At 67.6% G+C, this 57,671-nt stretch carries 45 protein-coding genes and 5 pseudogenes (1 of these 50 cut by a window edge); 23 read left to right on the top strand and 27 right to left on the bottom strand.

All coding sequences use genetic code 11. The annotated features are described in order from the left end of the window. The 3 genes in view from HMPREF9062_RS05175 to HMPREF9062_RS05165 are tightly spaced (at most 40 nt apart) and all read left to right on the top strand, a layout consistent with a single transcriptional unit that may run on beyond the window. Positions 1 to 1,660: the 3' portion of an ABC transporter ATP-binding protein gene (locus tag HMPREF9062_RS05175; protein ID WP_216584407.1), read on the top strand. It extends 143 nt beyond the left edge of the window; 1,660 of the gene's 1,803 nt are visible here — the last part of the coding sequence; its start codon lies beyond the left edge, outside the window; it ends in the stop codon at positions 1,658 to 1,660. 25 nt (positions 1,661 to 1,685) lie between these two features. After that, positions 1,686 to 3,383 (top strand): ABC transporter ATP-binding protein, encoded by a 1,698-nt coding sequence (locus HMPREF9062_RS05170; RefSeq protein ID WP_009749003.1) that lies wholly within the window; start codon positions 1,686 to 1,688, stop codon positions 3,381 to 3,383. Between the two features lie 40 nt (positions 3,384 to 3,423). Beyond that, positions 3,424 to 4,089, top strand: coding sequence for a nitroreductase family protein (locus HMPREF9062_RS05165; protein WP_009749002.1), 666 nt, complete (start codon positions 3,424 to 3,426; stop codon positions 4,087 to 4,089). Positions 4,090 to 4,645: 556 nt separating this feature from the next. Here HMPREF9062_RS05165 and HMPREF9062_RS05160 read toward each other — a convergent pair. Further along, positions 4,646 to 5,659, bottom strand: coding sequence for an aldo/keto reductase (locus tag HMPREF9062_RS05160; RefSeq protein WP_009749001.1), 1,014 nt, complete (start codon positions 5,657 to 5,659; stop codon positions 4,646 to 4,648). A gap of 320 nt (positions 5,660 to 5,979) precedes the next feature. Here HMPREF9062_RS05160 and HMPREF9062_RS05155 point away from each other — a divergent pair, with 320 nt between their 5' ends. Next, a complete protein-coding gene (locus tag HMPREF9062_RS05155; protein ID WP_009749000.1) occupies positions 5,980 to 6,993 on the top strand; it encodes an alpha/beta hydrolase fold domain-containing protein in 1,014 nt (337 codons plus the stop codon). A 121-nt stretch (positions 6,994 to 7,114) separates the two neighbouring features. On the opposite strand, the gene HMPREF9062_RS05150 is transcribed toward HMPREF9062_RS05155, so the two are convergent. Both HMPREF9062_RS05150 and guaA read right to left on the bottom strand, forming a co-directional pair. Continuing rightward, positions 7,115 to 7,957 (bottom strand): DUF4352 domain-containing protein, encoded by an 843-nt coding sequence (locus tag HMPREF9062_RS05150; protein WP_156789976.1) that lies wholly within the window; start codon positions 7,955 to 7,957, stop codon positions 7,115 to 7,117. A gap of 310 nt (positions 7,958 to 8,267) precedes the next feature. After that, positions 8,268 to 9,878 (bottom strand): glutamine-hydrolyzing GMP synthase, encoded by a 1,611-nt coding sequence (gene guaA, locus HMPREF9062_RS05145; RefSeq protein ID WP_083820025.1) that lies wholly within the window; start codon positions 9,876 to 9,878, stop codon positions 8,268 to 8,270. A gap of 259 nt (positions 9,879 to 10,137) precedes the next feature. On the opposite strand from guaA, the gene HMPREF9062_RS05140 reads away from it, so the two are divergent. Continuing rightward, a complete protein-coding gene (locus HMPREF9062_RS05140) occupies positions 10,138 to 10,386 on the top strand; it encodes a hypothetical protein (RefSeq protein WP_009748996.1) in 249 nt (82 codons plus the stop codon). A 190-nt stretch (positions 10,387 to 10,576) separates the two neighbouring features. On the opposite strand, the gene HMPREF9062_RS05135 is transcribed toward HMPREF9062_RS05140, so the two are convergent. Further along, positions 10,577 to 11,917, bottom strand: coding sequence for an MFS transporter (locus HMPREF9062_RS05135; RefSeq protein WP_009748995.1), 1,341 nt, complete (start codon positions 11,915 to 11,917; stop codon positions 10,577 to 10,579). A 345-nt stretch (positions 11,918 to 12,262) separates the two neighbouring features. On the opposite strand from HMPREF9062_RS05135, the gene HMPREF9062_RS05130 reads away from it, so the two are divergent. From HMPREF9062_RS05130 to iolE, 3 genes are all read left to right on the top strand, one after another. Then, the gene (locus HMPREF9062_RS05130) at positions 12,263 to 13,459 is read left to right on the top strand and encodes a Gfo/Idh/MocA family protein (RefSeq protein ID WP_009748994.1); all 1,197 of its coding nucleotides are present in this window, start codon (positions 12,263 to 12,265) and stop codon (positions 13,457 to 13,459) included. A 119-nt stretch (positions 13,460 to 13,578) separates the two neighbouring features. Continuing rightward, positions 13,579 to 15,243 (top strand): MFS transporter, encoded by a 1,665-nt coding sequence (locus tag HMPREF9062_RS05125; RefSeq protein WP_009748993.1) that lies wholly within the window; start codon positions 13,579 to 13,581, stop codon positions 15,241 to 15,243. A 132-nt stretch (positions 15,244 to 15,375) separates the two neighbouring features. Beyond that, on the top strand, positions 15,376 to 16,302 hold the full coding sequence (iolE, locus tag HMPREF9062_RS05120; protein ID WP_009748992.1) for a myo-inosose-2 dehydratase: 927 nt from the start codon (positions 15,376 to 15,378) through the stop codon (positions 16,300 to 16,302). 157 nt (positions 16,303 to 16,459) lie between these two features. Here the strand turns inward: iolE and HMPREF9062_RS05115 are convergent, their stop codons facing one another. Beyond that, positions 16,460 to 17,617 (bottom strand): zinc-binding dehydrogenase, encoded by a 1,158-nt coding sequence (locus HMPREF9062_RS05115; protein ID WP_034253781.1) that lies wholly within the window; start codon positions 17,615 to 17,617, stop codon positions 16,460 to 16,462. A 252-nt stretch (positions 17,618 to 17,869) separates the two neighbouring features. Between HMPREF9062_RS05115 and HMPREF9062_RS12890 the strand changes: the two are divergent. Further along, a pseudogene (locus HMPREF9062_RS12890) lies at positions 17,870 to 18,061 on the top strand (hypothetical protein); the annotation flags it as partial. A 448-nt stretch (positions 18,062 to 18,509) separates the two neighbouring features. On the opposite strand, the gene HMPREF9062_RS05110 reads toward HMPREF9062_RS12890, so the two are convergent. From HMPREF9062_RS05110 to iolC, 9 genes are all read right to left on the bottom strand, one after another. After that, complete coding sequence (locus HMPREF9062_RS05110; protein ID WP_034254742.1) at positions 18,510 to 20,090, bottom strand: sugar porter family MFS transporter; 1,581 nt, start codon at positions 20,088 to 20,090, stop codon at positions 18,510 to 18,512. A gap of 49 nt (positions 20,091 to 20,139) precedes the next feature. Then, positions 20,140 to 21,012, bottom strand: a complete 873-nt coding sequence (locus HMPREF9062_RS05105) for a sugar phosphate isomerase/epimerase family protein (protein ID WP_009748987.1) — start codon at positions 21,010 to 21,012, stop codon at positions 20,140 to 20,142. A gap of 146 nt (positions 21,013 to 21,158) precedes the next feature. After that, positions 21,159 to 22,169 carry a Gfo/Idh/MocA family oxidoreductase gene (locus HMPREF9062_RS05100; protein ID WP_009748986.1) on the bottom strand — a complete coding sequence of 337 codons (1,011 nt, stop codon included), beginning with the start codon at positions 22,167 to 22,169 and terminating at the stop codon, positions 21,159 to 21,161. 57 nt (positions 22,170 to 22,226) lie between these two features. Next, complete coding sequence (locus HMPREF9062_RS13555) at positions 22,227 to 22,754, bottom strand: sugar phosphate isomerase/epimerase family protein (RefSeq protein ID WP_009748985.1); 528 nt, start codon at positions 22,752 to 22,754, stop codon at positions 22,227 to 22,229. A 4-nt stretch (positions 22,755 to 22,758) separates the two neighbouring features. After that, the gene (locus tag HMPREF9062_RS13550) at positions 22,759 to 23,157 is read right to left on the bottom strand and encodes a sugar phosphate isomerase/epimerase family protein (protein WP_009748984.1); all 399 of its coding nucleotides are present in this window, start codon (positions 23,155 to 23,157) and stop codon (positions 22,759 to 22,761) included. Between the two features lie 194 nt (positions 23,158 to 23,351). Continuing rightward, positions 23,352 to 25,259, bottom strand: coding sequence for a 3D-(3,5/4)-trihydroxycyclohexane-1,2-dione acylhydrolase (decyclizing) (gene iolD, locus HMPREF9062_RS05090; protein ID WP_009748983.1), 1,908 nt, complete (start codon positions 25,257 to 25,259; stop codon positions 23,352 to 23,354). A gap of 34 nt (positions 25,260 to 25,293) precedes the next feature. Then, positions 25,294 to 26,163, bottom strand: coding sequence for a 5-deoxy-glucuronate isomerase (gene iolB / locus HMPREF9062_RS05085; protein ID WP_009748982.1), 870 nt, complete (start codon positions 26,161 to 26,163; stop codon positions 25,294 to 25,296). Next, a complete protein-coding gene (locus HMPREF9062_RS05080; protein WP_009748981.1) occupies positions 26,160 to 27,038 on the bottom strand; it encodes a Cgl0159 family (beta/alpha)8-fold protein in 879 nt (292 codons plus the stop codon). Before HMPREF9062_RS05080 ends, iolB begins: the two co-directional genes overlap by 4 nt. 1 nt (position 27,039) lies before the next feature. After that, on the bottom strand, positions 27,040 to 28,032 hold the full coding sequence (iolC, locus tag HMPREF9062_RS05075; protein ID WP_034254741.1) for a 5-dehydro-2-deoxygluconokinase: 993 nt from the start codon (positions 28,030 to 28,032) through the stop codon (positions 27,040 to 27,042). Positions 28,033 to 28,245: 213 nt separating this feature from the next. Here iolC and HMPREF9062_RS05070 point away from each other — a divergent pair, with 213 nt between their 5' ends. The 5 genes from HMPREF9062_RS05070 (at position 28,246) to HMPREF9062_RS05050 (ending at position 34,003) form a co-directional block, all read left to right on the top strand. Beyond that, the gene (locus HMPREF9062_RS05070; RefSeq protein ID WP_009748979.1) at positions 28,246 to 28,992 is read left to right on the top strand and encodes a GntR family transcriptional regulator; all 747 of its coding nucleotides are present in this window, start codon (positions 28,246 to 28,248) and stop codon (positions 28,990 to 28,992) included. Between the two features lie 140 nt (positions 28,993 to 29,132). After that, positions 29,133 to 30,209: a transaldolase family protein gene (locus HMPREF9062_RS05065; RefSeq protein ID WP_009748978.1), complete on the top strand. Its 1,077-nt coding sequence runs from the start codon at positions 29,133 to 29,135 to the stop codon at positions 30,207 to 30,209. Between the two features lie 174 nt (positions 30,210 to 30,383). After that, complete coding sequence (gene iolG / locus HMPREF9062_RS05060; protein ID WP_009748977.1) at positions 30,384 to 31,373, top strand: inositol 2-dehydrogenase; 990 nt, start codon at positions 30,384 to 30,386, stop codon at positions 31,371 to 31,373. A gap of 319 nt (positions 31,374 to 31,692) precedes the next feature. Then, the gene (locus HMPREF9062_RS05055) at positions 31,693 to 32,913 is read left to right on the top strand and encodes a Gfo/Idh/MocA family protein (RefSeq protein WP_009748976.1); all 1,221 of its coding nucleotides are present in this window, start codon (positions 31,693 to 31,695) and stop codon (positions 32,911 to 32,913) included. Between the two features lie 91 nt (positions 32,914 to 33,004). Then, the gene (locus HMPREF9062_RS05050) at positions 33,005 to 34,003 is read left to right on the top strand and encodes a sugar phosphate isomerase/epimerase family protein (RefSeq protein ID WP_009748975.1); all 999 of its coding nucleotides are present in this window, start codon (positions 33,005 to 33,007) and stop codon (positions 34,001 to 34,003) included. Positions 34,004 to 34,095: 92 nt separating this feature from the next. Here the strand turns inward: HMPREF9062_RS05050 and HMPREF9062_RS05045 are convergent, their stop codons facing one another. From HMPREF9062_RS05045 to HMPREF9062_RS05030, 4 genes are all read right to left on the bottom strand, one after another. Further along, positions 34,096 to 34,959, bottom strand: coding sequence for a carbohydrate ABC transporter permease (locus tag HMPREF9062_RS05045; RefSeq protein ID WP_009748974.1), 864 nt, complete (start codon positions 34,957 to 34,959; stop codon positions 34,096 to 34,098). Then, positions 34,956 to 35,825 carry a carbohydrate ABC transporter permease gene (locus tag HMPREF9062_RS05040; protein WP_009748973.1) on the bottom strand — a complete coding sequence of 290 codons (870 nt, stop codon included), beginning with the start codon at positions 35,823 to 35,825 and terminating at the stop codon, positions 34,956 to 34,958. The genes HMPREF9062_RS05045 and HMPREF9062_RS05040 overlap by 4 nt, the downstream gene beginning before the upstream one ends. Positions 35,826 to 35,889: 64 nt before the next feature. Next, the gene (locus tag HMPREF9062_RS05035; RefSeq protein ID WP_009748972.1) at positions 35,890 to 37,209 is read right to left on the bottom strand and encodes an ABC transporter substrate-binding protein; all 1,320 of its coding nucleotides are present in this window, start codon (positions 37,207 to 37,209) and stop codon (positions 35,890 to 35,892) included. Between the two features lie 104 nt (positions 37,210 to 37,313). Then, entirely contained in the window at positions 37,314 to 38,321 is a 1,008-nt protein-coding gene (locus HMPREF9062_RS05030; RefSeq protein ID WP_034253778.1) for a LacI family DNA-binding transcriptional regulator, read from the bottom strand. Positions 38,322 to 38,507: 186 nt separating this feature from the next. Here HMPREF9062_RS05030 and HMPREF9062_RS05025 point away from each other — a divergent pair, with 186 nt between their 5' ends. The 6 genes from HMPREF9062_RS05025 (at position 38,508) to HMPREF9062_RS05000 (ending at position 47,127) form a co-directional block, all read left to right on the top strand. Then, complete coding sequence (locus HMPREF9062_RS05025; protein ID WP_009748970.1) at positions 38,508 to 39,863, top strand: glycoside hydrolase family 172 protein; 1,356 nt, start codon at positions 38,508 to 38,510, stop codon at positions 39,861 to 39,863. Next, positions 39,863 to 41,098 carry a glycoside hydrolase family 32 protein gene (locus HMPREF9062_RS05020; RefSeq protein ID WP_156789974.1) on the top strand — a complete coding sequence of 412 codons (1,236 nt, stop codon included), beginning with the start codon at positions 39,863 to 39,865 and terminating at the stop codon, positions 41,096 to 41,098. Before HMPREF9062_RS05025 ends, HMPREF9062_RS05020 begins: the two co-directional genes overlap by 1 nt. A 237-nt stretch (positions 41,099 to 41,335) precedes the next feature. Then, positions 41,336 to 42,517, top strand: coding sequence for a NosD domain-containing protein (locus HMPREF9062_RS05015; protein WP_009748967.1), 1,182 nt, complete (start codon positions 41,336 to 41,338; stop codon positions 42,515 to 42,517). A 216-nt stretch (positions 42,518 to 42,733) separates the two neighbouring features. Beyond that, complete coding sequence (pta, locus tag HMPREF9062_RS05010) at positions 42,734 to 44,785, top strand: phosphate acetyltransferase (protein ID WP_009748966.1); 2,052 nt, start codon at positions 42,734 to 42,736, stop codon at positions 44,783 to 44,785. A gap of 106 nt (positions 44,786 to 44,891) precedes the next feature. After that, positions 44,892 to 46,076, top strand: a complete 1,185-nt coding sequence (locus tag HMPREF9062_RS05005) for an acetate/propionate family kinase (RefSeq protein WP_009748965.1) — start codon at positions 44,892 to 44,894, stop codon at positions 46,074 to 46,076. Positions 46,077 to 46,236: 160 nt separating this feature from the next. Continuing rightward, positions 46,237 to 47,127: an aldo/keto reductase gene (locus HMPREF9062_RS05000; protein WP_009748964.1), complete on the top strand. Its 891-nt coding sequence runs from the start codon at positions 46,237 to 46,239 to the stop codon at positions 47,125 to 47,127. A gap of 16 nt (positions 47,128 to 47,143) precedes the next feature. Here the strand turns inward: HMPREF9062_RS05000 and HMPREF9062_RS04995 are convergent. Both HMPREF9062_RS04995 and HMPREF9062_RS04990 read right to left on the bottom strand, forming a co-directional pair. Continuing rightward, a pseudogene (locus HMPREF9062_RS04995) lies at positions 47,144 to 47,599 on the bottom strand (RNase H family protein); the annotation flags it as partial. 46 nt (positions 47,600 to 47,645) lie between these two features. Continuing rightward, positions 47,646 to 48,290 carry a MarC family protein gene (locus HMPREF9062_RS04990; RefSeq protein ID WP_009748962.1) on the bottom strand — a complete coding sequence of 215 codons (645 nt, stop codon included), beginning with the start codon at positions 48,288 to 48,290 and terminating at the stop codon, positions 47,646 to 47,648. A gap of 193 nt (positions 48,291 to 48,483) precedes the next feature. Here HMPREF9062_RS04990 and HMPREF9062_RS04985 point away from each other — a divergent pair, with 193 nt between their 5' ends. After that, a complete protein-coding gene (locus HMPREF9062_RS04985) occupies positions 48,484 to 50,229 on the top strand; it encodes a sodium:solute symporter family protein (protein ID WP_034253776.1) in 1,746 nt (581 codons plus the stop codon). A 24-nt stretch (positions 50,230 to 50,253) separates the two neighbouring features. Continuing rightward, on the top strand, positions 50,254 to 50,571 hold the full coding sequence (locus HMPREF9062_RS13545) for a hypothetical protein (protein ID WP_009748960.1): 318 nt from the start codon (positions 50,254 to 50,256) through the stop codon (positions 50,569 to 50,571). A gap of 99 nt (positions 50,572 to 50,670) precedes the next feature. Here the strand turns inward: HMPREF9062_RS13545 and HMPREF9062_RS04975 are convergent, their stop codons facing one another. The 5 genes and pseudogenes from HMPREF9062_RS04975 to HMPREF9062_RS13530 all read right to left on the bottom strand — a co-directional run bounded on the left by HMPREF9062_RS04975 (position 50,671) and on the right by HMPREF9062_RS13530 (position 55,267). Further along, a complete protein-coding gene (locus HMPREF9062_RS04975) occupies positions 50,671 to 50,937 on the bottom strand; it encodes an HPr family phosphocarrier protein (protein WP_009748959.1) in 267 nt (88 codons plus the stop codon). 249 nt (positions 50,938 to 51,186) lie between these two features. Beyond that, positions 51,187 to 51,357, bottom strand: a complete 171-nt coding sequence (locus HMPREF9062_RS13825) for a hypothetical protein (RefSeq protein ID WP_009748958.1) — start codon at positions 51,355 to 51,357, stop codon at positions 51,187 to 51,189. Further along, complete coding sequence (locus tag HMPREF9062_RS13820; RefSeq protein ID WP_009748957.1) at positions 51,354 to 52,955, bottom strand: extracellular solute-binding protein; 1,602 nt, start codon at positions 52,953 to 52,955, stop codon at positions 51,354 to 51,356. The genes HMPREF9062_RS13825 and HMPREF9062_RS13820 overlap by 4 nt, the downstream gene beginning before the upstream one ends. 133 nt (positions 52,956 to 53,088) lie before the next feature. Beyond that, positions 53,089 to 53,517: pseudogene (locus HMPREF9062_RS13535) on the bottom strand (carbohydrate ABC transporter permease); the annotation flags it as partial. Between the two features lie 422 nt (positions 53,518 to 53,939). Then, positions 53,940 to 55,267 (bottom strand): annotated as a pseudogene (locus HMPREF9062_RS13530) (alpha-galactosidase). Here HMPREF9062_RS13530 and HMPREF9062_RS13525 point away from each other — a divergent pair. Further along, positions 55,223 to 55,372: a hypothetical protein gene (locus HMPREF9062_RS13525; protein ID WP_253270772.1), complete on the top strand. Its 150-nt coding sequence runs from the start codon at positions 55,223 to 55,225 to the stop codon at positions 55,370 to 55,372. The pseudogene HMPREF9062_RS13530 and the gene HMPREF9062_RS13525 overlap by 45 nt on opposite strands. An 18-nt stretch (positions 55,373 to 55,390) precedes the next feature. On the opposite strand, the pseudogene HMPREF9062_RS13520 reads toward HMPREF9062_RS13525, so the two are convergent. Both HMPREF9062_RS13520 and HMPREF9062_RS04955 read right to left on the bottom strand, forming a co-directional pair. After that, positions 55,391 to 56,049 (bottom strand): annotated as a pseudogene (locus tag HMPREF9062_RS13520) (glycoside hydrolase family 36 N-terminal domain-containing protein); the annotation flags it as partial. 292 nt (positions 56,050 to 56,341) lie between these two features. Further along, positions 56,342 to 57,466: a GuaB3 family IMP dehydrogenase-related protein gene (locus HMPREF9062_RS04955; protein ID WP_009748952.1), complete on the bottom strand. Its 1,125-nt coding sequence runs from the start codon at positions 57,464 to 57,466 to the stop codon at positions 56,342 to 56,344. Positions 57,467 to 57,671: the final 205 nt, after the last annotated feature.

Raw genomic sequence — 57,671 nt, 5'->3', positions numbered from 1 at the left:
CGCCGTGTACGAGGGCAGGTGCACGACCGGGACGGTCACCGTCGATACGGCCATCCTCGCCGCAGGCGTCGTGCTGCGATTCACCATGTTCGGTTTTTCGAGCGCGCTCGCGCACAAGGGCGCCTACGGCGCCCTGTTCGACGTGCGCTGCCGAATCCTCGAGCGTCTTTCCAGAGCGCCGCTGGGAGAGCTGGACGAGCGCAGCACCGGCAGGATCAAGGCGGTGCTCTCCGACGATGTGGAGAACCTCGAGCTCCTTCTCGCCCACAATCTGCCCGAGGCGTTCATGTACGCCTCGGGGCCTATCGCGACTCTTGTCTTCCTCCTGACCGTCAACGTCCCGCTGGCCCTGGCCACGCTCGTTCCGGTCATCGCCGCTCTCGCGGTACTCGTGTCGCTCTTTAGGATCATGGGATCGATCATGGACCGCGCCATGAAGTCGTTGGAGGACATGAACTCGGTCATGGTGGAGTACGTCAGCGGCATGCGCGTCATCAAGGCCCTCGATATGGGCGCCCGCTCGTTCACACGGTTCCGCACCGCGGTGGACGAGGAGCATGCGGTGTGGTGCGAGATATCGCGCAGGACCGGACCGGGGTTCGCCGCCTACGTCGTCATTATCGAGGCCGGACTGCTCATCATGGTGCCGATGGGGGCGTTCATGCTGACCCGCGGCGCCATCGACGCCTCGACGTATTTGCTGTTCGCATTCGTGGGGTCGCTCTACCTGACCGAGATCCGGCTCCTGCAGGACTTCTCCAACAAGCTGTCCCAGGCCTCGGCGGGCGCCGTGCGCGTCCGGGAGCTCCTCGAGGTGCCCGTGTTCGGCGCGGGCGCGCCGTTCCCTCAGGTCGCCTCGATCCGCCTGGACGACGTGTCCTTCGCATACGGAGGGCGGAACACCCCCGAGGTGCTGCACGGCGTCTCGCTCGAGCTGGAGGCGGGCGAGCGGTTGGCCATCGTGGGGCCGTCCGGCTCGGGCAAGTCGACCCTCGTCCAGCTCGTGGGGCGCTTCTACGACGCGACGTCGGGCACGGCATCCATCGGCGGCGTCGATGTGCGCGACATCGACTACGACGATCTGCTGGCCCATGTATCGGTGGTGTTCCAGAGGACGTTCCTCACCAGCGGGACGGTCGCCGACAACATCCGCATGGGTTCGCCCGCCCCGCTCGACCAGGTGCGGGCCGCCGCGCGCCGGGCCCGGGCCGACGACTTCATCATGGCACTCCCCCGCGGATACGACACGCCCATCGGCACGCTGGGGGGCGGCCTCTCCGGCGGCGAGCGCCAGCGCATCGCCATTGCCCGCGCCATGCTGAAGGACGCCCCCGTCCTCATACTGGACGAGGCGACGAGCGCAGCGGACCCGGAGAACCAGGTCCTCATCGACGAGGCGCTGGGCAGCCTGTGCGAAGGCAGGACGGTGCTCGTCGTCGCGCACCGCCTCGACGCGGCCGTCCGATGCGACCGGGTCGCGGTGGTGGAGGACGGGTCGCTCACCTGTCTGGGGACGCACGAGGACGTGCTCGCCCGGAGTCCGTACTACCGCAGCGCGTGGGACGCGTACCGCCGGTCTCGCTCCATGAGCTATCGCGCCGGCGCGAAGGGTCCGGACGCGGATACCGATGAGAAGAGGGGAGGGTCCTCCCGTGCCTAGAGCACACGCTTCAGTTCCGGCCCCCGTGAAATCGGCCCCGTTCGCCAAGAACCGGGACTTCCGCATCTCGTGCGCGTGCACAGTCGTCGAGGGCGTGCTGAGCGGGTCGAACGTCATGCTGATCTGGCTGGTGATGCGCCAGGTCTTCTCGGATTCGGTCGATCCGGGAATCCTGCTGCGGATCACCGCAACGCTCGTCGTCGTGTTCGCCGCGCGCCTCGCCGTGTACCGCTTCGGATACGTGCGCGGGCAGGTGGGCGGCGCACGTGTCAGCCGCAATCTGCGGATCATCATGGGTGAGTCCATCAAGCGCATTCCGCTCTCCCGCTTCACCGAGCGAACGAGCGGCGAGTACTTGCAAGCGCTCACGACCAATGTCAATGACTACGAGCAGATACTCACCCATCGAACGGGCGAGATCATTAAGAGCGCGGTGCTGGCCGCCGTGCTCAGCGCATTCACGATCCGGCTCTACGCCCCGGCCGGCGTCGTCACACTGGGGTCCTTCCTGCTGCTGGTGCCCGCCGTCGCGCTGGCCTGGCGGCAGGTCGGTATCTACGGTCCTCGCAAGGACGAGGTGCGCGCAAACAACTCGAGCGCCGTCATGGAGCACGTCGACGGCATGCAGACCCTGCGCGCCTACGCAGTCGCGGGCGTGCACAACGAAGCCATTGTGGAGAGCATGCGCGAGTTCTCGCACGTGAGCTACGTGTACGAACGTGCGATCATCCCCATCGGGGCGGGCCTGTCCCTCCTCGCTGGTCTCTGCCATCCCCTGCTCATATGGATATGCTATAGCGCATGGTCAACGGGGTCGCTGCCCGCCGAGTCGTTCCTGCTCATCTCCATGCTGCCCCTGCTCACCCTCAAGCTCGTGGGCGCCCTGTTCATCCACTCGACGGCGTATCGCAACCTCGAGATCGCCAAGCGGAATATCGCAGGCGTGCTCGAAGAGCCGCAGGAGCGGGGCCGCTTCGACGACGTGCCGATGAGGGGGGCGGGGATAGAGCTCTCGCACGTGGAATTCGCCTACGGGGACGGCCCGACCGTGCTCCGCGACTTCGACCTGAGCATCCCCGACAGGGGGCTGACGGCGCTGGTGGGCGATTCCGGCTGCGGGAAGTCGACAGTGCTGGGCCTCATCGCGCAGCTGTACCGGCCGAGGGAAGGGACCGTGAGCTTCGGCGGCGTGAACGTGGCCGACTACGCTCCCGAAAGCGTCCTGCGCAATGTCGCGCTCGTGGACCAGGACGTATTCCTCTTCGACGACTCGGTGACGGACAATGTGCGCTATGCGCGTCCCGGAGCGAGCGACGAGGAGGTTCACGAGGCGTGCCGTCTGGCGAACGCCGACGAGTTCGTCAGGGCCCTGCCGCAGGGCTACGGCACGAGGATCGGCGAGAGGGGCGGGAGGCTCTCCGGAGGCGAGCGGCAGCGGCTGTCGATCGCGCGCGCCATCCTGCGCGACGCCCCCATCGTGCTTCTCGACGAGGCCACGTCGAACCTGGACATCGACAACGAACTGGCCGTGCGCGAGGCCGTGGTCAATCTGCTCTCCCGCCGTAAGACCGTGGTCATGGTGGCGCACACGCTGCCCATCATCCGCCGAGCGGATGTCATCGCGGTCATTGACGACGGGGCGGTCGTCGAGCGGGGCGCGCACGAGGAGCTGCTCGCGCTCGGCGGCACCTACGCACGCATGTGGAATGCCTCGCGACTGTAGAGTGACGGCGCCGGTGAACAGCGATGAACGGAGATCCACCATGCCCATCACCGATGCCATGCGCGCTCGTCACGTGGTGCGCCAGTACCTCGACAAGCCTGTGCCCGACGACGTCGTCGCCGCCCTGCGTTCGCGCATCGAGGAGGACAACCGCGCTCAGGGGACGGATATCCGGCTGCTGACCGGCGGCGCCCGCGTCTTCGGCCCGATGTGGGGGACAGTGCGCGCACGCAGCGTGAGGAACTGCCTGGTCATGGCCGGCCCCGACGCCTCCGATCTGGACGAACGCCTCGGCTACGGCGGCGCCGACCTCATGCTCACCGCACAGGAGCTGGGACTGAACACGTGGTGGGTCGGCGGAACCTTCTCGAAGAAGGCGGCCGCACGGGCGAGCGGCGCCACGGGCAGGGTGGTCGCCGTCGTCGCCCTCGGCTACGGCGCGACCCAGGGCGTCCCGCACACCTCGAAACGCCCTGACGAAGTCGCCTCCTACGACGGCGAGGCCCCGGTCTGGTTCACCCAGGGGGTCGAGGCGGCCCTTCTCGCGCCGACGGCCTTCGGCAAGCAGGCCTTCACCCTGGCCGGCAGCGGAAACGAGGTGACGATTCGCTGTCAGGAGAGCGCCTACGCGGGTCAGGATCGCGGCTTGGTGAAGTATCACTTCGAGGCGGGTGCGGGCCGCGACAACTTCGTCTGGGCGCCCTGACCGCCGCCTGATGCGGGGATCTGGAGACCGATCCGGTCGAAGAGTCGAGGGCGTGTCCAAATCTGCCACAAAGCCTCCGCGTCTCGTCGGGCTTGTTGGAGGTGACTGTTGATATTCCGGTCTTTTCTCCGTCATCAGTGACGCCCTTCGGATTCGAATGAACCTTTTTGTGGCAGATTTGTGGCAGATTTGGACACGAAGGTCGGCGGCGCTCCTGGTGAGGAGGCCCCGACCACGACCGCGCCCCCACCGTCGTCTCCATTTCACCGCCCATGACGGCGCCGGGTCGCGGGCCCCTGCGCTCACGGATCCTGGCCGCTCCCGCGGGCAGTCTGTCGCGGAACCTGGGGCTGGCCCGCCTCCATCGGCGGCATGCTCCTGTTCCTCCCGACCGGCGTATGGATCCGCGAGCCGCTGCAGCGCCGCGCGGGCGGGGGTGCGAGCCCCACGATTCCGCTCCCGCACTGCCGACGCCGTGAGATAGAGAGGATAATAGAGAGGGTAGAGGAGCATCGTCCGCTCTTGCCCCGCCGTGCGGTGGCTCTCGAGTCGACGCTCAGCGCCGCTCGGTCCTCGAGCCGGCCAGCGGCGCGTCCTCGGGGCGGGCCAGCGGGCCCACGAGCCCATGGGCCCGGTAGGGCTCCTCGAGGTAGGCGACCTCCTTCTGGGTGAGCGTCAGGCTGAGGGCGCGCACGGCGTCGTCGACGCGGCTCGGACGCGAGCAGCCGACGATGGGGGAGTCGGCGCCCTTGGCCCGCAGCCAGGCGAGCGCGACGTCCGCCATGGGCACCCCGTAGCGCTGCGCGACCTCGGCGACGCGCTCGATGATGGGCATATCGGTCTCGCGCTCGTGGTCGTACTTGCCGCGCATGGTGGCGTCGGTGGTCGAGCGCACGGAGTCGGAGTCCCAGGTGGGGCGCGTCAAGTGCCCTGAGGCGAGCGGGCTATAGGGGGTCAGCGACATGCCGTACTGGCGGCACACGGGGATGAGCTCGCGCTCGTCCTCCCGGTAGAGCAGGTTGTAGTGGTTCTGCATGGAGGAGAATCTGGTCCAGCCGCCCGCGTCGGCCGCCACCTGCATATTGTGCAGCTGGTAGCCGTACATCGCCGAGGCCCCCAGGGCCCGCACCCTCCCGGAGCGCACGAGGGAGTCGAGCGCCTCCATGGTCTCCTCAATGGGGGTCGCGTAGTCGAAGCGGTGGATGATGTAGAGATCGAGGTAGTCGGTGCCGAGGCGCTTCAGGGCGCCGTCGATCTCGCGCTCGATGGCCGCCCGCGACAGGTGCCCCTCGTTGAAGTAGACCTTGCTCGCCAGCACCACGTTCTCGCGCTTGACTCCCAGGTTCTTCAGCGAGGCGCCGATGAATTCCTCACTCGTGCCGCGGGCGTAGACGTTGGCGGTGTCGATGAAATTGACACCCAGCTCCAGGGCGCGCGCGATCACCTCCTGGGTGGCCTCCTGGTCGATGACCCACTGGTGGACGTCGGGGAAGACCCTCCCGAAGCTCATACCCCCGATGCACAGCCTCGGAATGGTGATTCCCGTACTGCCCAGCTGCGTGTACTCCATGGATGCTCCTCCTTCATGCGGTGTTCATGCGGTGCGCGGTGCCGGCTGCGGCTCCCATCGACCCCTCGACGGCGATCGACGACGGCCGGACCGTCGTCCGCCCAGCTTCGCTCGGACCGGCCGGGCGCTCCAGGCCCTCCTGGGGCCACCCTCCCGTTCGGCGTCATGGGATCGGGCGGCCGATTCCCAGCGTCACCGGTCGGGGAGCCCAGGCCGAACGTCCGACGTCGGCGGACCGGCCTACGATGATCCGGGCGTCCCGACGGGCCGGGCGCCCGACCGCCATGCCGGCCCGAACAATCGCAGCACAGAGGAAGTACATGCCCACGACGTCCGGAACCCTCAAAGCCATCGGCGGCGCGGCGCTGGCCGCGAGCGCCTTCAGCGCCTTCTCCCATCTACGCTACCAACGCTCGGCGACCGCAACCTTCGCCGAGTACAGCACGCGCCCGGTCAAGATGCTGAACGCCCACATCTCGATGGCCGACCGGATCGCGCGGATGGCCAGCAGGCCCGAGCCCCGCCGATCGCTGTCCTTCCCCTTCTGGTCGCGTTCCCGCTACGGCGTCGAACGGCGCGAGGGGGCCGGCATGCCGGTCTACTACGTGCGCCCCCGCTCGGCGTCGCAGGTCGTGCCCGGTATCGCGTCAAGCACCGTGGTCGTCTATCTCCACGGCGGCGGCTACGCCTCCACTGCCTCACTCGGGCACGCCCTGCTCATCGACGACCTGGTCCGCAGGACGGGAGCCCGCTTCGTCGTGCCCCTCCCCCCGCTGGCGCCCCATCACACGTGGGTCGAGGCGCATCGGCTCGTCGTGGACCTGTGCCTGCGCACGTTCTCTGAGAATGAGGGCGGGCGGGTCGTTCTCATGGGAGACAGTTCGGGAGGGGGCCTCGCCGTCGTCATCGCCCTGTCGCTGGCGCGGCTGGGCGCGGCGCAGCCCGATGAGCTGATCCTCCTGTCCCCCTGGGTCGATATCACCCACACGAATCCGGACATCGCCGACTACGTCGATGCCGATCCGCTCATGTCTCCCGAGCCGCTGACGGTCATGGGCGAGGCCTGGGCCGGTGACACGCCCACGTCCGACTGGCACCTGTCCCCCATCAACGGAGACCTCTCAGCGCTGCGACAGGTGCGGGTGACCACATTCGTGGGCAGTCGGGAGATCTTCCTGCCGGACGATTCACTCCTCCACGACAGACTCGTCGAGGCCGGCGTCGACTCCACGCTGCATATCGGGCACAACCTCAACCACGTCTACCCGATGATCCCCTCCCCCGAAGGGAGGAAGGCCAGGCGCGAGATCGCCCGAATCATCTCCGGGGCCTGAGCAGGCGGTCAAGATGCGGATCGGCATCCTCGACCACGTCGACGGCGTCGTCGGTTCTGGTCGAGGATGCCGGTATCAGCACCGCACGGACGCTATCCGCCCGCGCGCGGTGACATGGACATCATTTCACCGCGACAAAGGTCTTGTCGGAGACCAGGCCGGGCTCCACTGCGAGCACACCGTCCCGGGCCGTGGCCGATGGGACCGACAACGCGACATTACCCGAGACACTACCGCCATTGTAGAGGGTCGTCGATATGTCGATGGCATCAGGGGCCACCGCCAGCGAGTCCGAGCTATCGATGGTAACCCCATCGGCGGAAACATAGCTCACATCCGCAAGGATGGGGGACTCCCCGTTCGGATCGTTACCGATATAGGTGACTTCGTAGTTGACGAGAATGTACTCCTGTCCGTCGGCGGGAGGATCGTTGAACATGTTCTCAGCGAGTACCGCATCGTTCGCATCGAAGGTGACGGAATTGACAACGACCTTCCAGTCCTTGCTGGAGATCTCAGTCCCCAGGGGCACCGGGTTGTCGCGCGTACCGGCTCGGGTCGTCGACGTCGCTCCTTCACTGGGATTCGCGCCCGAGGACGACCCGATACCGACTGATCTCGCGTTCGTGTCCTCGGAGGGGAAGGCCTCGTCAAAGGCATTCCCCACAACGGTGAGGAACACGACAACGCCGACAACCGTGCCGACCACTGCGACGATGATTGCCGCGATCGCCTGTCCATGGCTCTCGTCCTTCCGGAAGAGAGCCACCAGGCCGAGGATGAAGGATATCGGGAGCAGAACCCATCCGACGATGAGCGCTCCGGGGATGCAGGCGAAGACGAACCCGACGATGGACGCGATCAGCGCGACGATTCCGAGAATATTCCGCGACTTCTTCGTCACAGGCACAGGTGCGGGCATATAACCCTGGGGAGGCGTCGGGGTCTGTGGGGGATAGGACATTGCGACTCCTGATTGTCGTCACCATGGTGGGGAAAAGCGGTGGAAGACCGCCCGGTGATAGTACACTCACTCGGGTCCTCGAGGAACAAGGTTTATTGAATCGGGACAATCGGGAATCGTGGTCCGCGAAGGAACTCCGCCCCGCCCGTCGAGGGCACCGCTCCTGCAGGAGGCGGGAGGCTGCTGCCGTTACTCCCCCGGTCCGGCCGGGGGCACGGTCCGCATCACGAGAGGAACGATTCCGCCGCACCGCTGGACCGGCTCTGCTGCGTCAGTCGGCCCTCGCACCGCACCGGCAGCAGCGGACGCCTCACTCCCATTCGATCGTCCCGGGCGGCTTGCTCGTGCAGTCGAGCATCACCCGGTTGACCTCCGGCACCGTGTTGGTGATGCGCGTGGAGATGCGGGCGAGTACGTCGTAGGGCAGGCGCGTCCAGTCCGCCGTCATGGCGTCCTCGCTGCCGACCGGCCGCAGCACGATCGGATGGCCGTAGGTGCGCCCGTCGCCCTGGACGCCCACGGAGCGAACATCGGCGAGCAGCACCACCGGGCACTGCCAGATCTCGCCGTCGAGCCCTGCGGCGGTGAGCTCCTCGCGGGCGATGGCATCGGCCGCCCGCAGGATGCGCAGGTTCTCGGCCGTCACCTCGCCGATGACGCGAATCCCCAGCCCCGGCCCCGGGAAGGGCTGGCGGGAGACGATCTTCTCGGGCACGCCCAACTCGCGGCCGATGGCGCGCACCTCATCCTTGAACAGAGCGCGCAGCGGCTCGATGAGGGCGAAGTCGAGGTCGTCGGGCAGCCCTCCCACGTTGTGGTGACTCTTGATGTTGGCCGCCCCCTCACCGCCGCCGGATTCGACGACGTCGGGGTACAGGGTGCCCTGGACCAGGTACCCGATCTCGCCGCCGGCCGCCCCGACCTGCTGGACGACGCGTCGCTGAGCCGCCTCGAAGGATCGAATGAACTCCCGGCCGATGATCTTGCGCTTGACCTCCGGATCAGTCACGCCCGCGAGCGCGGCCAGGAAGCGCTCGGTCTCATCGACTGCAATGACGCGGATGCCCATGCCCTCCGCGTAGTCGCGGACGACCTGCTCCCGCTCGCCGGCGCGCAGCAGTCCGTGATCGACGAAGATGCAGGTGAGCCGATCCCCGATGGCCCGGTGGACCAGGGCCGCCGCTACGGAGGAGTCGACTCCGCCGCTCAGCCCGCAGATGACGTGGGCGTCGCCGACTCTCTCGCGGATGGCGGCGACCTGCTCGCCGATGATGCTCCCGGGCGTCCAGGCGGGGGGGATGCCCGCGCCCACGCGCAGGAAGTTCTCCAGGACGGCCTGCCCGTGCGCCGAGTGCAGAACCTCGGGGTGCCACTGGAGGCCGAAGAGGCGGCGCCGCCGGTCCTCGAAGGCCGCCACCGGGGTCTGCCGGGTCGAACCGGTCACTGTGAACCCCTCCGGTGCCGCCCGGACGGCGTCACCGTGGCTCATCCACACGGTCTGCACCGCCGGCGTGCCCGCGAACAGGCAGGAGTCGGGGCTCACCTGGGCCTCAGTGCGCCCGTACTCGCGCGTCCCGGTGCGCCCCACGGTCCCCCCGAGGGACCGGGCCATGGCCTGGAATCCGTAGCAGATGCCCAGGACCGGCACGTCAGCATCGAAAACGGCCGGGTCGATGACGGGAGCACCGTCCGCGTAGACACTCGACGGGCCTCCGGACAGGATGATGGCGGCCGGTCTCATGGCGAGCATCTCCGCCACGGGCATGGAGTGCGGCACGATCTCGGAGTAAACCGAGGCTTCGCGCACGCGGCGGGCGATGAGCTGGGCGTACTGGGCGCCGAAGTCGACGACGAGGACGGGTCCGGCGGGGCCGTCCTCGCGCGTGTCGGGAACGGCTGCGCTGGTCGGGGGGGGCGTCACGCGTACAGGATAACGGCGCCCGCGCACCCCGCCCCATCGCACTACCACCGCGCCGGGGCGGAACGGGAAACGGCGCCCGCCCGCGGGGCGCCGGGTGCACGTGACAGGCTTATCATTCCTTTGTCTGTACATAGCAACTCCAGCCTCCTACTCTCATACGCGCCGGTCGATGAGACCGGGCCGACCCGCGAGGTCGGGCACACCGCCGTGCGGGGCCGTCCCGTTTCGGTTCCGCGCAGGAACTGAAAGGACGTCAGCTATGAGCGCTCCCGTCATCGACACCGTCGCCGTCACCACCCCGGAATCCACCACCTCCTCCCAGCGCGAGGCCAGGGACGCCAACCTGCTCACCTTCAAGATCGGCATGGGCGTTATCGCCGCCGTCGTCTTCATCATGGCCGTCATCGGCGCGATCGCCGCCTCCCCTGTGCTGCTCATCGCCGCCGGTCTCATCGGCACGGCGAGTGCGCTGACCGGCGTCTACACCGGCATCAACCTCCTGGCCTGACGAGCACGCAGGCACCGACCCGGAGGGCCGGCCGCCGACAGCCTCGGCGAGCAGCGCCCTCCTGAGCTGCGCGGGCAATGCCGACCGCGCAGCAGGCCGCTCGCAGCGGCCTGCGACCACCGACCCACGTTGAGCGCCACCCCGCCGGGGCGGCGCTCGTGTCATGCCCGGGGTGCGGCGTCCTACCGTCCTACCGCAGGATGTCCATTGCACGGGGCAGTGCGAGCAGTGCGAGCAGCATGCTCGCCAGCTGGCAGGTCAGCACCACCGCGATCGCGACCCGCGTCGAGACGAGGAGCAGGACGGCCGGTCCGAGCACGGCGAGGAGCTGGACGAGGGGGCGGATGACCGCACCGGCGCGACGTTGGGAGCGCAGCAGCCACGGCGGCACCATCGGGTCGATGCCACCGGTGCACGCGGGCACGACGGCCACGTACTGGCCGCCGACGAGCAGCCCGGCCACGATGATGAGCAGAACCAGCGCTCCGACGCCGTGAAGCCGCTCCAGGAGCACGAGTAGCACGACCGCGCACGCCGAGACCCCGGTGCCGCCGAGCACCCAGGCGTACAGGAGCCGTTCCGAGCGCCGGCGCGAACCCGCCGCTGCCAGGAGCGCCCACAGTCCGGCGAGCACGAGCGCCGGCCACAGCGGCACCCAGGACCGCCCGCCGACGGCGCTCAGCGCCCATGGCGCGAGACATACCGCCGCCAGTCCCAGGGGCAGGGCCTGAACCAACTCGAGCACGAGTCCGGCGAGGACCGTCCTGCGCACCTGCCTGATGCGCAGATCATCGACGCCCAGGGGGTGCTGCTCGCACTGCATGCCAGCCTCCAGCACGACCCAGTCGATGGCGACCGCGGCCTCGAGCGCCCCGTGCACCCGTTTGAGCGCCTCATGAGCGGCATCGAGTCTTCCACGGGCCGCGTACCAGTGGGGCGTCTCGGGCAGGGACGCGACGAGCGCGCACGCGGTCAGCGCCGACGCGAGGGGCGCCATCCAGGCGCACGCGGCGCCCCAGCCGGGCAGAAGAGCGCCGCCGCTGACGCCGATGCCGAGCGCGGTCCCCGCCCCGGCCGGGGCCAGGGCGCGCACACGCGGCACGAGACGACGGTGTCCGCGCTCCGACAGCTCGTGGGCGAGCTTGGGGACGACGATGGTGTATCCGCCGATTCCGAGCCCCGCGACCAGCCCGCCGGCGACGCCCGTCCACAATCGGGGCGCGGCGGCCGTCGCCGCGCCGACCGCCACGAGGACGCCCGAGGCGAGGGCGGCGGGCCGGCGTCCGACGGCATGCGAGAGCAGGTCGAGCACCGGGGCGCCCAGCAGCGAGCCAACGGGGATGGCCGCGAGCAGTGCCGCCATCAGGAGCGCGGTTCGCGCCGTCGGGGCTGCGGACAGCGCCGTCCGGACGGCGACGCCGTCGACCAGGGAGAGCCCCACCGCCCCCCAGACGGCGCCGGTGGTCGTCCCGACGAGCCCAAGATGGACGCGCAGGCGCCGCTGAGCCGAGGACTGGGTCGCGGTCGTCATTGATCGCCCTCCTGTGCTGGCCGGGTGCGGCGGACTGCGCCGACGGCCCCAGCACCAGCGCTCCGGCAACGGCCCGGTGACGGCACCGTCTGAACCTAGAATGCATTTGTACGAACAAGAATGTCCACTCGGGACTCCCCTGCCCCGACTCCGGCGCCCGCCAGCGCGTCCCGGGGACTCGACCGGACCCGTGCGGCCGTCGCGGCGGCACGCCACCCCCGGGCGGCGGGAGTCGCGGCTTGCACGCCCCGTGCAACCTTGTTATTTTTGTCTTGACAAGTTGCTCACGTGTGTGAGCGCCCTTCCTCACGTCGGCCAACGACGGCCGTCAGGAGAACAGCCATCATGAGCACCAAGAAGAAGATCGGCATCGGCGTCATCTCCCTGGGATGGATGGGTCGACTCCACGCCCGCAGTTACCGGACCGTCTCGGAGCGCTTCCCCGAACTGGACGCCGAGGCGCGTCTGGTGGTCGCCGCGGACCCGGTCGAGCAGGCGCGGCGAGCCGCCACCCAGGACCTCGGCTTTGAGCGCGCCCGCGCCGATTACCGTGAACTGCTGGCGGATCCCGAGGTCGAGGCCGTCTCCATCTGCGCCCCCAACTACCTGCACGAGGAGATCGCCCTGGCGGCCGTCGAGGCCGGCAAGCCCTTCTGGGTCGAGAAGCCCGTGGGCGTGTCCGCCGAGCAGGCCCGGCGCGTGGCCCACGCCGCTACGAGCGCGGGCCTGGTCACCGCTGTCGGTTTCAACTACCGGCACGCCCCGGCCATCGAGTACATGCGTCACCTCGTGCGCTCGGGCGCTCTGGGTCGCATCACCAACGTGCGCGTGTGGTTCATCGCCGACTACAACTCCTCCCCGCTGGGCCCGCTCACCTGGCGCGCCTCGCGCAAGAGGGCCGGCGCCGGCGTCGTGTGCGACCTCATGAGCCACGGAGCGGACCTGGCCCAGTACGTCGTCGGCCGCATCGCCTCGGTCACCGCCATCACCGACACGTTCATCACCGAACGGCCCATCCCCATCACGACGGGCATCGGTCACTCCGGCTTCGAGATCGGCGACGAGGTCGGACCTGTGGAGAACGAAGATTACGTCGGCATGCTCGTGCGCTTCGACGGCGGCGTCGTCGGCACCATGGAGTCCTCGCGGGTGAGCGTAGGGCCGCGAGCCGAGTACGTCGTCGAGGTCTACGGCACCGGCGGCTCCGCACGCTGGAACTTCGAACGCCTCAACGAGCTCCAGGTATGCACCACCGCCGACGCCGGCCCGGTCCACGGCTACACCCGCGCCATGGCGGGCCCGGACTGGGGCGAGTGGAGCCGCTACCAGCCGGCCATCGGCACATCCATGGGCTTCGACGACCTGAAGTCCGTCGAGGCCGCCCAGTTCCTGCGCTCGGTGCTCACCGGCGAACAGCGGGCGCCGTCCGCCGCCGACGCCTGGTGCGCCGCCGAGGTCGACGAGGCCGTCGTCGCCTCCGCCGCCGACTCCGGCTGGCACGACGTCGCACGCGTGGATCTGCCCACCACCTTCGACGCCTGACCAAGGCGGCCGCCCGCCGATCGACGTGCGCGCCACCGAGCGCCCGATGATCCACTATGACCTGACGGCCTCAACCGGCCCGCCGCACCCACTTGACCCCGATCCGAGGAGCCGCTGCCATGACGAGGAGAGCAACCGCGCAGGAGGTCCCCCTGAAGGAGATCACCCCCGCAGCAATGCGGAAAGCGGTCGAGGCCACCCCGCCATCGGGACGCCATCGCGGGATTCTCGCCATCGCGGGCGTCGCGACGCTCGGCTCGCTGCTGTTCGGCTACGACACCGGCGTCATCTCCGGCGCCCTGCCCTACATGTACATGCCCTTCGACGCGAACGGACTGCAGCTGACGAGCTTCGAGGAGGGCGCCATCGGCGGGACTCTCCTGGTCGGCGCGGCGCTGGGCGCCCTCATCGGCGGACGCCTATCCGACCGCTACGGGCGCCGTCACAACATCACCATGCTGGCGCTCCTCTTCCTCATCGGCGCCCTGGGCACCACATTCTCCCCGACCGTGTGGGTGATGTACCCCTTCCGCGTCATCCTCGGCTTCGCCGTCGGCGGCGCCAGCGCCACCGTCCCCGTCTACCTCGCCGAGACCGCCCCCAAGCGCATCCGCGGATCGATCGTGGCCATCGACCAGCTCATGATCGTCACCGGTCAACTGCTCGCCTTCACCATGAACGCCATGATCAACACGGCCAAGGGCGGCCCCCGGATCACCATCGAGGCCGACCCGTCGGGTCATGTCGCCCCGGGCTCCTACTCCTACGACGCCCTCACCGCCCTGCAGACCTCCAAGGGCGGCACCATGAGCGCGGCCCAGTTCCACGACTTCCTCGACCAGCTCACCATCGTCTCCGGTAACGGCGAGGCCTGGCGCTACATGCTCGTCATCTGCTCGATCCCCGCCATCGCCCTGTGGATCGGCATCCGGCTCATGCCCGAGTCCTCCCGCTGGTACGTGGCCAAGGAGCGGCTGCACGACGCCATCGGCGCTCTCAAGCGCGTGCGCGAGGAGGCCGAGGACGGCCCCCTGGTCGACGAGATGCTCGAGATGGTCGAAGCCCGTCAGCACGAGCTCGCCGAGGAGGCTCGACGCCAAGGCCTGGGGTACGTGTGGCGCACGCCGTGGCTGCGCAAACTCCTGCTCGTCGGCGTCTTCCTGGCCATCGTTAACCAGACGACGGGGGTGAACACCGTCATGTACTACGCGCCCAAGGTCCTGGAGTACGCGGGCATGTCGACCTCCGCCTCGATCACCGCGCAGGTGGCCAACGGCGTCATGAGCGTCATCGGGTCGGCCATCGGCATTTGGCTCATCATGCGTTTCCGCCGCCGCCAGATCCTGATCGCGGACGTTACGGGGGTGGGCGTGTGCCTGCTCGGCATCGCCGCGACCTTCCAGCTGGCCATCGCTGGGCATATGTCCGCCGGGACCACCCCGCCGGCGTGGGCGGCGTTCCTCATCCTGGGCCTCATGGCCGTCTTCATGCTCATCGTCCAGTCCTCCAACGGGACCGTGGTGTGGACGATGATGGGCGAGATCTTCCCCGCCAATGTCCGCGGCGTCATGAACGGCACCGCCATCTTCTGCATGTGGGTGGCCAATGCGGCCATCACCTGGACCTTCCCGCGCATGATGGAGTCCCTCGGCGGTGGGGCGACCTACGCCGTCTACGGCGTGCTCAACATCGTCATCGCCCTGGTCCTGCTGAAGGTCATGCCCGAGACCTCCGGGCACTCCCTGGAGCAGATCGAGCGCGACATGGAAAGACGCTACTCCTGAGACTGGACCCGTATTAGTCCTGACAATTATGATTGATCACGACGGTCATCCACCGCAGCGTCCGACGCAGCGCGATCACCGTCCACAGCGGTCGACAGCGCCGTCGCCCCGTGATTTCACAGGAGAAAGATCATGACATTCCGACTCGACCCCGCAACCGCCATCAACGACCCGAACGGCATCGCCTGGGGCATGCACCCCATCACCTGGCGCAACGACGACATCCCCGAGGTCGGCGCCTTCAACACTCTGGAGGACATGCTCCTGGATCTGGCCGACGTCGGCTACCGCGGCACCGAGTGCGCCGGCTTCTTCCCGCCCAAGGAGGTTGTCAAGGAGCGTGCCGAGGCCCGCGGCATCGCGATCGTCGCCCAGTGGTACTCCGCCTTCATCGTGCGTGAGGGCGTCGACGCCGTCGTGCCCGATTTCACCGCCGCCTGCGAGTACCTGGAGTACCTGGGCGCCACCCGGATCGTCGTCTCCGAGCAGACCGGAAGCGTCCAGGGCATCCGCGACGTGTGCATCTTCACCAACAAGCCGGTCCTGGCCGACGAGGAGTGGACGGTCCTAGCCGAGGGCCTGAACCGCCTGGGCGAGATCGCCCAGGACCACGGGCTGGAGCTCGTCTACCACCACCACCTGGGCACCGTCGTTCAGACCAAGGAGGAGACGATCCGCCTCATGGAGATGACCGACCCGGCCAGGACCTCCCTCCTGTTCGACACCGGCCACGCCCTCGTGGGCGATGGCGACGTCATGGGAATGCTGGAGGCGACGATCGACCGCGTCAAGCACGTCCACTTCAAGGATGTGCGCCCGGACAAGATGAAGGAGTCGCGCGAGGCGGAGCGCTCCTTCCTCGACTCCTTCCTGGCCGGCATGTTCACCGTCCCGGGCGACGGCATGATCGACTTCACCGAGCCCTACCAGTTCCTCGTCAACCACGGGTACAGGGACTGGATCCTCGTCGAGGCCGAGCAGGATCCGGCTCTCGCCAACCCGCACGAGTACGCCACCAGAGCCCGCGCCTACATCGAGGGCGCCCTCCTGAAGCCCTGACCCCGCCGAGGCCGACCGCGCTCCCGCCGGATTCGACCCCGGACCGGCCCGGACCGACGAACGACTCCCCCGGGCGATGCTGTCCCCGGGCGAGCCGCGGCACCGGACGCGCATCACCCGGCGGCCGATCTGACGGGCACGCCGGCCGACCCGCGCGTCACAGGCTCATGTCGACCACAGCCCGCCCCTGGATCCGATGGTTGCGCAGCGCCTCGTAGCCGGCGCCCGCCTCGCTCAGCGGGAAGCGCCGGGAGACGACGTCCTTGTAGTTGATGACCCCGCGCGCCGCCAGATCGACGACGGCCGGCAGGTCCTGACGGGTGCGCGCCCCGTAGGAGCCAAGGATCGACTGCGAGCGGCGCACCGTGCGGTTGATCTCAACCTCGGCCGTCTGGACGCCCGCCCCCAGACCGATCGGCACCATGCGGCCGCCATCGGCCAGAACGTCGAGGGCGGTCTTCCAGGTCGCCGGGATGCCGAGAGCCTCGAAGGCGACGTCGACGCCCGTGCCCCCGGTCAGCCTCAGGACCTCCTCACGGGCGTCATGGGTCACGGAGTTGACGACGGCGGTGGCGCCGTAGCCGGGCATGGGGGCGAGCTTGTCGTCCGAGACGTCGATGGCGATGACCTGGGCGGCGCCGAAAGCGCGGGCGATCTGAACGATGTTGGTGCCCACGCCGCCGGTGGCGATGACGGCGACCGTCTCCCCGAAGCGGAGGTCGGCGCCGCGGCGCACGGCGCCGTAGCCGGTCATGGCCGCGCAGCCCAGGATGGCCGCGGGCACGAGGTCGATCCGTTCGGGGACGGGGGTCACGGAGGTGGAGGGGACGACGGCGTATTCGGCCAGGCCACCCATGGAGTACATGGAGATCGGGTCGCCCTCGAGAGTGGCCAGGCGAGTGGTGCCGTCGTAGAGAAGGCCCTTGAGCCGGTTGAGATCGAAGAAGGGCCCGCACAGCTCGTCGTACCCGCTCGCACAGGCATCGCACTGGCCGCAGGGCATGAGGAAGCCTCCGGCGACGTTCTGGCCCGTCTTCAGCCCGGTGTGCTCGTTACCGGGGCCGACCTCGACGATGGTGCCGGTCACCTCGTGGCCCAGCACGGCGGGCAGGGGGAAGGCGATCGCTCCGCCGATGACGTGGAGGTCGGAGTGGCACAGGCCGCAGGCCGCGACCTTGATGAGCACCTCCCCGGCCTTGGGGCGGGGCGTGCGGATGGTCTCCACCCGCAGGCCCTCATCGTGATCGCGCAGCACGGCGGCGCGCATGGTCTCCGGAATCGTCGGACTGGATTGGACTGCTTCGTTGCTGGTCATGTCGCTGTCGCTCTCTGAAAGGGTTTCCGGCGGCGGGCACGGGCCTCCGGTGTGACCAGGGTAGCGCATGACACGGTCTTTGTCCTATCAAATTGACCTCATGTACACGTTCATCCGACACCCGCGCGGACGTCGGCCCTCCATCTCGACCGGCACCCGGAGTACTGGAACGCAGGGCCCGCACCCTTCGGATTCGTCAAGACAAATTCTCGATGCGACCTTCACCTCAACCCGCTCGAGGAAGGCCCGGTCGTCAGCGTCCTCCTTCTGGGATACACCTGCGGCGCCTCCTTCGGAGGCCAGCTGTCTGATCAATACGGCCGCCGTCACAACATCCTGACGCTCGCCCTCATCTTCTTCATGAAGTCCTCGCACGGAGGAGTATCAGATAGAGTCCATGGGGCTCTCGCCCGAGGACGGGAGAGGAGAACGCCGTGCCGATGACCGCTCGCAACGTCACGCAGTCCGACGTTGCCGAGGCGGCCGGGGCCTCGGGCTCGTTCCGGTCCCCCTGTGGCTCACCGACGATCAGCCGACCGAGCTCGACAAGGAGGTCCCCATCTGCGCACGACCCCCGACTCGCGCCCTCCCGCGCACGAGCTGGTTCGCCAACATGGACTGCTCCGCCGGCGTCGCCGCCTCGCGCCCTCCCGCGCACGAGCCGGTTGTCACGAGCAGCCTCCTCACCAGAAGTCCCGCCCGGCCGGCACGACCGCGGCGCGGACGCGATGCGGACGGTTCCCCGCGACGGTGGACCGGGTTCTCACCGGTTCTGGCGCCCGCCCCATAAACAGATGTCCCACGACCGCAGTCGTGGGACACCTGGCCGGACCGTAGGTCAGGTCGTGGGCAACGATCCGGCTCCTTCGAGCGATATCTGACCGCTCAGTGATTAAGAGTACTCCTTCTCGAAGCGTTCCTCGAGGGCTTCGAGCGAGTCGTACTTCGTCTCGGGCACCCACCGCATGTAGAAGATGAGCGAACCGACGTTGACCAGGCAGAAGATGAGGTAGGTCAGCGACCCTCCCAGCCTCTCCATCATGATCGGGAAGACCCAGGCGACGATGGCGTTGGCGACCCACAGGGCTCCAACCGCCAGACCCATGGCCGTCCCGCGGATCTTGGCGGGGAAGATCTCGGCGACGAGCACCCAGGTGACCGTGCCCGACTGCTTGGCGAAGACGAACAGACTCACGATGATCAGCACGAGGAAGGGCGCGAAGGCCGGCGCCCCCGAGATATTGCCGTCCGCGTCCTGGTGGGGCTGGATGAGGAAGAAGAACACGGCGGCCAGCAGCCCCAGGGAGATCACGATCGAGGACTCCTGGTAGATGCCCACGTGACGGCGGGCGAACCGGGTGACCAGCCACAGGCCCACCGCCGATCCGATGAAGGACACGCCTCCGGAGACGACGTTGAGCGAGATCGCATCGCTCATGGGCAGGCCCGCGGCCGCCAGGACCTTGGGCGTGTAGTACATGGCCGTGTTGATGCCGGTGAACTGATCGGCCAGCCCCAGGATGACGCCGATGATGAGCAGACGACGAGTCCACCTGGTGCCCCAGATCTGGGATAGCTCCCATTCCTCCTGATTGGCCTCCTTGCGCTGGATCTCCAGCATCTCATCGACCTCGTCGGCGATGGAGCCGTCCTTGGCCTCATCGCGCACCCGTTTGAGGGACCCGATGGCCTCGGGAATCCGAAGGTTGGCCACGTACCAGCGGGAGGACTCGGGCATGAGCCGGATTCCGATCCACAGGGCGATGGCGGGCAGCGACGCCAGAACCAGCATGTAGCGCCACGTCATGCCGTTGCCGCCGGTGACGGTCGACAGATCGATGACGTTCCTGACCACGTCCCACTGCTGCTCCTCGCCACCGGCGACCCTGACGGCGGGACCGCCGTGGTGCTGAGCGAGGGCGGCGTTCATCGAGTAGGCGAGGAACTGGCCGAAGACGATCATCATCTGGTCGACCGCGACCAGCGTGCCCCTGATGCGCTTGGGGGCGGTTTCGCCCAGGAACACCGGGACGGTGGCACTGGCACCGCCGACGGCGAAGCCGAGAACGATCCGGAAGAAATAGAGGACCCAGATGTTCGGGGAGAAGGTGCAGCCGAGCGCGCCGAAGAAGAAGACCATCGCCAGCATGGTGATGTTGTGCCGGCGCCCGTACCTGTCGGAGAGCTTGCCGCCCGAGGAGGCGCCGATCGCGGCGCCCACGCACAGAAAGGTTCCGACCAGGCCCTCCTCCCAGGTCGTCAAGGCGAGGCCGCCCGCGGCACGGGGCAGGTGCATGTAGGGCAGGGCGCCGGAGATGACTCCGGTGTCGTAGCCGAAGAGCAGGGAGCCGAGCGTGGCGACCAGGGCGATGAGACCCAGTGAGCGCCTCCTGCCCGATGGCGGAGTGGTGTCGACCAGCTCCTGGATCTTGTCGCGGCTGTAGTCGATCGCCGCGACGGGGGATGTGGACATGGACATTCCTCCTCAAGGTGCCCGCCGCCGTCGGCGGGGCATGTCGGATTCAGGCGCCGAACTCGGCGGTGAGCCGCTCAAGGGCGGCCTTGTTGTAATCGTCGGCGTACTCGTGCCACCCGAAGACGCACACGGACGCCACTCCGTCGAAGTCGACGTCCCGCAGGGTCGAGAAGACCTCGTCCCAGGGGACCTCGCCCTGTCCGATGGCATTGTGCTGGTGAACAGTCACGTCGGCGCCGGGCGGGTTGACGATGTACCGGTTGCCGTCATTGGCCCGGTGGTTGAAGGTGTCGGAGACATGCACCTCGCGGAGCTTGCCGACCGCCGCGGCGCTGCGAATCATGCGTCCGGCGTCGCCCGCGCCATCGGAGAGGTGGAAAGTGTGCGGACAGCAGTACTCGTACCCCACCCACTCCTCGTCCACCGAGCGCACGAGTTCCAGCGCGCGATCGTGCAGCTCGACGTAATCGTACGGATGAGCCTCCATCGCCAGGCGGATCCCGTACCTCTCAAAGTCCGGGGTCAGCTCCTCGATCGACCGGTACCACTGCTGCTCGCAGCGGTCGGGGCGGTTGCGGTCCCCGGAGAACTCCGAGACGATGTCGCGCACGTCGAGGGCGTCGGCGAGCTGGAGCAGGCGCCGCCAGTTGCGCACTTGGGCCGCTCGCTCGGCCTCGTCCGGCGAGGACCAATTGAACACGGGGTTGAGGGTGCGGATCTTCACCCCCGTATCGCGCTCCGCCCCCTTGAGCTCTTCGATGAAGGCGCGATCCGCCTTGGGGTAATGGTGCCACAAGTGGAACTCGTTATTGGGTGACAGCTCCACGTAGCGGAAGCCGAGCTCCGCGGCTTTGCGCAGGGTGTCGGCCGTCGACATGGTCATGTAGTACATGTTGGGGTCGAGGGCGATGTCGACCATGGGGTCTCCTCTCAGAACGCCGACGTCGGCGTCGGCGGGATTTCGTCCGCGAGCAGGCCGGGGCGCGCCGCCCCGATCGGGCCCCGTGGGCCCGAGGCCCTCGCGCCAGCTGCTCAGTGGGGCGCGACGGCGATGTCGACTCTCCTTCAGGCGTAGAAGGCCGGCTTGTCGATGAGTGCGACATCGATCATCGGCGAGGAGCCGTCCTCGTGAGACTTCACCGCCGCGTCGACAACGGCCGTGGCCGCGTAGCCGTCCCAGCAGGTCGAGCCGGTGTGCTCGTCGCGGGCAACAGCATTGATCCACTCCTGGACCTCGCGGTTGAAGGCCGTCTGGAAGCGGTCGATGTGCGACCGGCACATGGCGTTGCGGTCACCGTACCGGTCCCGGATGTGGATCCTCTCCTGGTCGCCCAGGCGCACTGCCGCCGTCTCCAGTACGAGCTCGCACTCGATGGAGTAGGCCCACTGGAGGTTGACGTTGACCTCGTCATCGATGCGCACGCCCGACTCGGTGTAGGCCACGACGACGATCGGGTCGATGAGGTGGCCGAAGCGATGCGTCGTCGACTTCGGACGGTCGACCCGGACCTTGACGATCTCCTCGCCGAGCAGCCAGCGCATGGTGTCGAACTCGTGGATGGCCGTGTCGTCGATGGCCATGCGCGAGGTGTAGCTCTCCGGCACCGAGGGGTTGCGGTGGCGGTTGTGAACGAGCAGGGCCTGACCGTGCTCGCCGGCGTCGTAGATCGCCTTCATGTCGTTGTACGCGGGGTCGAAGCGGCGCATGAAGCCGACGGTGACCAGCTTCTTGCCGGCCCTGCGCTCGGCGTCCATGATCGCGATGCAGTCCTCGGCCGTGGTGGCCAGGGGCTTCTCGCACAGGACGTACGTACCGGCCTCGATGGCCTTGATGACGTCGGGGGCGTGGACCCTGCCGAAGGTCGCGATGATCACGGCGTCGACGTCGGGATCGTTCACGAGCTCGTCGGAAGTGTCGTAGACCTTGGCCCCGTACGGCTCAGCGGCCGAAACGGCGGCGGCGTGGTCGATGTCGGCGACGGCAACGACCTCGCCGCCCGACACCTCGCCCGTGATACGGGCGAGGTGGGCGCGGCCCATGCCGCCGGCGCCGACGAGTCCTATGCGAACACTCATGTGTCTCTCCTCCTTGAGTGACTGAACGAATAGCTGAACGATGGGGTGGAGTACAGATCAGGCCAGGCCCAGGCCGCATTCGGCGAGATAGGTGCGCATGTTGATGGCATTGGGCTTGGGGAAGGACGGGTCGCAGGGATAGCAGTCCTGCTCGCAGATGGCGTAGATGGGCTTGTCGAGTTCGGCCAGGGCGTCGACGAAGGCGTGCATCTCCGGCAGGCCGGCCGGCGGGCAGACCGAGGCGCCCTTGGTCACCGCCTCGCCGAAGGGCCAATCCTTCTCATGGGCCTGGCGGGTGATCGCCTCGTCGAAGGCCTTAATGTGGACGTAGGTGATGCGCTCGGGGTACTTCCTGCACAGCTCGACGGGGTCGCCGCCGCCGTAGACGACGTGCCCGGAGTCGAGGCAGAGGTTGACGTACGTCGGGTCGGTGGCGTCGAAAATGCGGGCGATCTCCTCCGGCGTCTCGATGTGGGAGTCGCCGTGCGGGTGGAGGACCATCTTGAGCCCGTACTCATCCAGGAGTATCCGCCCCAGGACGTTGGCGTGCTCGACGTAGAGCTTCCAGGCGTCGTCGCTCAGCACGCGGTCATCGGTCCACTCCCAGGTCTTGTCGTCGCGGTAGAGCGGGGGGCAGGTGGACGATGTACTCGGCGCCGACGGCGGCATGGGTCTCGGCGATGGCGCGGAAGGACTCGAGTGTCGTCTCCCAGGCCTCCTGCTTGTGGAGGACGCCCCAGCCGGTGCCTGCGACGACGCGCACTCCGTACTCGTCGCACCACTTCTGGAGCTCTTCGGGGTCGGTCGGGAAGTAGCCGTAAGGGCCGGTCTCGATGACCTCGAAGCCGGCCTCGGCCATCTCCCGCCATGCCCGGCGGGGCTCCATCTGCTTGGAATCGTCGGGGAACCAGACGCCCCACTGGTCGGGGCACACGCCGATGGTCAGTTTGGAGTACTTCGGATCGGATGCGTTGACGGCCTTGGACATCGTTGTCGCTCCTCATCGGTTGCCCATCCGAATCGTTTCGGACGTGGCTCCAGAATAACGAACATATCCTCAACGCACCAGATCTTTGTATGGACAAATTCATCTGATCTTCAGTCGCCTCGGTGCCGGGTGAGCCCAGCGGGCCCGACGGCGGTGGACCGCGCGCGGTCCACCGCCGTCGGGCCCGCGGACGTTCACAGGTAGTGGCGCTGCGGTCGACGCTCCTGGAGATAGCGCTCGTAGGCCTCCTGCGTCGACTCCAGACGGGAGACTTCTGAGACCGCCACGTCCCACCAGGAGGAAGACGGCGGGTTGGGACCGTACAAGTCGGTCTCGATGTGGATCATCGCGGCCTCATCACCGGCATGCGCCCGGGCGTAGGCCTGCCTGAACTCCTCGATGCTGGAGACCCGGTAGACCGTGAGCCCCCAGGACTCGGCGTTGGCGGCGATGTCAACGCCCCTGACCGGCTCGGTGTCCTCCAGGTGGGAGCCGATGCCGCGCTGACGGTACGTGGTGCCGAAGCGCTGGGAACCGTGAGACTCCGAGAGCGCTCCGATGGAGCAGAAGCCGTAGTTCTGCAGGAGTACGTAGATGACCTTGATGTTCTCCTGGACGACCGTGGCCAGCTCCATGGGCAGCATCTGGTAGGTCCCGTCCCCGACGATGGATACGACCTCGGACTCCGGTCGGGCGAGCTTGCAGCCCAGGCCGGCGGGGATCTCGTAGCCCATGCAGGAGAAGGCGTACTCCACGTGGTACTGGACGGGGGTTCTGGCCCGCCACAGCGCCTGCAGGTCTCCGGGCATGGAGCCGGCGGCGTTGATGACAATGTCGTCCGCACCCATGAGTTCGTTGAGCGCGCCGAAGACCTCCGTCTGGGCCGGCAGCGGACCGTGCCCCAGGTGGTAGCAGTGGTCGGTGGTCGCGAACCAGGATTCGCGCTCGGCCGCGATCTCGCGGGAGTAGTCGTCGCTGACGCGGTATCCGTCCAGGGCCGCGTTCAAAGCGGTCAGGCCCTCGCGCGCGTCGGCCACGACCATCTGCGCGCTCTCCTTGGCCGCGTCGAAGGGCGTGATGTTGATGTTGACGAAGCGCACATCCGGGTTCTTGAACTGGGTCTTGGAGGCGGTGGTGAAATCCGAGTACCGGGTGCCGACGCCGATGACCAGGTCGGCCCTGTCGGCGATGTGGTTGCCCGAATCCCCGCCGGTGGAGCCCACCGCCCCGATGGAGCAGGGATGATCGTCGTTGATGGCCCCCTTGCCAGCCTGGGTGTCGGCCACCGGGATACCGGTGGCGGTGGCGAGAGCGCGCAGCTGGTCGCAGGCCTCGGAGTAGATGGTGCCGCCCCCGGAGATGATCATAGGGCGCTCGGCCGCCCTGATGAGGGCGACGGCGCGCTCCAGGGCGGCGGGCTCGGGGAGCGGACGGCGCACGTGCCACACGCGTCTGCGGAAGAACTCGACCGGCCAGTCATGAGCCTCGGCCTGGACATCCTGGGGCATGGCGATGACGACGGCGCCGGTCTCGGCGGGGTCGGTGAGCACACGCATGGCGTTCAGAAGCGAGGGGATGAGCTGCTCAGGGCGGTTGATCCGGTCGAAGAAGCGCGCCACGGGGCGGAAGCAGTCGTTGACGGTCAGGTCGAGGGTGGTGGGGTCCTCGACCTGCTGGAGCACCGGGTCCGGGACGCGGGTGGCGAACTGGTCGGAGGGGAGCAGGAGGACCGGGACCCGGTTGGTGGTGGCCAGGGCCGCGCCGGTGACCATGTTGAGGGCACCGGGACCGATCGAAGTGGTCACCATGTAGGTCGACATGCGATTGCGCACCCTGGCGAAGGCCGCGGCGGCGTGGACCGCGCCCTGCTCGTTGCGGGGCATGATGTAGGGCATCGCGCCCTCGCCCTCGACGGGAGCGATCTCGTTCTGCAGCAGAGCCTGACCGATGCCGGCCACGTTGCCGTGCCCGAAGATGCCGAAAGCGCCCTCGATGAGGCGGTGCTCGACGCCGTCGCGCTCGGAGTACTGGTTGGACAGGAAGCGGATGGTCGCCTGAGCGACCGTCAGACGGATGGTGCCCGCATAGGCTTCGTTGCTCACGGTGCGTGCTCTTCTCTGATGGGATCGGATGGGGTCAGTGGGCCATGGGAAGGCGGGGGTCGGGCCTCTGGCCCTCCCACGTGCCGCGAATCCAGTGATGGGCCGGGTCGTCGGGGGCCAGCCACACGAGGTCCTCCTCAGGGCCGGCCATGACGTTGAGGTAGTACATGTCGTAGCCGGGGGCGGCCACGCACGGGCCGTGATAGCCGTGGGGCACGAGGGCGACGTCGCCGTCGTGGACCTCGACGCACAGGTCGATCGGCCGCTCTGGATCAGAGGCGTAGGTTCGATGAAGACCGAACCCAGGTCCGCCGGTGGGCGATGGGGCGATCTCGAAGTAGTAGATCTCCTCGAGCTCGCGCTCGACCTCACTGAACTCCTCGTGCTTATGAGCCGGGTAGGACGACCAGTTGCCCCCCGGGGTCAGCACCTCGGTGACAAGCAGGTGGGAGGTCTCCACATCGTTGTTGAGAGCGTAGTTGTTGACCTGTCGGGAGCAGTCCCCGGCGCCGCGGATGGTTACTCCGACCCGCTCGCGGCCGAAGCGGCGCACCGGCAGGTCCCGTTCGGCGACGGCGGAGGGAAGGGCGAAACGGCCGCCGCCCTCGGAGGTCACGGTGCATACCGTGTTCCGAGGCACGTACAGGTAGTCGGTGATCTGGGTGAAGACGCTGTCGCGTCCCGCGAGGTCGTAGGACCGGTCACCGGCCTCGATGCGGCACCCGCCCGCCAGGGGCAGGACGAGGAGCTCGGTCCCACCGGTCTCCAGGCGCACGGACTCCCCCGCCGCGAGCACCGCGACGCGCAGACCGGAGAAATCCCAGCCCGCGTCGGCGGCGGAGATATCGACGCTCAGGCGGTCGTGGCCGGTAGTACCGGCGGGAACGTGGATGTCAAGTGTCATGAGAGCAGTCCTACTGTGTTGTCGACGGCCCCGGCGACGTCGTCGTCGGGCGGGAAGAGAAGGGAACGGCCGATGACCAGTCCCCTGACGGTGGGCAGGGCCAGTGCCCTGGCCCAGGAGGCTCGGGCGGCCTCGGGATCCTCGGCGACGGCTCCGCCGAGGATGAGCGTCGGCAGTGTCGAGGCTGCCATGACGCGTTCGACGTCATCGACGGCGGGCAGCTTAAGCCAGGTGTAGGCGCTCGTGCGCCCCAGCCCGGAGGCAATGGCCATAGAGGTGATGATGGCGTCAGCGGACAGGTCGTTGACGATCCGCCCACCGACCCTCCTCGAGATGAAGGGCTCGACCATGGCCATGACTCGGCGCCCGGCGAGGTCGTCGATCGCGTGGGCGCAGGAGGCGATAGTGCCGACCGTTCTGGGGTCCTCGTAGTCGACGCGCAGGAGCATCTTCCCCCCGTCGAGGCCGGCATCCACGACCCCGCGGGCGTCGTAGCCGGTGAAGCGGTCGTCCATTTCGAAGGCCGCGCCCGCCAGGCCGCCGCGGTTCATGGAGCCGTAGACGAGTTTGCCGTTCAGGGCCCCCAGCAGCGCCAGATCCTCGATGAGGTCGGCAGTGCCCAGGAAGCCGTTGACTCCCGGCCGCTCCAGGGCGGTGACGCACCGCGCCAGCACTTCCTCGCGCGACGCCATCGCCAACGGATCGCCGCCGGCGGCCAGTGCGCCGCGAGCCGGATGATCGCAAGCGATGATCATGAGCTTCCCATCGCCGGCCGGCGCAATTCCGCGGGGCCGGTCGGCGAGCGCCCGGGCGATGCGCTCGGGATGATGGACGCGGGTCTCGATAATGGCGTCCGTCAGAGGCGTGGCGCCCATGTCACAGATCTTCCAGATCCGAGGCGACGTCGTCGCGGTGGGCGCGCATGAGAGCGAGGAGCTCGGGCTCGGCGGGCATCGCGGTGGAGCATTCCAGGCGCGAGGAGACGATCGCCCCGGCGGTGGAGGCCGCGAAGATCGTCTTGGCCAGCGACCACCCCGACAGCAGGCCGTGGCAGACGGCGCCGCCGAAGGCGTCCCCGGCACCGAGGCCGTTCTTGGTCGTCACCGGGGTCACGGGCATTGCGACGCGCTCGTCGCGGGTTTTGGCCAGGGTTCCGCGCAGACCCTGCTTGACAATGGCGAGCTCGACGCCCGTCTCCAGCAGGGCGTCCGCGGCGCGCTCGGGCTCGCTCTCCCCCACCGCGATCCGGCACTCCTCCCGGTTGCCGATCGCGACCGTCGTCTTGGGCAGAACGCGGGCCACGGCCTCGTGGGCGGCGGCCTCGTCGGGCCAGAACATGGCGCGGTAGTCCAGATCGATAATGGTGTGCCGCCTGCGCTCGCGCGCGTCCAGGGCCGCGGCATGGGCGCTGCGCGAGGGCTCCTTGCTCAGACCCGTGGCCGAGATCCAGAAGATGCGCGCCTCGCGCACGGCCTCGGAGGGGATGTCCTGCTCGGTCAGCTCGAGATCGGGCGCCGAGGGCTCGCGGTAGAAGTAGAGGGGGAAGTCGTCGGGCGGGAAGATCTCGCAGAAGGTGACCGGTGTGTTGAAGGCCGGCTTGGTGACGACGTAATCGTCGTGGACGCCGAGGCGGCGCATCTCGGCCCGCACAAAGCGGCCGAAGGGATCGTCGCCCACCCCGGTGACGACGGCGGAGCGGTGGCGATACCTGGCCGTCGCGACGGCCACGTTCGTCGGGCTGCCGCCGAGGAACTTGCCGAAGGACTCCACGTCCTCCAGCCCCACCCCCGTCTGGAGCGGGTAGATGTCGATGCCGCAGCGCCCGATGGTCAGGACGTCGAGCGGTGGAGTCAGGAAGGATGAGGTCACGATGATGGTCCCTTCCACGTCATCGGGGCGGGTGTGCCGCGAGCTCGGGCCGAGCCGCTGCCAACAGCGTGCACCACCAGCCCAATCCCGTCAAGAGATTTGTCCGAACAAATCATCAGCTCACACTCCCCGCTGCGGTCATGCGCATCGCCTCGGGCCGATTGGACCGTGCAATGTATCATGAGGCCGCCTTGTCGCCACCAGAGAAACTCCATGTCCACTACACCGTTCCACCCCAAGATCACCGTCGACCGCACGAGCGACGTCCCGCTCTACAGCCAGATCGCCGAGGCGCTGGCCACCCTCATCCTCGACGGCACTCTGGCGCCCGGCACTCGGATCGAGGACGAGGTCTCCATGGCCCGGCGCCTGGAGGTGTCGCGTCCGACCGCCAGACAGGCGCTCCAGCGCCTGGTCGATCGCGGGCTCATCTCGCGCCGTCGCGGGGCCGGGACCGTCGTGACCTCCCCACACGTGCGCAGGCCGATGGAGCTGTCCAGTCTCCTGGCCGATCTGACCAAGAGCGGCCACGTCGTGTCGACAATGATCCTGGAGCACTCCACCCACCCGGCGGATGAAGAGGAGGCGGCGCGTCTCGAGGTCGATCCCGGCACGAACGTGACGAAAATCAAACGCGTGCGCCACGCCGACGGTGAGCCGATCGCCCTCATGGAGAACCTCCTGCCCGCGTCGATCGCCCCGACGCACAACGATCTCGAGCACGAGGGCCTCTACGACCTGCTGCGCGTACGCGGCGTCGTACCGGTGACGGCCGCCCAGACCATCGGCGCGCGCAATGCGACGGCGGCGGAGGCCCAGGTTCTGGGCGAGAAGCGCCGCGCCGCCCTGCTGACGGTCACCCGCACGGCCTACGACGCCTCGGGCGCCGTCGTCGAGTACGGCACCCACGTCTACCGCGCTTCCCGGTACTCCTTCGAGACGACGCTCTTCAACGCGTAGGTCGGCTGCTCGCCGAACGGCCAGCAGAATTTGTATGGACAAAATATTGACATTCGCGTCGCTCATCACTTGAATGGGCCCAACGGGCCGCACTCGGCGAGGACGCCTCCCGCGGCCGCACATCCCCATGGAGCACGCTGATGAGCATCGAATACACACCAGGCCCTCTCCTCACGGCCTCACGCACCACGCCGACCGCCCTGTGGAACGACTCCGCGGACCCCGACGAGCTCCGCCAGTCCATTTCCTTCGGCGGCGTCGGCGCCACCTGCAATCCGGCGATCGCCTACACCTGCATCAACCAGCGCAAGGACATCTGGCTGCCCAGAATCGCCGAGCTGGCCGAGGAGATGCCCGCGGCCACCGAGTCCGAGATCGGCTGGCAGGTGGTCCGCGAGCTGAGCATCAGGGCCGCGGGACTCCTGGAGCCGATCTTCGACGAGCAGCACGGGCGCAACGGGAGGCTGTCCATCCAGACAGATCCGCGCCTGGCCCGCGACTCCGGGGCGCTGGCCGACCAGGCCGAGGAGTTCTCGAAGCTGGCGAAGAACATCATCGTCAAGATTCCCGCCACCTCCACGGGAATCGAGGCGATCGAGGAGGCCACCTACCGGGGCGTATCGGTCAACGTGACGGTCTCCTTCTCCGTCCCTCAGGCCATCACCGCCGGCGAGGCCATCGAACGCGGCCTCAAGCGCCGCGAGGCCGCGGGCGAGGACGTCTCCACCATGGGTCCGGTGGTCACCCTTATGGGCGGCCGCCTGGACGACTGGATCAAGATCGTCGCCAGACGCGACAACCTCTTCCTCGACCCCGGCCACCTGGAGTGGGCGGGTGTGGCCGCCCTCAAGCGCGCCTACCGGGAGTTCCAGAACCGCGGCCTGCGCGCACGCGTCCTGTCGGCCGCCTTCCGCAATGTCATGCACTGGTCCGAACTGGTCGGCGGAGACCTCGTCGTCTCACCGCCCTTTGCGTGGCAGAAACTCATCAACAACTCCGGCTATACGGTCGAGCCCCGAATCGACGTTCCCGTGGCCTCCGAGATCATGGAGACGCTGCGCTCCATCCCCGAGTTCGTGCGCGCCTACGAGCCCGACGGCATGACACCGGCGGAATTCGACTCCTTCGGCGCCACGCGGCGCACCCTGCGCGGCTTCCTGGCGGCCGACGCCGATCTCGATGCCCTCGTCCGCGACGTGATCATGCCCCAGCCGTAAGACCACGCCCCCGACCCTCCTGATGTCCCGGTCGAGGCGAGTCCTCGGCCGGGACATCGGAATTCTTCTCTTCGGGTCGGGTGCTGATACGCGTCACCGCCCGTCTGGGCACGAGGCGCCGCCAGTCAACCGCCCCCACCGATCCAGCACCCCTCGCCACAAGGAAGTTCTGACATGCTGAATATCGCCGTCATCGGCGCTGGCCGTATCGGCCACGTCCACGCCAAGACCATCATCGCCCACCCCGATGCCGCCCTGGCCCTCGTATGCGACCCCGTCGGCGACGCCGCCCGGACCCTCGCCGATCAATACGGAACCCGGGCGTGCGAGCGAGCCGAGGACGTCTTCGCCGATCCCGGGATCGACGCCGTCATCATCGGCTCCCCCACTGCGCTGCACATCCCCCACCTGCTGGCCGCCGCCGAAGCCGGCAAAGCCGTCTTGTGCGAGAAGCCGATCGCCCTGGACATGAAGGACGTCGAGGCGGCCCGCGCTGAACTCGACGCGGTGAAGTCCCCGGTCATGTTCGGCTTCAACCGTCGCTTCGACCCGTCCTTCGCGGCCATGCGCGCCGCGGTCGAGAACGGTCGGGTGGGCGAGCTCGAGCAGCTGACCATCATCAGCCGGGACCCCGCGGCCCCGCCGGTGGACTACATCAAGGTCTCCGGCGGAATCTTCCGCGACATGACGATCCACGACTTCGACACCGCTCGCTTCTTCCTGGGCGAGATCACCGAGGTCTACGCCGCCGGCCAGAACCTGGATCCGGCGATCGAGGAGGCCGGGGACTTCGACGCCGCCGTCGTCACGCTCAAGGCGGCCTGCGGCGCGGTGGCCACGATCATCAATAACCGCCACTGCTCCTCCGGCTACGATCAGCGTCTGGAGGCATCAGGGCGCGACGGCGCACTGCTGGCCGAGAACATCCGCTCCACGACGGTGCGCCTGTCCAACGCCGAGGTCACCGACGCCCAGGAGCCCTACCTCGATTTCTTCCTCGAGCGCTACGCCGACGCCTACCGGCTGGAACTGTCGGCCTTCATCGAGGCCGTCGAGACCGGCGCCCCGACTCCGACGGGCGTCGACGACGCCGTCAAGGCTCTGGCCCTGGCCGAGGCGGCCACCGAGTCCGCCCGCACCGGCAGGCCTGTCGCCGTCGCCTGACGGGCCGGCGACGGCGGGCGGGAGTCATCGTCGATCTCCGCCCGCCGACGAGCCGCGCACGTCGAGCCGAGGCTCGAGGGTGTCCACGGCGGCGCACAGCCCGTCGACCAGCTCGGCCTGAAAGGCCTGCCCCACGATGCAGCCGACCTCGATGAGGCCGGTGCGGACGGCGGGGCCGCGCCGCCGACCCCGCCGTCCGGCCGCCTCGCCCCGGAACGCTCACGACAGCATTGACAGGTCAAAGTCCATGACACACACTGGGGGCGCATCGTCATTCACGCGCGTTAACAATACAGCCGCCGCACTGTCGAAGAGGACAATGATGAGCACCCCCGATGTTCTTTCCGTCGGCGTCATCGGTGCCGGTATGGCCGGCACCACCCACGCCAACGCCTGGCGACAGGCGGGCACGGTCTTCGATCTCGGTCTTCCCAGGGTCCGCCTGCGCACCATCGCCGACGCCCACCCGCCCTTAGCCGAGGACGCCGCGCAGCGCTACGGCTATGAGCAGGCCGTCGACGACTGGCGCAAGGTCGCCGAGGATCCCGAGGTCGATATCGTCTCGATCGTCGTCGGCAACGCCCTGCACCGCGAGATCGCCGAGACCATGATCCGCGCGGGCAAGCACGTCCTATGCGAGAAGCCGCTCGCCGACACCCTGGAGTCCGCTCGCGCCATGGCCGCGGCCGAGAAGGAGGCCGACGTCGTCACCGCCGTCGGCTTCACCTACCGCCGCAACCCTGCCGTCGCCGAGCTCGCCGACCTCGTCGCCGGAGGACACCTCGGAGAGATCAACCACGTCGACGGCCGCTACTGGTGCGACTACGGCGTCGACCCGTCCACTCCCATGGCCTGGCGCTACAAGGGCCCTATGGGCTCAGGAGCCCTGAGCGACGTCGGCAGCCATCTCATCGACACCGCCGAGACCATCTGCGGCCCCATCGTCAGCGTATCGGGCGCCGCCATGATGACCTCCATCGCCGAGCGCCCGGTCGCCACCGAGCACGTCACCCGCGGCACCACCCTCGACGCAGGGACCGATCGGGCGACCATCTCCTACGAAAAGGTCGAGAATGACGACATCGCCACCTTCACGGCGCGTTTCGCCTCCGGCGCCGTGGGCACCTTCTCCTGCTCGCGCGTGGCCTGGGGATTGCCGAACTCGCTCATGATCGATGTCCTGGGCACCAGGGGGCGGGCCTCGTGGGACCTGGCCCGATGCGGCGAGATCAAGATCGACGACGCCAACTCCCCCGCCGACCTGGGCGGAGCCCGCCGCGTCCTGGTCAACCCCTCCTTCCCCTACTTCGCCCGCGGCTCCTCCATGGCCTTCGACGGAGTCGGCCTGACCCAGATCGAGCAGTTCACCTACCAGGCCCACGCCTTCCTCCAGCAGATCGCGGGTGCGAACAGCGAAGACGCCCTGCCGCCGTGCGCCACCTTCGCCGACGGATACCGCGAGATGCTCATCGCGGACGCCGTGGCCCGCTCCGCCGCTGCGAACGGAACCGTCATCGACGTCTGCGGACTCGGCGAGTGAATCCGGCCCGCGCTCGACCCGCGCGCGGGCCCCGACCGACCGCCGTCGTAGAACGATCACCGCTCACATCAGAAAACGAAGGAATCCACTCATGGCACTCACCTACGGCGCCTACACCGCCTGCCTCCAGGATCGCTCTCTGCCCGAGGCCCTCGATGTCCTCACGGCCGCCGGCCTGACCGGCGCGGAGGTCAATGTCGGCGGCTTCATCCCCTCTCCCCACTGCCCCGTCGACTCCCTGCTCACCTCGGTGACCGCCCGCGAGGACTACCTGGGAATCTTCGAGACGCGGGGCATGGTCCTCTCCGGCCTCAACACCTCGGGCAACCCCACCTCCCCCCTGCCCAACGAGGGCCTCAAGCACGCCGAGGACATCCGAACCGCCATCCGCCTGGCGGGCCTGCTCGATGTCAAGGAGATCGTCACCATGTCCGGGACCCCGGGCACCGATCCGACGGCGACGTATCCCACCTGGGTCGTCAACCCGTGGAACGGCATCGACATGGAGATCCTCGACTACCAGTGGTCCGTCGTGGTCCCCTTCTTCAAGGAGATCGACGCTCTGGCCCGAGACAATGACGTTCGAGTCTGCCTCGAACTGCACCCGCGCAACCTGATCTTCAACGTCCCGGCCTTCGAGCGCCTCATCGAGGAGACCGGAGCGACGAACCTGCGCGTCAACATGGACCCCTCCCACCTGTTCTGGCAGCAGATGGAGCCCATCGTCGCCGCCAGGCGACTGGGCGCCCTGGTGGGCCATGTCCATGCCAAGGACACCAGAATTCTCCCCGGCGCGGCCTACCGCGGGGTCCTGGACACTGACTTCGGCCACGTCCCCGCCGAGGCCGAGGACAAGACCCCCGTGGCCTACGGCTACTGGTGCAATTCGTGGCCCCAGGATCCGGCCTGGCGCTTCGTCGCCTTCGGACTGGGTCACGACACCGACTACTGGGCGCAGTTCCTGCGCGTTATCGCCGAGGTAGACCCGGACATGAATGTCAATATCGAGCACGAGGACGCCGAGTACGGCAACGTGGAGGGGCTGGAGATCTCCGCGAAGAATCTGCTCGAGGCCGCCCGCCGGCTGTGAGACCGTACCCGGTCCCGGCCGGCCTTCGGGACCGGAACACGCCGGACGGGAGGCGACGAGGAGGACGAGCGGCGCATCTCGGCCGAAGAAGATCATCCCTTGACGGCGCCGGCCGTGAGGCCGGCGATGACCTGCTTCTGGAAAACGGCGTAGATGATCAGCTGGGGCAGCAGGACGAGGGTCGCGGCGGCCATCATACCGCCGTAGTCGGCCACGTACTGGCCCTGGAATTTCGAAACGGCCAGGGACAGGGTCGCCATGTCGGAGTCGTTGATGAGGATTGACACGAACGGGAACTCGTTGAACACGTAAACGATATTGAAAATGAAGATCGTCGCGATGACGGGCCTCATGACCGGGAGAACGACCGACCAGCACAACCGTGTCAGACCGGTGCCGTCCATGATCGCGGCCTCCTCCAGCTCGTCGGGGAACTCTTTGAGAAACCCGGTGAAGAGCAGGGTGTTGAATGGGATCGTCACGGCGACGTACGGGAGGATGAGGGAGGCCCAGGTGCCGAACAGCCCCATGGCGAGAACAATTCGGTAGATCGGGAACAGAAGGATGTAGACGGGGACCGCGAGGCCCGCCAGGAGGTAGAGTCTCAGCGCCGACTGGAATCGGCGGCGGCGGAACACCATGCGGGTGAGCGCGAACGCCGACATGAAAGAGATCACCGCACCGACCGTCACGGACACCACTGCTACGAAGATGGTATTGGCGTACATGCGCGCCAGGGGCAGCATTTCAAGAGCACGGCGGTAATTGTCCGTCGTCAGCGCATCGAGGGAGAACGGGGAGGACAGAATCCGGTCTCTCGGCTGGAACGACAGCAGGATGATCCATAGAATAGGCAGAATGATGAGGAAGGTGACGAGGTAGGCGGCACCACCCGCGACGACGGCGGTGCGACGTCCCCGACGGCGACGAGGAGATGCGGTGTTCGCGATGCTCATGCGTTACTCCTGCTGCGATTGAGAACAAGGTTGACGATCGAGATCGCCGCGCCGAGGACGAAGATGATGACGGCGATCGCCATTCCCGGACCGTACTTCTGGTTCGTGAAAGTAACGAAGTACATGTAGCTGACCAGTGTCTCGGAACGGTGCACCGGACCGCCGCCGGTCAGCTGGTACACGAGTTCGAAAATCTTGAAAACGTTGGTGATGACGAGAACGAGGACGATCCCGAAGGTCTCTCGCATCATCGGAATAACGACGTGCCGCTGCCGCTGCCAGAAGCTCGCACCATCGATCTGACTGGCCTCGATGACCTCGTGGGGCAGCTGCTGGAGGCCAGCGTAGAAAATCGTCATCGTAAAGCCGACCGTCGACCAGATGAACACCATAGCAATGGAGTACGGCGACAGCGTGTCTCCTCCGATCCACTCGACCGAGGGCAGCCCCAGAAGGGACAGGAGACGGTTCACCAGCCCGATGCTCGGATCCAGGATGAAAACCCAGATAAGGCCGACGAGAATGGGTGCGATGATCGCCGGAGCGAAGACGAGCGCCCGGAGAGCACCGACGGCGGGGAGCCTCCTATCGAGCAGGAGGGCCAAGCCGAAGGACAGGGGGATGACCACGACCACTGCGACGACGAGAATGACGATCGTATTGCGCAAGGCGGTCCAGAAGAACGGGTCGTCGGCAAGACGTGAATAATTCTCGACGCCGACGAACCGGGCCTCGCCGAATCCGGCGAAGTCACTCAGGCTGATACGCAGCGCGTACAGCACGGGGTAGGCGATGAAGGCAGTGAAGAACACGAGCGCCGGCAGCAGCATGATCGTGATCTTCCAGCGAGAGCTGATCCAGGACATGGTGAGGTGCCATCTCTTCCGTGAGAGGCGGCGGGCCGAGCGCGAGTCGGCCCGCCGCCGAGTGTCACTCGGACTCGATGCTGGACTGGACGAGGTCCAGGGCGTCGGAGGGGGTCATCTGCCCCTGGATGACGCCGTAGATCGAGTCGTACATGCTGTTGGCCACCGAGGTCGATACGAGAAGGTCGGGCTGGGCCGGCGGGCTGGTGACCCCGTCCGCGGTCGCCGCCGCCAAGGCCGCCTTGAGCGCCGTCTGCTCATCCGAGATGGTGGGGGTGTAGGACGTGACCGGGGGCTGTCCGTTGTCCGCCATGAGCTGCTGGGCCTCATCGCTGTAGTAGTAGCCGAGGAAGGCCTTGAGCGCCGTGAGCTTCCCCTCATCCTTGCCGACCTTGTGATCGACCGAGAAGGGGGCGGAGGGGACGTTCATGATGATGTTCTGATCACCGACGCCGTCGGAGAACTCGGGGCCCTTCCAGAAGTCGATCGTTCCGGCGATGTCCGATGCCTGGATGGCGCCGGCGGCCCACACGCCCGCGTCCAGCATGGCGGCCCTGCCATTGACGAACGAGTCGACGGCCTGCTGATAGGTCTGCGTGGACACGTTGGAAGCGAAGGCGCCGGCATCTCGAAGCTCGTCGATGTGCTGATAGCAACGCCGGAAATCGTCATTGGTGTACGTGTCGGAGCCATCGAGGATGCCCGCGATGCGCTCGTCGAAGCCGAAACGGGATAGCCATGTAAGGAAGGACCACACCGAGAACGAGGACTGATTCGCCCCGTCGGAGATGGTGGTCACACCGGCGGCGGCGAAGGTGCGAGTGACGTCCAGGAGCTCGTCGAAGGTCGTCGGAATGGCGACGCCGTGCTCTTCGAAGAGCGCCGTGTTGCACCACAGGCCGGTGAGGAGGGACTGATAGGGGACGCCGTAGAGCCGTCCGGCGTCGTTCGTGAAACTCTCGATCGTGGACGATGCGATCCGATCGGTGATGCCCAGCTCGTCGACGATCGGCCCGAGGTCGAGAAGAATTCCGGAGGAGGACATCTGCTCAGCGGTGTGCTGATAGATCCAGAAGATGTCCGGCAGGGTGTCCGACTGCGCGGCGATCGACAAGCTCTGGAGGTGCTCCGCCACGGCCTGTCCGGACACGTCGATACTGACCTCGGGATGGGCCGCAGCGAAACCTTGGAGAATTGCCCATGTCGCCGGGTCGGCGGACTCGACATCGGGGTTCTGAGTCGATAGGGCGAGGGTCTGCGCTCCTGATGATCCCGACCCGCCTGAGCCGCAGGCCGACACCATGGCGACCGACGCCGCCGCGGCGAATGAACCGAGGACGAAGGAGCGGCGGGGAAGGGGCGTGGAGCCGATGAGGGAGGACACGGAACATCTCCTTTGATGTGTGACGCGACCATAATGTATCGAAACGTTTGCGCGTCGATGCCCACACGGTAGACGTCCCCGCATGCCCTGTCAAGCAGCCGACCTCAGGCGCGCCAGTCCTGCGTCGACTCCCTCCAATCGATGCTCTGGTGGAGGCGGATCGTCCGCGCCGCCAGGCACTCCTCGCCCGCCTCCTCGATCCGGGGCAGCAGCAGGTCCACCGCGGTTCTCCCCATCTCGAAGGCCGGCTGAACAACGGTCGTGATGGACGGCGAGAACAGATCGTTGTGCGCAAAGCCGTCGAAGGTCGCGAAGGCGAGGTCCTCGGGAGTCCGCACCCCCATCTCCTTCATGACCGACAAAGACGTGACCGCCAGCGGCGTCGAGCCCGCGACGATACAGGTCGGGGCGCCCTCGGCGGCGAGAAGCGCCCGCAGACGCTGCGCCAGCCCCCTGGCGTCCCGGCCCTCCAGAACGGCGCACCGCTTGAGCTCACCGGCGGACAGCGCGTCGACGAAGCCCTGTCTGCGCTCGAGAAGTGTCGGCACCCTCGTGTCCCCGGCCACGAGCACGATCCGTTCATGACCGTCTTCCTTGAGGCGCCCGACGAGCAGCGCCATCACCTCGCGGTTGTCCACCCCCACCTGGTCGACGTCGGCGTCGGCACGCAAACGATCGAGCAGGACCAGGCGGGGCGATCCGGCGGCGAGATAGGCGTCCAGGTCATCCGACGACGAGCCGCACCTGGCGAGGATGAGGCCGTCGACCCTCCGCTCGACCAGCGATCTCACGGCCCGCAGCTCACGCTCCGCGTCCTCGGCGGAGTTGGCGAGCAGAAGCGTGATCCCGTGCTCCGCCACCGCATGCTCGACGCCGTGCACCATCTCGGTGAAGGCCGGCTCACCGGCGTCCGAGACGACGAGGCCGACGCTGTCGGTCCGCGACCGCCTGAGGGCCCGGGCGAGCGTGTCCTGCCGGTAGCCGGTCGCATCGATGGCGTCGAGCACGCGTCGCTTAGTGCCGGCCCCGACATGCCGCGTCCCGTTGACGACGTGAGAGACCGTCGACAGCGAGACGCCTGCCATCCGCGCAACCTGAACCATCGTGACCATGAGGACCTTCTTCGTCGTTGAGGAGGGGCGGCCGTCCCGCGCACCAGGGCCGCCGCCGGGGCGGACGAGCACAGGCTTGCACCGCTTCGATGAGATGCGTACCATCACCCTACACGACGCGCAAACGTTTCGATACGCATTGATGCGCAGGGACAGGCATCGTGGCCTGGAATGAAAGGAACCCTCATGTCTCAGACGACGGCGCGAGCGGGTCTGCTCGACGACCTCACCCGCGCCCGCGACGCCCGCAGCGGTCGGTGCTCGAGCTTCGACCAGACCGGACGCAATCAGGACAACTGGCTGATCATGCCCGGGGAGAAACGCACCCTCGCCGATATCGAGGGCCCGGGCGCCATCACTCACATCTGGATGACTCAATGCTGTCGTCTTCAGCCGGGCCCGAGTCAGATCCCGCCGGCGGCCGTCGGCGTCCCGATGCTCGAGATCCACAACGCGCTCGGCGTCAACTGGGAGGTCGTTGACCCCGACTACTACCGCAAAATCGTGCTCACGATCTACTGGGACGATCAGGACACACCGAGTGTCATCGCCCCGCTCGGGGACTTCTTCGGCCTCATGAACTCCCTGTCCGGTTCCTTCGACTCCCTTCCTCTATCCGTGTCCGCCAAGGAACCCGAGCTGCACACATTCGGCGGCAGTGCCGCCTTCAACTCCTACTTCCGAATGCCCTTCGGCAGGCGGGCGCGCATTGTCGTCGAGAACCAGAACGACGTCCCCTACCTCCAGTACTTCTACATCGACTACGAGCTCCTGCCCGAGCCGCTCGACGACGACACCCTGTACTTCCACGCCCACTGGCGCCGCGCAATGCCCAACGCCGGGTGGGGGCCGAACCTGCAGGCGAACAGCATCGAGACGACCATCCCCAATCTCGACGGCAAGAACAACTACGTCGCCCTGCAGACCCGGGGGCGAGGGCACTACGTCGGCCTGACCCTGGCCGTCCGCCACTTCCAGGGCTCCTGGTGGGGCGAGGGCGATGACATGATCTTCATCGACGACGACACCTGGCCCCCGAGCCTTCACGGCACCGGGATGGAGGACTACCTCGGCCACGCGTGGGGCATGCAGCACAACGCCTACCTATTCAACGGGACCATCGTCCACGAGGAGGACGTCCCGGGATTCCACCACTCCTATCGATTCCACATGGTCGATCCCATCCGCTTCTCGAAGGGCATCCGGGTCACCTTCGAGCACGGGCACGGCAACCACCTGTCCGATGACTGGTCGTCAACCGCGTACTGGTACCAGACGCTTCCCTCCCCCGTCCTCACCATTCCCGACGTCGGCCGGCGCCTGCCACTGCGGCCCGTCGAGCAGGTCGTCGAGGCGACTGCGCCCGAGCTGACGGCCGAGCAGAAGCAGGCCCGCGAGGCGGCTGCACGCCGGATGGAGGAGTTCGTCCGGCGCAGGGACGCCCTGCGCGATGAGCGCCGCGTCCTCGTCGACGCCTGGGAGCGGGGCAATGCGGAGCAGGCGCGGAATCTGCGCCGTCGCTACGACGCCGGGAGGCGATGATGCGCCCCCTCATCCATCTCACCGCGCCGTCGGGCTGGATCAACGACCCCCATGCGATCACCGTCCGCGACGGCGTCCATCATCTGTTCCACCAGTACGTGCCGGACTCCCTCGTCCACGACCCGGCCTGTCGGTGGGGCCACGCGGTCAGCCCCGACCTCATGCACTGGGAGCACCGTCCCGTCGCCATCGAGCCGGGGGACGGGGACGACGGCATCTGGACGGGCAGCCTCGCCCAGGCGGACGACGGGCCCGTCATCCTGTACACCTCGGTGCGCAGCGCCGACTACGGCATGGGGCGGGTCCGACGGGCCGTCCCGGTCGACGACCGGTGGGACCAATGGGTCAAGGAGGAGATCGTCGCCCAGGCCCCTGAGGACCTGGATCTCATCGCGTACCGCGATCCATTCGTCATGCGCGAGAAGGACGGATGGAGGTTCTTCATCGGCGCAGGTTCTCGCGACGGACATGCGATGGCGCTGACCTACACCTCCCGGAACCTGCACGAGTGGACCTACGACGGCGTCACAGCCGAACGCGCGACCACGCAGACCGAGCCCGTCTGGACGGGGCGGCTGTGGGAGTGTCCCCAGTTCGTCGATGTCGACGGCATCTGGGCGATGATCAGCTCCGTCTGGGACGACGACGTCCTGCACTACGCCGCATACGGCCTGGGCCGCTATGACGGGGGGAGGTTCTCGGCAACGTCCTGGGGCCGATTGAGCCACGGCAACTCGTACTACGCCCCTTCCGTCTTCCGCGACGCCGAGGGCAGGCCCTCCCTCATGTTCTGGATGCGGGAGGTCATGGACGCCGAGCAGGGGTGGGCCGGCTGCCTCAGCGTGCCGCACAGGCTCGTCGCGACCGACGACGGCCGTCTCGGCACCATCCTCCACCCGCAGATTCGAAGGCGATTCGGCCCCGGCGACCCCTCGGACGCCGCCAGACGACCGGTGCTGCTGTCATGGCGCCCCTCGAACGGCAGCGTCCTGCACCTGGGCGAGGGGGCCCGCCTCAACCGCCATGGGAAAGTTCTGACGCTGAGGCTCGGCAGCGGCGCGCCCCGCTCGATGCCCTTTCGGGGAGGGGCGGTCGAGGTCCTTCTCGACGGTCCTGCGCTGGAGGTGTTCAGCGCGGGGGACGTCCTCGGGTCGCCGATCCCTCCAGTCGACGGCGTCGGAGTCGAGGGCGGGCGCCTCACCGCTTCGGCCTACGAGGGGGGCGAGTACGAATGAATTCCCCGGCCTCACGGGGCGGCGCGCGAATCCCCCGCCGGCGCCTCATGCGAGCAATCGCAGCCGCGTCGGCCCTCATGGCCGTCCCTGCGCCCTCGGAGGCGACCGCCCCCGCCCGAGCTGCGTCCGCCACCGGAAACGGGCTGGACGCGGTGTCGGATCTGAATGCGATATCGGATCCGACGCCACCGATCCTCATCGGACTTCTATGAGGTCCGAGAATCAGGAGACATCGATATGACCACCACCGTCTACGACGTGACCACCTTCCCCGCGTCGGTGCCCGCAACGACCGACATCGGCCGGGTCATCAACGAGATCCTCGCGCAGGTGCACGCGGAGCAGACGAGTCAGACGACTCGTCCCGGTGCCGTCATCTACATTCCACCGGGCCACTACGACCTGCTGACCAGGGTCGTCATCGATATCAGCTACGTCCAGATCAAGGGCTCGGGTCACGGGTTCCAGTCCCTGGCGATCCGTGACGAGTCCGACACGACAGGATGGGTGGATACGCTCCCCGGCGCGAGCCACATCCGAGTCCTCAACACCGACGGCGCCCTGGAGGCCTTCCTCGTCAAGCGGGACGCGAGCCCGAGCCAGGCGGGGAGAATCAATTCCGTTGAGTTCCGCGACTTCATCATCGACGGAGTCGAGGCGAGCAAGCCCTATCTGCCCGGGAGCGGGAAGATAGGGATCAATGTCGCGTCGGACAGCGACTCCGTGAGGATCGAGGGAATGGGCTTCGTCTACCTGTCGACGGCGATGGTCCTGCGGGGAGCGGACGCGGCCTGGGTGACGGGGAATTTCGCGGCCGAGTGCGGGAGCTGTCTCGAGCTCACCGGGGCGTCCCAGGTCGTCCGGGTGACCAATAACAGTCTCATCTCCGCATGGGCGGGGGCCTGCGTCCGCGCCGAGCACGCCGAGGGTCTGCTCGTTGAGGGGAACACCCTCGTGTGGCATGGTTCTGTCCACCTCTCCGAGTGCTCCCGCTGCTCCATCGCGTCCAACAAGTTCGTGAGCTCCTGGCCGGGCATGGTATGGATGGAGGGGGCCTGCGACGAGAACCTCATCACCGGGAACCTCTTCACCCGCGTCGACACCGAGAGCTCGAATGACAACGGACACGATGACCTTTTCGGCATGCTCCAGTGCAGCGGAACTGACAACCTCGTATCCTCGAATCTGTTCTCCTACAGGGTCGACGCAGGTCTGCGCCGCCCGGCCTCGGCCATTCCGACGATCGTTCTGGTGAAGTCCGGTGCCGACAACGTCATCATGGGCAACCACGTATGCGGCACCGACGACTACCGGATCGTCCTCGACCAGTCGACGACCGGCACGCGGATCGTCCACTCGGTCCCCCAGACCGCGGTCGAGGCCTACACGCAGGACTACGTCTGCGTTCCCATGCCCTGAACCAGGGCAGTCCCACGCGGACCGCGCCGAGCACGCCGCGGCGCCGCCCCATGCGGGGCGACGCCGCCTCCATGTGCGGGTTCCCACAGCCGCGAGGCCGAACAGCTCCGGTCCCTGGTCGCACGCGCCGCCGTGTAGAGGCACAATCGGACCAGGGCGTGTCGGAGGAGTCCGGTGCGACCCGTCCGTCGTCGGAACGCGAAAAGGACCCACATCGTGGCGCGCAGCATCTACATCGCCTCCCCCAGTGCCGGAACCGGCAAGTCGACCGTGGCCCTGGGCCTGGTCTCCTCCTTGACCAAGGTCGTCGCGAAGGTCGGCGTCTTCCGTCCCTTCGCCGACTCGCGCGACGATCCCTTCCTCTCCCTGCTCCTGGCACGCTCCGGCTCAAGCGCGTCGGCCGCGGATTGCATCGGCGTGACCTGGGACGAATATCACGCGGGCCCCGAGGAGGCGCTCTCACGCATCGTCTCCTCCTATCGCGCGCTGGCCCGCGACCACGACGTCATCATCATCGACGGCTCGGACTACACCGATGTCGCCGGCAGCCCCGAACTCGCCCTCAACGCGCGCGTCGCCGCGAACATCGGCGTCCCGGTCCTCCTGGTGGTCGCCGGGAAGGGCTCCCCCGAGGACGTGCGCACCAGCATCAAGGTCTCGGTGGCAGAGATCGCCAACGGCCACGCCCGGACCGTCGCCGCCGTCGCCAACAAATGCCCGGCCGACACCCGCGAGGCCATCGCCGCCGCGATCGCCGACATCGAGGGGGTCACGACGACGACCGTGCCCGACATCCCCCTCCTGAGCGCGCCGAGCGTGCGCGAGGTCCTCCGAGCCCTGGACGGCACCCTCATCTGCGGCGACGAGGCCCTTCTGGACCGGGAGGCCGAATCCGTCCTCGTCGCCGCCATGGATGTCTCCCACGTCCTGGAGCGCCTCGTCGAGGGGCAGCTCGTCATCGTGCCGGCCGACCGCTCCGCCGCATTGATCTCACTCGCGGCCGCGCAGGCCTCCTCCTCCTTCCCCAGCATGTCCGGCCTCGTGCTCAACGGCGGGTTCGCCCTCGCCCCGCACGCCCTGCGGGTGATCGAGGGACTGCGGATGCCCCTGCCGGTCATCACCTCCCCGCTCGATACCTTCGCCGCCGCCTCCACGGCGGGCTCGCTCATCGGCGAGCTGGCCCGCGGCTCGGACCGTAAGGTCGACGTCGCCGTCACCGCCTTCGAACAGGAGGCCGACGTCGAAGCGCTTCTGGCCGCGATCGAGGTCGAACCGAGCGAGGTCGTCACCCCGATCATGTTCCAGGCCGAGCTCATCGAGCGGTCGAGGTCCGACCGCAAGACCATCGTCCTCCCCGAGCCCGATGACGACCGCGTCCTGCGCGCCGCCGACGCCATCGCGCGCCGCGGCATCGCGGATCTGGTCCTCCTCGGCGATGAGACGGCCGTACGGACCCGGGCCGGTGAGCTGGGCCTGGACATCTCCGCGGCCCGCGTCGTCTCCACCCGCGACCCCGAACTGCTCGAGAAGTACGCCGCCGAATTCGCGCGCCTGCGAGCCAAGAAGGGCGTCACCCTGGAACAGGCCCGCGAGAAGGTCCAGGACGTGTCCTACTTCGGGACCATGATGGTCCACATGGGCGACGCCGCCGGTATGGTCTCGGGCGCAGCCCACACGACGGCCCACACGATCGTGCCCTCCTTCCAGATCATTAAGACCAAGCCGGGCACGGCCATCGTCTCCTCGGTCTTCCTCATGCTGCTGGCGGACCGGGTCCTGGTCTACGGCGACTGCGCCGTCAACCCCGAGCCCACGGCCGCGGAACTCGCCGACATCGCCATCTCCAGCGCCCAGACCGCCCGGCAGTTCGGCGTGGACCCGCGCGTGGCCATGCTGTCCTTCTCCACCGGCACCTCGGGCAAGGGCGCGGACGTGGACAAGGTGCGCGAGGCGACCGAGATCGTGCGCGGGAAGGCTCCCGACCTGGCCGTCGAGGGCCCCATCCAGTACGACGCCGCCATCGACCCGATCGTCGCCGCCAAGAAGGCGCCCGATTCGGTGGTCGCCGGTCGCGCCAACGTCTTCATCTTCCCCGACCTGTCCGCCGGCAATATCGGCTATAAGGCCGTGCAGCGCTCCTCGGGCGCGATCGCCATCGGTCCGGTCCTCCAGGGTCTGAACAAACCGGTCAACGACCTCTCGCGCGGCGCGCTGGTCGAAGACATCATCAACACCGTCGCCATCACCGCCGTCCAGGCGCAGAACTGACGCCGCGAGGCGCGGGTGCGGCCTCACTCCGGGGCCGCGCCCGCCCCATCCTCGAACCCACCGCGCCCGTTCGACGGGCCCCGCCAGAAAGTCAGAAAGGCCCACCGTGACCACCCGGACCGTCCTCGTCATCAACTCCGGCTCCTCCTCTATCAAATATCAGCTGGTCGACCCCGATTCAGGGGAGTCGCTCGCCTCGGGCATCGTCGAGCGCATCGGAGACGCCACCGGCTCCATCACTCACAAGCGCGCCGGGGAGAGGACGGACATCACCGAGCCCGTCCCGGACCACGGCTTCGGCCTGTCCGAGGTTCTGCGCCTGTTCGACGAGCAGGGTCCCAGCTTGGCGCAGGCCCACGTCGTGGCAGTGGGGCACCGCGTCGTCCAGGGCGGCCACTACTTCTCGGGTCCGGCGCTCATCGACGACGACGTCGTGGCCAAGATCGAGGAGCTCGTCCCGCTCGGTCCCCTCCACAACCCCGCCCACCTCAAGGGCATCGAGGTGGGACGCCAACTACTGGCCGACGTTCCCCACGTGGCCGTCTTCGACACCGCCTTCTTCCAGAGGCTCCCCGAGGAGGCCGCTCGTTACGGCCTGAACCGCAAGGTGGCCGATACCTACTCCATCCGCCGCTACGGCGCTCATGGGACCAGCCACCAGTTCGTTTCCGGCGAGATCGCCGAGCGCCTGGAGCGCGACGACCTCAAGCAGATCGTCCTGCATCTGGGTAACGGCGCGTCCGTGTCGGCCGTCGTCGCCGGCCGAGCCGTGGAAACCTCCATGGGACTGACCCCGCTGGAAGGGCTGGTCATGGGCGGACGCACCGGTGACATCGACCCCGCTGCCGTGTTCCACCTGGTGCGCGTAGCCGGCATGTCCATCGATGAGATCGACCACCTGTTCAACTGGGAGTCCGGGATGAAGGGCCTGACCGGCCAGCAGGACATGCGCGAGGTATGGAGGCTCGTCGATGCCGGTGACCAGAACGCTCGCGATGCCATCGACATCTACGTCCACCGTCTGCTGAAGTACATCGGCGCCTACACCGCCGTCATGGGCGGCGTGGATGCCATCACCTTCACCGCCGGCATCGGTGAGAACGACGCACGGGTGAGGGCCGAGTTGTGCAAGCGGCTGGACTACCTGGGAGTACGCATCGACACCGAGGCCAACGCCGTGCGCGCCAGCGAGCCGGTGACGATCTCGACGCCCGACTCCTCCGTCGTGGTCACCGTCTTCCCGACCAACGAGGAGCTGGCCATCGCCCGTCAGGCGCTCACACTCATCTGAACCGCCGATCCGCGGGAAGTCGGAAGCCGGCGAGGACGACGACGCGCCCATCGCGCTCTCGGCCGAAGCCCCGGGCCGGCGACGACACGCCCGGACGCTCCTCGCGGGTGGCTCTAGCAGACCCTGTCTGCTCGGGCCCGGACCGCATACTCTGCACCCCATGAGTGCACCACTGCTGACCCTGAACAACGGCGTCGAATTGCCCGCCGTCGGTCTGGGCGTCTTCCAGTCCTCCGCGCAGGAGACCGCCGACGCGGTCGAGACCGCGCTGAGCATCGGCTACCGGCACATCGATACCGCCGCCGCTTACGGCAACGAGCGCGAGGTCGGCCAAGGCATCCGCCGCTCCGGCGTACCCCGTGAGAACGTCTTCCTCGAGACGAAAATCTGGGCCTCCGACTACGGTCACGACGAGACGCTCCACGCCTTCGACAAGGCCATCGCCAAACTCGATACCGACACCATCGACCTACTCATCCTCCACCAGCCGATGCCCGCCTACTTCTCCCGCACCGTCGCGGCCTATCAGGCTCTCGCGGAACTGTACGAGGCCGGCCGGGTCCGCGCTATCGGTGTGTCTAACTTCACCGAAGAGCTCCTCGACCGTCTCGCCGAGTGGACCGACACGGTTCCGGCCGTCAACCAGGTCGAGCTGCACCCCTACTTCTCCCAGCCGGAACTGCAGGCCTACCACCGCGCCCACGGCATCCTGACCCAGGCCTGGAGTCCCATCGGCGGCATCACCTTCTACCCCGGCTGGGGCGAGGGCCGTCACTCGGTCATGGACGACCAGACCCTGCAGCGGATCGCCGCCGGCACGGGCAAGTCGGCGGCCCAGGTCATGCTGCGCTGGCATCTTCAGCAGGGACGCTCAGCCATCCCCAAATCGACTAATCCTGAACGCATCGCGCAGAACTTCGATATCTTCGACTTTGAGCTCTCCGCGGATCAACTCGTGGCGATCGACGCCCTGGACCGCGGCGTGCGCAATGGGCCGGATCCGACAGCCGACAACGCCAGGTACATGGAACTCACGATCCCCGAGGCCTGAGGACGGCTCAACGCGTCCACCCCGGTCCGTCGGGCACCGCGCTGCCGTGCTGGAAGGCGATGGCCGCCGCCCGGGCCCGGTCGTCGGCCGCCTCGTTCATGGGGTGGCCGATGTGCCCGCGCACCCACTCGAAACGGACGTCCCGTCCGGCCAACTCACGATCGATCTCCTTCATGAGGTCGTCGTTGAGGACGGGCCTGCCGTCGGCCTTGCGCCATCCGCGCCGTTTCCAGCCCTTCATCCACTTCGTCACCGAGTTGATGACGTATTGGGAGTCGGCCTGGACGAGAAGATCCTCCCCGGTGCGGGCGGTGGCGCGCAGAAGCTCCAGGACCGCAGTGAGCTCACCGCGGTTATTCGTCGACTCCGCCCACCCGCCGGCGGCCCAGCACTCGTCGTCCACATACCAGGCCCATCCGGCGGGACCGGGGTTGCCGAGGGCGGAACCGTCCGCCGCAGCGATGATCGTCATGTGCGCACCCTACCCGGACCCGCGGCATCCGGCCCGAGCCCCGGCGTCAACCCGCCAGACCGGGCAGGAGGTCCTTCAGACCGGTGGCCAGCATTCCGATGGAGATCGCCGCCAGGATCATACCCATCAGGCGTGTCATAATGACGCGCAGAGTCAGGGACATGTGATGGCCGATGGCACTGGAGAAGTAGAGCACGGCGCCCAGCAGCGCCAGGACGACGATCAGCGCGAGCGCCACCATCAGCTTGTCGGAGGCGCCCTGGCCCTGTGAGATCATGACAATGATCGTCGTGATCGTGCCGGGGCCCACAATGATCGGGAAGGTCATGGGGTAGAAGGAGACGTCGGCGGCCACGGCCCGCTCGGCCGCATGATCCTTCTCCGCCGAGGTTCCCTCGTGAGCGCTCGCCCCGTGCCCGCTGAGCATGCCCAGCGCGATGGTGAGCAGGACGAGCCCGCCGGCGACTCGGAAATCGTCAACACTCACCCCGAACAGCTTCAGCAGCGCGCTGCCGGCCACGGCGACCACCGCGCACATGGCGGCGCTGAGCGCCACGGTGCGCCAGGCCGTCCGGCGTTGCTGGGCGGCGTCCTCCCCACTGGTCAGGCTCAGGAACAGGGGCAGGTTGACGAACGGGTTCATGATGGCGAAGAAGGCGCCCAGGGCCTTGAAGAGCAGCGCGGTGTCCACAAGGCAGCATCATGCCCGCCGGCCTCGCTTATGGCGAGCTACGACGAGGCGACGCGACTGCGGCCCCTTACCGGCGGCACCCCGCACAGCGGCCGAGATCGTCACACCGATCCCGTAATACGTGTCACCTTGTTAGGTATGGTGGATGACGCTGGGCGACGGCCGCCCGCTACCATCCGATCAGAGGAGTCTCATGACCCCGCTCCCCGCCTCGCTCCCCGGCGCTGCCGGCTCGACGCTCATTGACGCCCGCTGGTACGACTACCTCCCCATCGCCGTGTACTTCGCCTTCGTCATCGGCGTGGGATTCATGGCCAAGCGCAAGGCGGCCTCCTCCGACGAATTCCTCACCTCGGGGCGTTCACTGCCCGCCTGGGTCACCGGCATCGCCTTCGTGTCGGCCAATCTCGGCGCTGTCGAGATCATGGGCATGTCCGCCAACGGCGCGCAGTACGGCCTGCCGACCTTCCACTACTTCTGGATCGGCGCCATCCCGGCCATGATCTTCCTCGGCCTGGTCATGATGCCCTTCTACTACGGCTCGAAGGTCCGTTCGGTGCCGGAGTTCATGTTCAGACGCTACGGGACCGTTGCGCACCTGATCAATGCGCTGTCCTTCGCCCTGGCGCAGCTGCTCATCGCCGGCGTCAACCTCTATCTGCTGGGCTCCATCGTCCAGCGCCTGCTGGGCTGGCCGCTGTGGGTGGCGCTCATCGTCGCCGCCATCATCGTCTTCTCCTACATCACCCTCGGCGGGCTGTCCGCGGCCATCTACAACGAGGTCCTCCAGTTCTTCGTCATCGTCGCCGCCCTGCTCCCACTCACCCTCATCGGGCTGCACCGGGTCGGCGGATGGAACGGTCTGAAGGAGTCGATCACGGCCGACGCCATCGCGCACGGCACGAGCGCCTACGCCGACCCCTCCGCCCAACTCCACTCCTGGCCCGGCGTTCTGCTGTCCGGTTTCAGCTCCTCGACGCTGTCCGTGATCGGCATCGTCTTCGGGCTGGGCTTCGTGCTGTCCTTCGGCTACTGGACGACGAATTTCGTCGAGGTCCAGCGCGCCATGGCCGCCGATTCGATCTCTTCGGCGCGCTCGGCCCCTATCGTCGGCACCTTCGCCAAGATGTTCGTGCCCTTCCTCGTCATCATCCCCGGCATGGTCGCCGCGGTGCTCGTCAGCGAGATCCACGGACTCAAGCTTGCCACCCTGGCCGGTGCCGAGGCTCCGACCGGGGACATCAAGTACAATGACGCCGTCCTCCTCCTCATGCGCGATGTCCTTCCCAACGGCCTACTGGGACTGGCCATCACCGGCCTGCTGGCCTCCTTCATGGCGGGAATGGCGGCCAACATCTCGGCGTTCAACACGGTCTTCACCGTCGATCTCTACCAGCGCTACATCAACAAGGACGCTGACGACGCCCGCTACCTGCGCATGGGGCACATCGCCACCGGGGTGGCCACACTCGTCGCAATCTTCACGGCACTCATCGCTTCGAGCTACTCCAACCTGATGGACTACCTCCAGCAGCTGTTCTCCATGTTCAACGCCCCGCTGTTCGCCACCTTCATCCTCGGCATGTTCTGGAAGCGGGCGACGAACCACGGCGGCTGGGCGGGTCTGACAGCCGGAACGCTCTCGGCGCTAGTCGTCAACATTCTCAATTGGCAGCACATCGTCGACTTCCCCGGGCAGGGCGCGGCCTTCCTCGCCGCGGGCTTCGCCTTCACCGTCGACATCGTGGTGACCCTGGTCGTCTCCCTGGCCACGACGCCCCGGCCGGAGGCTCAGCTCAAGGGATTCGTCTACTCCTCGACGCCCGCATCGCAGCGGCACGATCCGAGGGCAGGCGAACTGGCCTGGTTCCGCCGCCCCGTGCCTCTGGCGATCCTGTCGGGAAGCCTCGTCGTCCTGCTCAACCTCGCCCTCCACTGATCCACCACCGATCGGAGCCACCCAATGAAAGCACGCACCCGCTCGCTGGCGGACATCCGCATCGTCATCGGCGCCGTCCTGACCATCATCGGCCTGTTCCTGATCATCTGCTCGGCATTCCTCAACGGCCCCGACGAGATGGCGAAGACCGGCGGCGTCAATGCCAACCTGTGGTCCGGCCTGGGCCTGACCGTGATCGCCGCTCTCATGATCCTGTGGTGGACGGCGTCCCCGGCCGGTGAGTCCGGGGATGAGAACATCACCGGCATGCCGGAGTCGGAGGTCGAGAAGGGTCGTCAGCGCGACCGACGGGAACCGGTCGACGGCCGGTCGGCACGCTAGCGGCACCGACGACGACGGCTCGTAGGCGTCGGGGGGTGCGCCTGCGGCGTGTACCCCCCGACGCCTACGAGCCGTCAAGGGCCGAGGCGGACCGACGGCTCAGGCGTCGAGGTCGGTCTCAAGCAGAGCCTTGAGTTCGCCGAGCGCGCCGTCGGCACCGTCGGCGTCGGAGGCCAGAGTGACGACGTCGCCGAAGCCGGCCCCGAGCGTCATGACCCCGAGGATAGAGGAGGCGTCGACGGGGGCGCCGCCCTCCTTGGCGATGGTGACGGGGACGCCCTTCTCGGCGACGGCCTTGACGAAGGTGGCGGCGGGACGGGCGTGGAGGCCGACCTTGGAGGCGATAGTGGCGGTGACCTGGGCCATGGAGTTGCTCCTAACGGGGAGGGAGCCGGCGGCGACGGCGGAGCACCCGCGCCTGTGCGCCGATGCGAGACCGGCCGGCGGCTGATGACGGCTTCACACTACCCGACTTCGGCGGCCAATGGCGCTGTACGGATGCACGATGACGCACGAATGGCATATCACAACGATCCGTCCGTTGCACACCGACGAGTGGGGCGCACGACGGATGGACTACGAGACGCAGCAGCGAACCGGCGGGTGTCCTCGTCCTCAGCCGTGCGTCGAGGTGCCGAACAGGAGATTGACCTGCCTGTTGTACTCCGTCAGTGTCGAGGCGGGGACCCGGTTGGCCCATATGTCCTCCACCCCCGGCTTCATGATCGCCTTGACGCCGGCCCCGAAGTAGGTCAGCGGGAAGAAGAAGGTCGTGCCGTTCTTCACGTGATCCGTGAAGGGAGCGTTGGGCAGCCCGGCCTCCTCGAAAACCGTGATGGCCTTACCGGTCGAAGCGGTGATCGCGGGGAAGACGATCCCGTAGGAGGCGACGATGTCCTGCGCCTCCCGAGTGCCCAGGAATGCCACCCACTTGGCGGCTCCCTCGATGTTCTTCGACTGCTTGACAACCGAGTCCCCAGCCCGTTGTACAGCGACTGGCTGGTCCCGTTGAGCCCCACGGGCGTGGGAACGATGCCGACGTTGACATCGAGTTTGGCGAAGGTGGTGAACATCCACGCCCCGTGAACGGCCATCGCGACCTTCCCGGAACCCATCTGGATATCCGTGCTCGTGGCGTCAGAGAAAGCTCCGTTAGGATTCATGAATCCTTTGTCGACGAGCCCGAAGTACCAGTCCATAGTGCTCTGAAAGCCAGGGTCGTCGTAGCGGTAGTGCGTCCCCCATGTCTCCTTGTCCGTGTAGTACCAGTCACCGGTTGAGGCGGTGAATGGGCTCCACTGGGTCTGCCCGTCGGCGTCTCCGGAGTTCTGAATGCCGATTCCGTAAATCGCGATGCGCTCCGGGTTGAATCCGGGCTCGTCGCTGCGCACGCCGTTGACGTCGACGGTCAAGCGAGCCAACGCCTTCTCGAAGGTGCCGCCGTCGTCCGGATTCCATTCCAGGCCGGCCATATCCTCCTGTGACAGGCCGGTGGAGGGCGCCATGTCCTTGTTGTAGAAGATCGCCTCGGTGTCCCAATCCTTGGGGCAGCCGTACTGATGCCCGTCCTCACCCTTCCACAACTCGAGCAGGCCCTCCTGGAAGGCGGAGACATCGACATCGACCCAAGCAGCCTGTTCCTCCAGGGGCAGGAGGACGTCGAGGTCGACGAGCTGAGCGAACTTCTGAATGTGATCGGCGAAGGCGTCGGGACCGGTGCCGGCGATGAAGCCGGCGGTCAGCTTGGTCCAGTAGTCGTTCCAAGCGGTGATGTACGTAATGATGCCCAGCGTCGTAATGGGCGCCTTCGCCATGGGCAAGACGAGCTGAAGGAAGACACGGACCTTCGAGGCGCCGTCGGGCAGCGCCGCCTCCTCGAGCTCTCGTGGGATGTTCATGAAGAACTGCTTGAGGAAGAACACCGCGAAGGGCGTCATGAACATGATCGGCAGGGCGACGCCCAGAAGTGAGTCGACGAGGTGGAGCTGCTTGACCAAGACGAAGTTCGGCAGCAACGTGAAGATCTGGGGCACCATGAGAACACCGAGGAAGACTCCGAAGATGAGATCGCGTCCTTTCCAACGCAGCCGTGCGAAGGAGCAGGCGGCCATGGCGGAGAAGAAGACCTGACCCACGGTGACGAGGGTGGCCACGACGACGGAGTTGCGCAGGTAGAGCCAGAAGTTGATGGCGGCACCGGAGCCGCCGTCGTCGAGAGCCTCCTGCGTGGTTTGCATGCCGAAGACGCGCTCGAAGCCGCGCACGTTGACGTCGACGGGCAGGACCGAGGCGGGGTCGGAGGAGATCCCGGCATTCGAGGACAGCGCGGTGCGAAGGACCCAGTAGAGCGGTAGGACCGTGGTGATGAGGATCGCGATCATCATGATCCAGGCGAGGGCTCGGCCGACGCTCGGCCTCCTGCGGGCCTTGGAGTCGGACGTCCTTGAGCAGTCCGACGGCCATGGCCGAGGCGTAGCCGAACTGGAAACGACTGAAGGCCATGTCGTAGATGTAGTACTGCAGGACGCGGGTCGCGTTGACGGGACCGCCCTGGGTGGTCACCGAGACGGTGTCGAAGACCTGGAAGGAGCCGATTATCGTCATGATGAGGACGAGCGTCAGGATCGGACGCAGCAGCGGCATCGTGATCCTCCAGAACATGGTCCACTGGCTGGCGCCGTCGACCTTGCCCGCCTCGTAAACAGTGCTCGGGATCGCCTGGAGGCCGGCGAAGATAAGAAGGGCTGTGTAACCCATGTGCCTCCACACGTTGATCAGCGCAATCGTGGGGATGGCCAGGGCTGAGCTGAAGAAATTGACGCTCTCCCCCGTCAGCGCCCGGATGATCTCATTGGAGATGCCCAGGGTGTTGCCGAGGATCCACAGCCATAGCATGGCGACCACGACGTTGGACACGAGGTAGGGCGTCAGCACGATGGCCCGCATGAAAGTCGACCGGGTCAGGCGCTGCATGAGGACGGCGATGAGCAGAGCGACGGCCGTCTGAACGCCGATGTTGATGATCACGTACTCCAAGGTCACCTTGACGGCATTCCAGAAGACCGAGTCGTTCAGCATGCGCTTGTAGTTGTCGACACCGGTGAAGGTCGCTGGAGTGAGCAGGTTGTACTCGGTGAATGACAACCAGACGCCCCGGATGAGAGGCCAGATGTAGAAGGCAACGAGCCCGATGCCCGCCGGGAGGATGAACGCCAGGCCGAGTACCCGGTCGTCCTTCGGTCGCCGGCGGAGGGCCGCCCGAGTGGGTAGGGGCATCGGATGGTTCTCCATTCTTCGTTGAGGGAGGCCGGGTGCGGACACGGCGCCCGCACCCGTGAGCGGGCGGCCGAGTCAGTCGGTGAGACGGGTCAGGACGCCTCCAGCGCGGTGACGCGCACGAGAAGCATGTGGTCGGGGTGGATGACGGGCAGAGCGATCCCAGTGGTCGTCAGGTAGGAGCCGGGCAGCCGCACGCCCCCGGGGCGGGTCCAGGCGGCCGGATAGTTCAAACCTTCGTAGACGGGGGTCGCGAGCCGCACATGGTAGATGCGCGCGGAGTCCAGACCGGGCAGAGGGCGCGGCGCCCCGGGCCAGGTGGTGGTCTGAGCCAGGCCGGTGAGCTGGTAGAGCGCGTCGGTACGGTCCGGGGAGACGACGCCCTCAATGCGCACGGCCTCGTCCTCGTCCGTATCGGCGTGCACGAGCTCGCCGGCGTGCAGCAGGGGGCGCAGATTCTTGTGCACAGCGATGAGGGCCGCGAGAGCGCGCTTGTCCTCCTGGGAGGCCGAGCGTAGATCCCATTCGACACCCATGTGTCCCCACAGCGCCTGGCCGGCACGGAAGGGCAGGTCGAGATTGCGCAGGCTCGTGTGGTCGCGGCCGGAGCCCACGTGGGTGCCGACGAGCTCGGGCGGCAGCAGCAGCATGGTGGCGCGGTTGATATCGGCACGGTCGTGGGCGTCGTTGCAGTCCGACGCCCACACCCGCTGGGTCCGCTCCATAATCCCCATGTCGATGCGGCCGCCCCCTCCGGCGCAGGATTCGACGTCCAAATCGGGGAAGCGTTCGTGAAGGGCGTCCAGCAGCCGGTAAAGGGCCAGGGTCTGGTCGTGGACGGCGGGCGCCCCATGGCGCGCACCCCCTCCGGTGCCGACCGCCATGTGGCCCGCGGCCAGGATCGTGGAGTTGTGATCCCACTTGATGTATGCGATGCCCAGGGCGTCCACGAGGCCGGTGATCGCGTCGTACAAGTAGTCCCAGGCGCCCGGTGCGGTGAGGTCGAGGACTCTCTGGTCGCGATGCTCGACCGCCCCGCCGGCACCGTCGGACAGGATCCAGTCGGGATGGGCGCGGGCGACCTCGGAGTCGCGGTTGACCATCTCGGGCTCGAACCACAGGCCGAACTCCATGCCCAGGCCGCGCACGTGCTCCGCCAGCGGCGCCAGGCCCGCGGGCCAGGCCTGCGGCGAGACCTGCCAGTCGCCCAGGCCCGACGTCGAGTCGCGCCGAGAGCCGAACCAGCCGTCGTCGAGCACGAAGCGCTCGATGCCGATGGTCGCGCCTCGTCCGCGAGTGACATGAGGGCGCCCGGGTCGTGGTCGAAGTAGACGGCCTCCCAGGAGTTGAGCAGGACCGGGCGGGGGCGGGCGGGGTGGGAGGGCAGAGCGCGCAGGTGCGCGTGGGAGCGGGAGGCCAGGGCGTCGAGGCCCTCGCCCCAGGAACCGACGACCCATGGGGTGGTGTAGGAGTCGCCCGAGGCCAGGACGATCTCGCCGGGGTGGAGGAGCTCGCCGGCTCCTAGGAGCCGGTATCCCTGAGGCGGGCGGGTCGCCAGGATGCGGGTATTGCCGGACCAGGCCAGGTGCACGCCGTGGACGCGACCGCGACGCCAGCCGAAGCCGGATGCACCCGCGACGAGCCAAGTGGCGGCGTCGTGTCCGGGGCGGCCCTCCCAGGACTCACGTAGTCGGGGCCCGGGGCGAAGGGGGTGCGCACAAGACGTCGCTCGAAGCCGTGGTGGCCGGTCATATCGAGCAGCTCGACGGCGTCGGAGGGGACGGGCAGCAGCAGGGTGACCTCGTCAACCTCCAACGGGGAGGCCCCCTCCTCGGCGACGTCGGCGACCCGCGCGCGCACCCGCACCAGGCCGGTGGGCTCCAGACGGATCTCGGTGACGACGTCGATGCCGTGAACGGCGTCGACTCCCCGCGAGACGACGACATCGGCGGCGCCTCCCGGTCCCTCATCCATCGTCACCTCGTGGGAGACGGAGTCGACGTGGGCGGAGAAGACGGAACCGTCCTGCCGGTGAAGAAGGAGCGCGGGACGGGCCGACCAGCCCAGATGCGGCAGGGGCAGCACCGGCAGGTCGGAGGCAGTCCAGGTGCGGTTGGTTTCCGTGCTCATCGTCTGGGCGGTACGCAGGTCCGTCAGGGCGGCGTCCCCGAGGTCGCCGAGATCCTCACCCCAGTGGCGCACGACGAGGAAGCGGTCCGGCAGCAGGTCCAGAACCGCTGAGGTGCCGCCGCGGCGCAAGTGGTGAGGAAGAGCCTCGATGGTGGCGGTGGGGCGGGAGTCGCTCGTCGAGTTCACAACGCTCCTCCGTGAACGTCGATTCCGTTCGGCGCCGGGTGCGCCGGACGCGTCGCCGCTGGGACCGGTAGTCGCAGACCGCCCACGGCGGGATCGGGAGGAACTCTACGATATTTTTGTATCGAAAAAAGTCAGTCGTGACTGTTCCGGGCGCGTGATCAACCTCAGCTCAGCGAGTTCAGCTCGGATCGTACGGAGCCAGGACGACCTCGACCCTCTGAAGCTCTTTGACGTCGGCGTACCCGGTGGTCGCCAGGGTGCGACGCAGCGCCCCCACGATGTTGACAGTGCCATCGGCCCGGTCCGAAGGGCCGGACAGGATCTCGGCCATAGTCCCGACGGTGCCCACGAAGCTGCGGTAGCCGCGCGGCAGGCGCTCATGACGCGCCTCGGCTCCCCAGTGGTAGCCTCCTCCGGGCGCCTCCGCCGCGCGCGCGAGAGCGGCACCGAGCATGACGGCATCCGCGCCGCAGGCGATGGCCTTGACAACGTCGCCAGAATTGCCTACCGAACCGTCTGCGATGACATGGACGTAGCGTCCGCCGGACTCGTCGAGGTAATCGCGACGGGCGGCGGCGACATCGGCTACGGCAGTGGCCATGGGCATGTGAAGACCCAGCACCTGACGCACGGAGGAGGACGCTCCGCCGCCCTGCCCCACCAGGACCGCAGCGGCACCGGTGCGCATGAGATGGAGGGCGGCGGTGTAGGTGGTGACCCCGCCAACGACGACGGGCACGTCGAGCTCGTAGATGAATCGTTTGAGATTGAGGGGCTCAGCGGCGCCGGAGACGTGCTCGGCGGAGACCACCGAGCCGCGGATGACGAGAAGGTCGGCACCGGCCTCGACGGCAGTGCGCCAGTGCCGCTGGGTCTGGGCGGGACTGAGCCTCCCGGCGACGACAACGCCGGCCTCACGGATCTGCGTCAGACGAGCTGTGATGAGTTCGGAGCGCACAGGGACCCGGTAGACCTCCTGCAGCACACGGGTGGCCTCCTCGGGCACGGCCCGCCGAATGCGTTCCAGAGCCTCGGCGGGGTCGTCGTAGCGCGTCCACAGACCCTCGAGGTCGAGCACGCCGATACCGCCCAGACGACCGATGAGGATAGCAGTGGCGGGGCTCATCACCGAGTCCATGGGTGAGGCCATGACGGGCAGGTCCACGTGGTAAGCGTCGAGCTGCCAACCCACACGAACGTCATGCACGTCCCGGGTGCGACGGGCGGGGACGAGCGCGATGTCATCGAAGGAGTAGGCCTGTCGGGCACGCTTGGACCGCCCGATCTCGATCTCACCGCTCATAGCGGCATCGTATCCGCCGATGAGAGCTGCAGACCGCGCGGCGCCCCTGTCGGGGTTCGTATCCGGACATGGCTGACGGTGTGTGGTGGTGGTTGTTAGGGTGGGGTCATGGTTGATCTGGAGCGAGTGGAGTCGTCGTTGCAGGAGGATCTGCTGGGGTATCACCAGTATTATCCGATGGGTGCGGGGCATGGGATAAGTGGGG

The sequence above is a fragment of the Actinomyces sp. oral taxon 448 str. F0400 genome, assembly GCF_000220835.1.
Lineage (GTDB): Bacteria > Actinomycetota > Actinomycetes > Actinomycetales > Actinomycetaceae > Actinomyces.
This window is presented reverse-complemented; position numbering and strand designations above follow the sequence as displayed.

What these genes read in the sequence shown, in the direction of transcription:
- HMPREF9062_RS05165 (WP_009749002.1), top strand. Translation starts at nt 3,424, where the DNA reads ATGCCCATCACCGATGCCATGCGCGCTCGTCACGTGGTGCGCCAGTAC.
- HMPREF9062_RS05160 (WP_009749001.1), bottom strand. Translation starts at nt 5,659, where the DNA reads ATGGAGTACACGCAGCTGGGCAGTACGGGAATCACCATTCCGAGGCTG.
- HMPREF9062_RS05155 (WP_009749000.1), top strand. Translation starts at nt 5,980, where the DNA reads ATGCCCACGACGTCCGGAACCCTCAAAGCCATCGGCGGCGCGGCGCTG.
- HMPREF9062_RS05150 (WP_156789976.1), bottom strand. Translation starts at nt 7,957, where the DNA reads ATGTCCTATCCCCCACAGACCCCGACGCCTCCCCAGGGTTATATGCCC.
- HMPREF9062_RS05140 (WP_009748996.1), top strand. Translation starts at nt 10,138, where the DNA reads ATGAGCGCTCCCGTCATCGACACCGTCGCCGTCACCACCCCGGAATCC.
- HMPREF9062_RS05135 (WP_009748995.1), bottom strand. Translation starts at nt 11,917, where the DNA reads ATGACGACCGCGACCCAGTCCTCGGCTCAGCGGCGCCTGCGCGTCCAT.
- HMPREF9062_RS05130 (WP_009748994.1), top strand. Translation starts at nt 12,263, where the DNA reads ATGAGCACCAAGAAGAAGATCGGCATCGGCGTCATCTCCCTGGGATGG.
- HMPREF9062_RS05125 (WP_009748993.1), top strand. Translation starts at nt 13,579, where the DNA reads ATGACGAGGAGAGCAACCGCGCAGGAGGTCCCCCTGAAGGAGATCACC.
- iolE (WP_009748992.1), top strand. Translation starts at nt 15,376, where the DNA reads ATGACATTCCGACTCGACCCCGCAACCGCCATCAACGACCCGAACGGC.
- HMPREF9062_RS05115 (WP_034253781.1), bottom strand. Translation starts at nt 17,617, where the DNA reads ATGACCAGCAACGAAGCAGTCCAATCCAGTCCGACGATTCCGGAGACC.
- HMPREF9062_RS05110 (WP_034254742.1), bottom strand. Translation starts at nt 20,090, where the DNA reads ATGTCCACATCCCCCGTCGCGGCGATCGACTACAGCCGCGACAAGATC.
- HMPREF9062_RS05105 (WP_009748987.1), bottom strand. Translation starts at nt 21,012, where the DNA reads ATGGTCGACATCGCCCTCGACCCCAACATGTACTACATGACCATGTCG.
- HMPREF9062_RS05100 (WP_009748986.1), bottom strand. Translation starts at nt 22,169, where the DNA reads ATGAGTGTTCGCATAGGACTCGTCGGCGCCGGCGGCATGGGCCGCGCC.
- HMPREF9062_RS13550 (WP_009748984.1), bottom strand. Translation starts at nt 23,157, where the DNA reads ATGTCCAAGGCCGTCAACGCATCCGATCCGAAGTACTCCAAACTGACC.
- iolB (WP_009748982.1), bottom strand. Translation starts at nt 26,163, where the DNA reads ATGACACTTGACATCCACGTTCCCGCCGGTACTACCGGCCACGACCGC.
- HMPREF9062_RS05080 (WP_009748981.1), bottom strand. Translation starts at nt 27,038, where the DNA reads ATGGGCGCCACGCCTCTGACGGACGCCATTATCGAGACCCGCGTCCAT.
- HMPREF9062_RS05070 (WP_009748979.1), top strand. Translation starts at nt 28,246, where the DNA reads ATGTCCACTACACCGTTCCACCCCAAGATCACCGTCGACCGCACGAGC.
- HMPREF9062_RS05065 (WP_009748978.1), top strand. Translation starts at nt 29,133, where the DNA reads ATGAGCATCGAATACACACCAGGCCCTCTCCTCACGGCCTCACGCACC.
- iolG (WP_009748977.1), top strand. Translation starts at nt 30,384, where the DNA reads ATGCTGAATATCGCCGTCATCGGCGCTGGCCGTATCGGCCACGTCCAC.
- HMPREF9062_RS05055 (WP_009748976.1), top strand. Translation starts at nt 31,693, where the DNA reads ATGATGAGCACCCCCGATGTTCTTTCCGTCGGCGTCATCGGTGCCGGT.
- HMPREF9062_RS05050 (WP_009748975.1), top strand. Translation starts at nt 33,005, where the DNA reads ATGGCACTCACCTACGGCGCCTACACCGCCTGCCTCCAGGATCGCTCT.
- HMPREF9062_RS05045 (WP_009748974.1), bottom strand. Translation starts at nt 34,959, where the DNA reads ATGAGCATCGCGAACACCGCATCTCCTCGTCGCCGTCGGGGACGTCGC.
- HMPREF9062_RS05040 (WP_009748973.1), bottom strand. Translation starts at nt 35,825, where the DNA reads ATGTCCTGGATCAGCTCTCGCTGGAAGATCACGATCATGCTGCTGCCG.
- HMPREF9062_RS05030 (WP_034253778.1), bottom strand. Translation starts at nt 38,321, where the DNA reads ATGGTCACGATGGTTCAGGTTGCGCGGATGGCAGGCGTCTCGCTGTCG.
- HMPREF9062_RS05025 (WP_009748970.1), top strand. Translation starts at nt 38,508, where the DNA reads ATGTCTCAGACGACGGCGCGAGCGGGTCTGCTCGACGACCTCACCCGC.
- HMPREF9062_RS05020 (WP_156789974.1), top strand. Translation starts at nt 39,863, where the DNA reads ATGCGCCCCCTCATCCATCTCACCGCGCCGTCGGGCTGGATCAACGAC.
- HMPREF9062_RS05015 (WP_009748967.1), top strand. Translation starts at nt 41,336, where the DNA reads ATGACCACCACCGTCTACGACGTGACCACCTTCCCCGCGTCGGTGCCC.
- HMPREF9062_RS05000 (WP_009748964.1), top strand. Translation starts at nt 46,237, where the DNA reads ATGAGTGCACCACTGCTGACCCTGAACAACGGCGTCGAATTGCCCGCC.
- HMPREF9062_RS04985 (WP_034253776.1), top strand. Translation starts at nt 48,484, where the DNA reads ATGACCCCGCTCCCCGCCTCGCTCCCCGGCGCTGCCGGCTCGACGCTC.
- HMPREF9062_RS13545 (WP_009748960.1), top strand. Translation starts at nt 50,254, where the DNA reads ATGAAAGCACGCACCCGCTCGCTGGCGGACATCCGCATCGTCATCGGC.
- HMPREF9062_RS04975 (WP_009748959.1), bottom strand. Translation starts at nt 50,937, where the DNA reads ATGGCCCAGGTCACCGCCACTATCGCCTCCAAGGTCGGCCTCCACGCC.
- HMPREF9062_RS13820 (WP_009748957.1), bottom strand. Translation starts at nt 52,955, where the DNA reads ATGATGATCGCGATCCTCATCACCACGGTCCTACCGCTCTACTGGGTC.
- HMPREF9062_RS04955 (WP_009748952.1), bottom strand. Translation starts at nt 57,466, where the DNA reads ATGAGCGGTGAGATCGAGATCGGGCGGTCCAAGCGTGCCCGACAGGCC.